The organism is Streptomyces sp. NPDC056231, from assembly GCF_048270745.1.
Taxonomy (GTDB): domain Bacteria; phylum Actinomycetota; class Actinomycetes; order Streptomycetales; family Streptomycetaceae; genus Streptomyces.
On record NZ_JBLVKW010000023.1, the window covers coordinates 17,033 to 66,986 of the forward strand.

Genomic DNA, 49,954 nt, shown 5'->3' on the forward strand with positions numbered 1-49,954 from the left:
GCCGTGGACTTGCGCAGCGCCGAGGGAGAGCCCGTGGACGACGGCGGACCCGGCGGCTTCCCACCCCACAGCGGACCGGGTTCTCCCTGCGGAGTGACCATGTCCGTATCGGCCGCGTCCGTATCGGTCAGCTCCGTACCGTCCGGGTACCTGTCGTCCGGGTCCGGATCACCCGGGGCCGTACCGTCCGGATTCGTGTCGTCCGGGTTCGTATCGGCCGAGGCCGTCGTCCCGTCCGCCCGGGCGAATCCGGCCGCATGCCTGCTCGCCGCCTCGGCCACGCCGGTGCCCAGCACCATGCCCACCGCCGTGGCCAGCACCAGCACACACCGCGCACCATGCGCGGCGGGGTGCCCTCTGTACCGCGTGGGCAGGGACCAAGCGGCGGCGCGCCGTTGCGCGGCGCACCCCGCGCAGGAGCAGTCGACGGCGGGCGCGTACTCCTCGAAGGCCGGCACGGTCATGCGAATCCCCTCGGCACTCGTCAAGATCTTCGGGCGCATCTGTACGGGCGTCAGTGTCCAACTCTCCCGACATACTGCATATTGACTGATAAAACAGAAAAAACGACCATCCGACAGGCCGTGACGGTCGAGAAATGGTCAGGAGTACTCCCCCGGATCAGGTAGAGTTGTCCAGGTCAGCAGGCGCCGCTAGCTCAGTTGGTTAGAGCAGCTGACTCTTAATCAGCGGGTCCGGGGTTCGAGTCCCTGGCGGCGCACGCAAAGTCAAGGCCCCCTCACTCCTCGTGAGGGGGCCTTGTCCGTATGCCATCACCCCACCCGCGCCCGGCGGGCGACCTCGAGCCGCCTCCCGGGGGTCGAGAAGCTCCCCTCGGTACACCCCCACGCACCCCTCCACAAGAGACACCCAAATCGCACATATGACCGGCAAATAGCCCGTTTCACCCTTGCGATCACGACCTGGGTCATACAACCTGTCATGGGGTCATTCAGCAGCAACCGGGCTGATGACGCACACAGTTGGGGGCAGCAACAGGGGGAAGTTCCGGTTTGCGCGTACCGCGGGATGGGGGTCCCGCTCATGGACGGATGCCGAAGGGGCACCGGGCGACCGGAAGGGCGCCTTCCCGTGAGGGGAAGGCGCCCGCCAGAGAGGTCGTCCGCCGCGATCGAGGGGATGCGCGGCGGACGAGACGACCGACCGACCGCGCAGCCGGCATGCGCGCAGGGGGATGACCCATGACGTCGACGCCGACAGGCGCCCGGCAGAACAACGACCCTTCCCGGACCACGCAGCTGCGGATACCTCCACAGCCCCGGACCGGGGGCCGGCGCCACCCGAAGGAGGCGCTGCCCCGCTACGACTACGAGCACTACAGCCGGCTCGCCGGGCCACTGACCCAGCCCGACCCGAGCAGACCGTACTCCGTGCAGTACCGCTCGCTGCTCTCGCAGGAACCGCACAGACTCCGCGCGGCGCTCCTGCTCGGCGCCGCACCGCTCGTCTCGCTCGGCCTGTTCGCCTGGCTGATACAGCCCGAACACTGGACCCAGCGCGATCCGAACCTCAAGAACGACACGCTGCTGATCCTCGACATCGTCATGCTCGTCTCGATCGGTCTGATCGAGCTCTTCCGCACCATGAACGTCCTGTCGAACGCGCACGCGACGCTGGTCGCGCGCGACCCGGTCCCGGTCGTGCCGGAGCCCGGCACCCGGGTTGCCTTCCTCACCTCCTTCGTCCCGGGCAAGGAGCCCCTGGAGATGGTGACGAAGACCCTCGAAGCAGCGGTCCGCATCAGGCACCGCGGGCTGATGCACGTCTGGCTGCTCGACGAGGGCGACGACCCGGCGGTCAGGGAGGTCTGCGCCCGGCTCGGGGTGCACCACTTCTCCCGGAAGGGCGTCGCGCACTGGAACCAGGCCGAGGGCGCGCACCGTGCGAAGACCAAGCACGGCAACTACAACGCCTGGCTCGACGCGCACGGCGGCGGGTACGAGTTCTTCGCCTCGGTCGACACCGATCACGTACCCCTGCCCAACTACCTGGAGCGGATGCTCGGCTATTTCCGCGACCCGGACATCGGCTTCGTGATCGGCCCGCAGGTCTACGGCAACTACGACACGTTCGTCACGAAGGCCGCCGAGTCCCAGCAGTTCCTCTTCCACGCGCTGATCCAGCGCGCAGGCAACCGCTACGGCGCCCCGATGTTCGTCGGGACCAGCAACGCCGTGCGGGTCTCCGCCCTCAAACAGATCGGCGGTCTGTACGACTCGATCACCGAGGACATGGCCACCGGCTTCGAGATGCACCGTGCGCGCAACCCGCACACCGGCCGGAATTGGCGCTCGGTCTACACCCCGGACGTGCTGGCCGTCGGCGAGGGCCCGACCGCGTGGACGGACTTCTTCACCCAGCAGCTGCGCTGGTCACGGGGGACGTACGAGACGATCCTCAAGCAGTACTGGAGAGGGATCGGGACACTCCCCGCCGGCAAACTCCTCAACTACACCATGATGATCATCTTCTATCCGATGTCCGCCCTGAACTGGATCCTGGCGGCGCTCAGTTGCGCACTGTTCCTGGGCATGGGCGCCTCGGGCGTGCAGATCGACCCGGTCGTCTGGATGATGCTGTACGGCAACGCCTCGGCGCTCCAGATCGGTCTGTACGTCTGGAACCGGCGGCACAATGTGTCCCCGCACGAGCCGGAGGGCTCCGGCGGTCTGGCGGGGATGATGATGTCCGCGCTCTCCGCCCCGGTCTACGCGCGATCCCTGATGGATGCCGTGCTGCGCCGCAAGAGCTCGTTCGTGGTGACGCCCAAGGGCGACTCGTCCAGCCCCGACACGTTGTTCGGCACCTTCCGTATCCATCTCTTCTTCGTGGTGGTCTTCGGCGGTTCGATCACCGCCTCCTTCGTCCTCGGCCACAGCCATCCCGCGATGCTCACCTGGGCCGCGCTGGCGCTGCTGATCACGGCGGCGCCGATCTTCGGCTGGCGGTACACCGTCCACGCGGAGAAGAAGCGGCGGCGCAACAAACCACGCCCGCAGGACGGCACACCGGATCCGCAGCCGGCGCATGCCCCGCAGGAAAGACCGCACCGGTTGCCCGACGGCCACACCGTGCAGATCTCCCTGGGGGGACGTAACCAATGACGTACCGTCCTGGCCGCCGCACCCGCCGCATGGCGATCAGCACGGCGGTGGTACTGGCGCTCGCGGGCGCGAACGGGCCGTGGCTGTACCGCGTCAGCAGCGAGCGTTACCACGAGTACACGATCAACAAGCCGGGGTACAAAGCCGCCAACGGCCACTGGGACTTCCTCGATGTCCCGTCCGAGTTCCGGATCAATACGATCCATGCCGCGCTGCTGCACACCGGCAAGGTGCTGCTCGTCGCGGGCTCCGGCAACAACCAGCAGAACTTCGACGCGAAGAGCTTTCGGTCCGTGCTGTGGGACCCGGGGACCGGCACGTTCGCGAACATACCCACGCCCAAGGACATGTTCTGCTCCGGTCACACCCAACTGCCGGACGGCCGGCTGCTGATAGCCGGCGGCACGAAGCGGTACGAGAAGCTGCAGGGCGATGTCACCAAGGCGGGCGGCCTGATGGTCGTCCACAACGAGGACCCGGACAAGCCGGTCACCCTGCCCGCGGGCACCCGGTTCACCGGCAAGGAGAACGGCAGGACGTTCGTCTCCAAGGACCCCGTGCTGGTCGAGAAGGCCACCAAGGTCTTCGACAGGAAGACCGGCGCGTTCCTGCGCAACGACCCCGGGCTCGGCCGCATCTACGTCGAGGCCCAGAAGTCCGGCAGGACGTACGGGACGGGCGCCCAGGACAACTACCGGATCTCCGGTCTCTCCGGCTCCGACACTCGGAACGTGTACGGGATCGCCCAGAAGCTCGCCCTCGACAAGAAGGACTTCCAGGGCATCCGGGAGGCGTTCGAGTTCGACCCGGTGGCGGAGAAGTACATCACCGTCGATCCGATGAACGAGGCGCGCTGGTACCCGACGCTGACCACGCTGAAGGACGGCAGGGTCCTCGCCCTGTCCGGACTCGACGAGATCGGGCAGATCGTGCCCGGCAAGGACGAGGTCTACGACCCTCGGACGAAGAAGTGGGCGTACACCGGCATCGTCCGGAAGTTCCCCACCTACCCGGCGGTCTTCCTGCTGAACGACGGCAGGCTCTTCTACTCCGGCTCGAACGCCGGGTACGGTCCGGCGGACGTCGGCCGTGCGCCGGGCGTCTGGGACCTTGCGACGAACAGGTTCGAGGAGATCCCCGGGCTGAGCGACGCCCGTGAGATGGAGACATCGGCGACGGTACGGCTGCCACCCGCCCAGGACGAGAAGTTCATGGTCATCGGCGGGGGCGGGGTGGGCGAGTCGGACAGGTCCAGCGAGAAGTCCCGGCTCGTGGACCTGAAGGCCGCCGAGCCGAGATTCAGGGACGGCCCGTCGCTCACCGAGGGCACGCGCTACCCGAGCGCGTCGTTGCTGCCCGACGACTCGGTGCTCGTCACCGGCGGGTCGAGCGACTACCGCGGGCGCGGCGGCTCGAACATCCTGCAGGCGCGGCTGTACGACGCGAAGACGGACACGTACCGGAGGGTGGCGGATCCGCAGGTCGGACGGAACTATCACTCGGGTTCGCTGCTGCTGCCCGACGGGCGCGTCATGATCTTCGGCTCGGACTCGCTGTACGCCGACAAGGCGAACACCCGCCTGGGCGTCTTCGAGCAGCGCATCGAGATCTACACGCCGCCCTACCTGTACCGCGGCTCACGGCCGGAGCTGACGGCCGGGCCGAAGAGCATCCGACGCGGCGGCACAGCGGTGTTCACGACCAGGCAGGGACCGACGATCACGTCGGCGAAGCTGATGCGGCCGAGCGCGGTGACGCATGTGACGGACACGGACCAGCGGTCCGTGGCGCTGGGGCTGAAGAGGACGGCGGGGGGTATCGCCGTGACGGTGCCGGGGAATCGGGCGCTGGTGCCGTCGGGTTGGTACATGCTGTTCGTGGCCGATGCGAAGGGGACACCGTCGAAGGGGACGTGGGTGCGCGTCCCCTGAGAAGTGTCCGGCGTTCGGGGACGGGGCCTCGGCGGCCCCGTCCGGAACTACCTCGTGTTGCGGGCCAGCCCCAGGGCGTACTCCGGCCACCACTCCCCCGCCTTCGGACCCCCCTTGCACGCGCCGTCCGACTCCCCCGGCCGCTTGATCCAGAGGTACGCGTCGACCAGGTCCTCACCCGTGTCCGTGGTCGGGGGCTCACCCAGGGCCCGGCCCGGTGGGTTGCACCAGTTCTCCTCGGGGTCGCCCTCGTCGTACGGGCCGTTGCCGTTGCGGCTCGTGTCGATGACGAACGGCTTGTTGCCGACCTTCACCGACAGTCGCTTCCCGAAGTCCGTACTGGCCGCCGTAGTCTGGAAGTTGGAGACGTTGACCGCGAAGCCGTCCGCGTCTGCGATGCCCGCCTGCCTGAGCGGCCGGAAGAGCGCGTCCGGGGTGCGCCAGCCCGCGTTGCCCGCGTCCATGTAGACGCGTGTGTGCGGTAGTTGCTTCAGCCGTTCCAGGGCGCCCTTGAGCAGGTCGTACCGCTCCTCGTGGAACTCCTGCGGGGTGCAGCCGTCGATCAGGTGCAGCAGCGCGTCCGGCTCCAGGATCACCGTGGTGCGGCGGTCGCCGATGCCCTTCGCCACTCCCTCCAGCCAGGCACGGTACGCGTCACCGTCCGCGGCGCCGCCCTTCGAGAACTGGCCGCAGTCACGGTGCGGGATGTTGTAGAGGACCAGCAGCGCCTCCCGGCCGGCCTTCCTGGCCGCCTCGGTGAAGCCCTTCGCCTCAGCCTCGGGGTTGTCCGGGCCGATCCACTCCCCGACCGGCTGCCGGGCGATCTTCTTGATCAGGCCGGCGTCCCTGCCGTTGCCGGCCTTGGTGTAGGCGGCGACCTGCCGGGCCGCGTTCCCGTCCGGGTTGACCCAGTAGGGGGCGCTCCCGGCGGAGCTCTTGTCGCCACCGGAGGACGGGGCCGAAGAAGAACATCCTGCGAGCAGCAGTGTCACGCCCAGCGCCACCGCCCCCGCCCCGGACCGGCCGGTGTAATTGCCGTACATCCACTCCCCCTTGGGCGCCCGGACAAGACCGGACGAATCCATCCTGACACACCCAGACCTCGAACGGCGCAGAGCGACTGGTTCTGGACGTATCATCAAATATCTGTTGGGTGAAGGACGTTGGGCGTCTCACAGGGACGCGCAGTGGCCCACACGCCTCCTGCCGGCCGCCCGGGGGGAAAGCGGCCGGGCCAGGTGCACCTCGTCCACCGGACGGTCCGCTAAGCGGACTTGCCCGCGGACGGCTTCTCGCCGGTCAGGTACGCCGAGACGACCACATTGGCGTTGTACTCGTGCGACGCGCGGTCGAACGTGCCGCCGCAGGTGATCAGCCGCAGCTCCGCCCGGCCGTCCTTGTGGGGTCCGTAGGCCTTGTGGGCGTCGAAGCGTTCCCGGGTGAAGACCTGGACGTCGTCGATGGTGAATTCGGCGACCGAGCCGTCCGTCCGGACGACCCGGATCTTCGCGCCGGGGCGGGCCGCGCTCAGTCCGTAGAAGACGGCCGGTTTGGTCTCGGTGTCGACATGGCCGACGAGGAGCGCGGCCCCCGCCGCGCCGGGTTGGGTGCCGCTGCCGTACCAGCCGACGGTCTGCGGTTTCGCGAACGGTGGCGGGTCGATCGCCCCCGCCTTGTCCAGGCCGCGGACGACGACGGGGGCCCGGACTCCTATCGAGGGAATCTCGATGCGTTCCGGCGCCGCGCCCTTGATCGGGGCGTGCGCCGCGGGCAGCGGTACACCATGGGGGCGCCCGACCGCCGCGATGTCGCCGGTGGTCGGGGCGGAGATCGCACCGGAGCCGTCGGCGATGTCGCGGCCCCAGAGCCACAGGCCCATCAGCAGGATGGCCCAGGCCACTCCGGTGAGCAGCCGGCCGGTTCCGGCCGGGCGGTCCGAGGCGGACATCTCGTTCAGTCCGCGGTCGGGCGGCGGCGGACGCCGCGGAGGACCACGGCGACGGTCGCGACGGTGGCCAGGGCCAGCCCGAGCACGGCGTGCGCGGTGCCGGGGCCGTCCCGCTCGGCCGTCTGTTCAGTGAGGACGGCGGTGCCTCCGCCACCGGCCCGGACCGGAGCGATCGGGGCGAGCGGTCCGGAAGGGTCGCCGGCGACGGTGACGGTGCCGGACACCCTGGTGGCGTTGTCGCCGTCACAGGTCACCCAGATGTCGTACGCGCCGGGTGTGGCGTCGGAGCGGATCCTGGCCCGGGTGAACAGCCCGCCGCGGTCGTCTGCCGTGAGGCGCGCATCGGAGGCGAAGGCGTCGGAGATCCCTTTGGCCTCCTTGCCCGTGCAGCCGTCGACCTGCAGGTCCACATCATCGCCGGGGGCGAGGGAGGACGGGGTCACCGAGAGGGTGGCGTGGGACTTCGAGTCCTTCACGGAGCCGGTGCCGGAGCCGGTGCCGGAGCCGGAGTCGGCCAGTGCGGCGGGACCGGGTATCAGGGTCGCCGCGATCACCGCGGCCCCACAGAACGTGAGGGGTATGGAACGCATCGTGAACCTCCTGATGGCAGGTTCACGCGTCCGGCGGCTTTTCGCATCCGCAGGGGTGAGGGACTGGGCCGTTCAGGGCCTGCCCTTCGGTTCGGGCATGACCCGAAGGGCAGGCCCCGGGCGCCGCCGGAAGCAGGTGCCCCTCCCGGCGGACTTTGCCCCGTCGCGCCGCCCAGCACGCCCGCTCGCACCGGACGACGCTCCTCATGGGGCGAACACTGCCAGTCGTGGCACGAGCGGGTGCGGAGAAGGCCCGCAGGCGGCCCTCCCCGCACAGCGCTCAGCTCACGTCGATGAGGTCGACCAGATCTGCGATGGAGTCGACGACCGTGGAGGGCCGGAACGGGTAGCGGTCGATGTCGGCGGGGGTCGTCAGGCCGGTCAGCACCAGGTAGGTGTGCATGCCCGCCTCCAGGCCGGCGAGCACGTCGGTGTCCATCCGGTCGCCGATCATGGCGCTGGTCTCGGAGTGGGCACCGATCGCGTTCAGCCCGGTGCGCATCATCAGCGGGTTGGGCTTGCCCGCGAAGTACGGGTCCTTGCCGGTGGCCTTGGTGATGAGCGCGGCGACGGCCCCGGTGGCGGGCAGCGGGCCCTGGGCCGACGGGCCGGTCTCGTCGGGGTTGGTGCAGATGAAGCGGGCCCCGCCGTTGATCAGCCGGATCGCCTTGGTGAGCGCCTCGAAGCTGTACGTACGGGTCTCCCCGAGGACGACGTAGTCCGGCTCCTGGTCGGTCAGGACGTACCCGATGTCGTGCAGCGCGGTGGTGAGTCCGGCCTCGCCGATGACATACGCGGTGCCGCCGGGCCTCTGGTCGTCGAGGAACTTCGCGGTGGCCAGCGCGGAGGTCCAGATGTTCTCGACCGGGACGTCGAGACCCATGCGTGCCAGCCTGGCGTGCAGGTCGCGCGCCGTGTAGATCGAGTTGTTGGTGAGCACCAGGAACGGCAGCCCGGACTCGCGCAGCCGCTTGATGAAGGCGTCTGCCCCGGGTATCGGCGTGCCCTCGTGTATGAGGACTCCGTCCATGTCGGTGAGCCAGGATGTGATCGGCTTGCGCTCTACCATGTGGGACTCCTGCCGTACGCCGTGTGCGGGGACGCCGGCGGCACCGCGTTGTGCAGCGCCGACACCACCGATTTTAGAGGTACGGACAGGTGGCGGAGGGCGGCGGCGGCCCCTTACCCGATCCGGGACAATCCGGACTTCCGGCGGAAATGGGCTCAACTCCCCGCCTTCGCGAGGAGTTGAGCTACTGTCCAGACCCGTTATCTTTCCGATGCGGATCAGCGGTCGCCCCTACGGGTGCGACGACCCGCGGAGCAGGGGTTCAGCTGCCGGTGGCGGTCTTCCAGGCGCCGACGTAGTCGTCCAGGTGAGTGCCGATGTCCGACCAGTCCGGCTCGAAGACCTCCACGCCCTTCATCAGCCCGCTCAGCGCGGTCGCGTTGGCGTCGGTGGCCTCGACGTCCTTACGGGCGGAGAAGCCGCCGCCGACCGCGCTGACGTCCTTCTGCGCCTGCTCGGAGAGCATGAAGTCGAGCAACTTCTTGCCGTTGGCGCTGTGCGGGGCCTTGTCGACCAGTCCGGCCGCGTACGGCAGGGCGAAGGTGGTGGGCTTGGAGCCGGCCTTGGCGGGGAACCAGATGCCGAGGTTCGGCATGTCCTTGGACTGGGCGTAGTTCATCTGGACGTCACCGTTGGCGACGAGGAGTTCACCCTTGTCCACCTTCGGGGCGAGCTTGCCGGTGGAGGCGGACGGGCCGACGTTGTTGGCCTGGAGCTTCTTCAGGTACTCCATCGCCGGCTCCTTGCCGCCGAAGTCGTGCATGGCCTTGATCAGGACGGCCGTGCCGTCACCGGCGACTCCGGGGGTGGAGTACTGGATCTTCTCCTTGTACGTCCCGTCGAGGAGCTGCTCCCAGGTGGCGGGCGCGGTCTTCAACTCCTTCTTGTTGTAGACGAACCCGAAGTAGTTGTTGACGACCGAGGTCCACTTTCCGTCGGACGCCTTGTCCGCGGCGTCGACCTGGTCGGAGCCGGCCGGTTCGTACGCCGCCAGGAGGCCCTTGGAGTCGGCCTGCTGGATGAACGGCGGCAGGGTGACGAGCACGTCGGCCTGGGTGTTGGACTTCTCGCGGACGGCGCGCTGCACCATCTCGCCGGAGCCGCCCTCCACGTACTTGACCTTGATGCCGGTCTTCTTCTCGAAGTCCTTGAAGACCTTGTCGTACCAGCCGTCGCCGTTCTCGCCCTTGAGCCCGTCGGCGCTGTAGACGGTGACGACCTTCTCGTCGGAGGCGGCGGAGGTCCCGCCGCAGGCGGAGAGGGTGGCGGCGAGGGCGAGGCAGCCGGTGACGGCGGCTGCCGGCTTGAGGAGGTTCTTGCGCATGGGTGTCGTATCTCCTGGAAAGTGAGTAAGTACGGGGGTGTCAGCGGTACGAGGCCCTGGTGCGGATGCGGGCGACGCCGAGGAGGACGAGCAGCGTCGTCCCCATGAGGACCACTGCGACAGCGGCACCGGTGAAGAGCGAGCCGCGGTCGGTCGCCGCGAAGATCTGCACCGGAAGCGGTGTCCAGTCCGGCGGGTAGAGCATCATCGTGGCGCTCAACTCGCCCATGGACAGGGCGAAACAGAGCCCTGCGGCCGCTGTGAGGGCGGGCAGCAGGAGCGGCAGCCTGATCCGCCACAGGACATAGGACGGGCGGGCACCGAGACTGGCCGCCGCCTGTTCGTACATCGGGTCAAGACGCACTATTGCGGCCGAAACCGACTGATAGGCAAACGCTGTGACAAGAATGGTGTGCGCCAGGATCACGATCCAGCGCGTTCCGTTGAGCAGCATCGGCGGCTTGCTGAACGCGACGAGCACGGCGAGACCGACGACGACGGACGGCACGGCGACCGGCAGCATGAACAGCCCGTCCAGGAACCGGCGTCCGCGCCTTCGCAGCGAGGCGGCGGCGAGCGCGGCCCAGGCGCCCACGGTGAGGGCGAGCAGGCTGGCGCTGACGGCGGTGATCAGGCTGGTGGTGAGGGCCTGGAGCGAGTCGCCGCTGGTGGCGGCCTTGTAGTGCTCGGTGGTCGGCCCCGAAGGGAAGGCGCCGGACCAGTTGGTGGTGAACGACGCGGCGACGATCACCAGCAGCGGCACCGCGAACAGCGGGACGAAGAGCAGGAAGAACACGGCCCAGGTGGCCCACTTCCCGGTACGGCTATGCACCAACACGGCGGCTCACCATCCGATACAGGCTGTAGAGACCGACGGAGATCGCGATGTTGACGACGGCGACGACGCAGGCGGCCGGGTAGTCGGACTCCAGGATCGCTTTGCTGTAGACCAGCATCGGCAGGGTCGTGACGCCTTTCGCGCCGGTGAACAGCACGATGCCGAACTCGTTGAGGCACATCACGAGGACGAGGGAGCCGCCCGCGGCGAGCGCCGGGAGCGCCTCCGGGAGGATCACCTGCCGCACGATCCGGGCCGGCCTCGCACCCAGGGAGGACGCCACCTCCAGTTGTGCGGTGTCGAGCTGGGAGAACGCGGCGAGCAGCGGCCGCATCACGAACGGGGTGAAGTACGTGATCTCGGCGAGGAGGACACCCCACGGGGTGGTGAGGAAGTGGAAGGGCCCGTCCGCCGCCCCGGTGACATCCGTCCAGACGCCGTTGGCCATGCCGACGGTGCCGTAGATGAACAGCAGGGCGAGGGTGATCAGGAAGGACGGGAAGGAGAGGAAGACGTCGATGAACTTGGCGACCGCCCGGCCGCCGGGAAACGGCACGAAGGCGATCACCAGCGCGAGGACGAAGCCCAGCACCAGACAGCCGACCGTCGAGCCGACGGCGAGCCAGACGGTGGTGGTCAGTGCCGAGCGGAACGACGCGGAGGCGAAGACGTCGCCGTACGGGGCGAGCGAGGTACCGCCCTCGTCCGGGCTGACGGACTGTTGGACGACGAGGGCCAGCGGGTAGAGGAAAACGACGGCGAGGACGGCGACGGGCGGGAGCGCCCAGACGAGACTGCTGAGGCCCGTCGAGGGGGTCCCTCCCATGTCCTTAGGGCTATGGGGGAGATTGAGGACAGGGCGGCTGCCGGACGCACCCGAGGACACGTCTCCGGCCACGGTGCTAGCCATGAGCCCCTCCCCCGAATCCGGCGCCCGCCGGCAGCAGCACCGCGTCCTCGGCGGCGAAGTGCAGGGTGACCTCGTCGCCGAGCATCGGGGTCTCGCGCAGCTCGCGCAGGTCGGCCTTGATCCGGTGGCCGCGGATGTCGACGTACAGCCGGTGGGTGGAGCCGCGCCACTGGACCTCGGCGAGAGTGCCGGTCAGCGCGTTGGGGCCGTCACCGAGTCCGACCAGGTGGGGCCGGACGCAGAGGGTTGCGGTGACGCCGTCGGCCACCTCGCCGGTCGGTACGGCGAGTGCGTGCCCGGCGAAGTCCACGGCGCCGGTGGTGCCTGCGACGGTGACCGGCAGCAGGTTGGCATTGCCGACGAACGACGCGGTGAACTCCGTACGCGGGCGGCGGTACAGCTCCTGCGGAGTGCCGCAGTCCTGGAGCCGCGCCTTGTCCATGACCGCGATCCGGTCGGCGAGGGTCAGCGCCTCGACCTGGTCGTGCGTGACGTACAGGATGGAGACGTCCGGCAGCTCCCGGTGCAGCCGGGCCAGTTCGGCGAGCATCCCGGAGCGCAGCTGGGCGTCGAGCGCGGAGAGCGGTTCGTCGAGCAGGAGCACGCCGGGGCGGATGGCGAGCGCGCGGGCGATGGCGACGCGCTGCTGCTGTCCGCCGGAGAGCTCGCGCGGGTAGCGCGAGGCGTACGCGGCCATGCCGACGAGTTCCAGGGCTTCGGCGACCCGCTCGGGGATCTCCGCCTTCGCAACCTTGCGGGCCTTGAGGCCGAAGGCGACGTTGTCCCGGACCCTCATGTGCGGGAACAGGGCGTACTGCTGGACGACCATGCCGATGCCGCGCTTGTGCGGCGGCAGGCCGGTGACGTCCCGGTCGCCGATCCGGACCCGCCCGGAGACGGGCTGGACGAAGCCGGCGACGGCGCGCAGGGCTGTGGTCTTGCCGGACCCGGAGGGCCCGAGCAGGGCCATGACCTCGCCGGGTTCCACGGTCAGGTCGAGCCGGTCGAGGACGATGTTCCCGCCGTACGCGACGCTGACCTGGTCGAACCGGATGCCGCTGCCCTGGGTGGCCCCGCCGGTCATGCTTCCGCCCGGGCGATGAGGTCCGGCAGCTCGGCGATCGAGCCGAGTACGTGCGTGGCGCCGTTGCGCTGCAGCTGGTCCTTGTCGTGTGCGCCGGTCAGCACACCGGCGACGATCCCGGCGCCGGAGCGTACGCCGCTGAGCATGTCGTACGAGGTGTCCCCCGCGACAACGATCTGCTGGACGCCGTCCACGGCCCCGGTGCGCAGGAACGCGGCGAGGACCATGTCCGGGTAGGGGCGGCCGCGGCCGCCCGCGTCGGCCGGGCAGAGGGTCAGGGCGACCAGGTCCTGCCAGCCGAGCGCGGTGAGGATCGCGTCCTGGGTGGTGCGGGCGAAACCGGTGGACAGGACCACGGTCCGCCCTTCGCCCGTGAGCCGCTCGATGGCTGCGCGGGCACCCGGGACCGGCGCGATGCGGCCGCCGTCGACCAGCTCCGCGTAAGCCTCCTCGAAGGCGAGGTTGGCCCGCTGGGCCTTGTCCTCGTCGCCGAAGAGGTGCCGGAAGACGGAGATCTTGGACTCGCCCATGGTGGCGCGCACATAGGCGAGCTTCTCGGCGTGGTCGGCGGAGCCGGGAGTCACGCCGAGGCGCCCGGCGGCGGCGCCGAAGGCCTGCTCGACGAGGCCGCCGTCGGCGACGGTGGTCCCGGCCATGTCGAGGACGACGAGATTCAGCTTGTCGGTGTTGTTCAACTTCTTCACCAGCTCAGTTCGTTGGCGGTCGTTTCGGCGATGGCGGGCGAGCAGGTCATGCCGCGGCCGCCCGGCCCGGTGACCAGCCAGACGCCGTCCCGCACCTGCTGGCGGTGGACGACCCGGCTGGTGTCGGTGCACTGGGCGTAGACCCCGGCCCAGCGGTGACGGATCCTCGGCAGCGGGCGGCCGAGGAAGGACTCGACGACCCGGGTGAGGTGCTCGTACGGCTCCTCGACGACGTCGAACGCGAACGGGTGCTCGTACTCGTGGGTGTCGCCGATGGTCAGTCCGCCGTCCCGGCGCTGCACCATCAGCAGCTGCATCCCGTGCTCGGCCGCGGTCGGCGCCTGGGCCTGGCCGGCGTTGAGGGCGTCGAGTGCCTCGCTCCGGTACGCCGGGTAGTAGCGGAAGCTGTCGGCGTCGGCGACGGACGTGGTGAGCGTTTCGCCCAGCGGGTCGGTCTGCATCATCTGGAGGCGGACGCGGCGCACGGGCAGTTCGGGTCCGGCCAGCTCGCGGACGAGGCCGCCGAGCCAGGCGCCGGTGCACAGGATGACGGCGTCACCGGTGTGCACGTCGCCGTGGTCGTCGCGGACGGCGGCGGTACCGACGACCTCTCGGACCTCGCGGCCGCCGAGGAACGTGTACCGGCCGGACGCCACCAGCTCCTGCTTCAGAGCCAGTTGCGCAGTGCGCGGCTCGACGGCGGCGTCCCGCTCGCACCACAGGGCGGCGACGAAGTCACCGCGGAGCGCGGGGTTGATCGCACGGGCCTCGTCGGCCGTCAGCAGTTTGTAGCCGCGGGCCGCGGCGTCGGGGCGGGCGACGGCCGCCTCGGCGACGGCGATCTCCAGCTCGGTGCGGAGCGGGGTCAGTGAACCGCAGGGCCGGAAGCCCAGGCCGGGCACCTGCTCCCCGATGCCCTCCCACAGTTCGCGGGCGCGCAGCGCGGTCTCCAGCTCTTCACCGCCGGCCCGGCCGCTGACCCAAATCTGTCCGAAGTTGCGGAGTGATGCTCCGCGCGCCTCCTTCTCGCGCTCGATCTGTACGACCTCGTGGCCGCGGTTCACTGCGTGCCAGGCGTGCATGGTTCCCACCACGCCGGCTCCTACGACGATGACTCTCACGACGGCAACGTTCCTGGCGGCGAATGACTCGCGCGGATCGGCCGGGCGACGGGAGGGTGAACCAGGACCCAATCTTGGCCTAGACCCGTTACGTTCTCGTTATCAACGAGAGTCGGTTGCCGCGCCGTTTCACTCAGCCCTGGCGGCCCAGGTGTGCGGTGAAGGAGAACCGGTCGCCGCGGAAGAGCGTGCGCACCCGCTCCAGCGGCTGCCCGCTCGCGTCCCGCGAAACGCGGTGGAGCAGCAGCATGGGCAGGGCGGGCGGCGTACCGATCAGCAGCGCCTCGCGCGGGGTGGCGAGCACGGTCTCGATCCGCTCGTCCGCGTCGCCGAAAGTGATCCCGAGCCGGTCGCGGAGGTAGGCGTAGAAGGAGGAGTCGGAGTCGAACTCGGTGTCCAGGTCCGGCACGCGGGCGACGGAAACGTATGTGCTCTCCAGTCCGACCCGGTCGTCGTCGGCGAGCAGCACACGCTCCAGATGCCAGACCGGTTCGCCCCGCTCGACGCCGGTCTCGGCGGCGAGTGCGGCGGGACAGGGGAACTGCTCCAGGCCGATGAGGTGACGGCCCGGCGTCCGCCCCTGCCGGCGTACGCCCTCCGTGTAGCTCGCGAGGGAGAGCGGCTGCTCCAGTTTGGGCCCCGCGACGACGGTGCCGCGGCCCTGACGGGCGAGGCGGCCCTCCAGCAGCAGTTCGCGCAGCGCCTGCCGCACGGTCTCGCGCGACACCTCGTAGCGGATCGCGAGATCACGCTCGGTGGGCAGCATGCCGCCCTCACCCAACTCCTCTATGAGGACGGAGACATGGGCCTTCACGGCGTAGTACTTGGGGATACGGCCGTGCTCCGGGATGCCGGAACGGATCGGTGCGCCAGGTGCCTGGTCGTGCAGGTAGTCCACCTCGCGATCGTGGCAGACGGACATGAACGACGGTGAACGTTTCGGGGCCCACAGGTCAACGACGGGTGCGGCGGAGCCGCCGCGCCCCTCTCAGGGCGGCCACACCGCCGGCCAGACAGAGCCCGGCGGCGAGACCCTCGGCCCAGATGACGGCTCCCGGTCCGGTCCTGGCGAGTTCGGGCGGGCCCTGCGGATCCGGGGCGGTGGTCGGCGCCTCCCCGGAGGCGCTGAGGCTGGACGTGTCACCGGTTCCGTCGTCGCCGCCGTCGACCCCACCCGCGTCACCGGTTCCGCCGACGCCACCACCCCTGTCGACCCCAGCGGTGTCGCCGGATCCCCCGATGCCACCACCACCGCCGTCGGCTCCACCCACGTCACCGGTTCCGCCGATGCCACCATCACCGTCGACACGGCCCGCATCACCGGTTCCCGGGGTAGCGCTGCCGCGGGACGGTTCGGGCCGCACGTCCCCCTCTCGACGGGAATCGCCGACGTCACCCGTACCTCCCGTGTCTTCATCACCGGTGTCGCCACTGTCGTCCTCGTCGTCGACCACGTCGAAGACGTAGTCGTCGGACTCGCCGACCCAGTCCCCGTCGTCACCCGCCGGCGTCTTCTCGGCGCCGTCGTCACCCGCGGCCTGTCTACGCTGGACGATCGCGGCCTTGGCGGTGATCCGATTGGGGTCGGTGTCGGAGGTGAACGCCATCCGGACCAGGACGCTGACGGTGCGCCCCGCAGGGATGGTGAAGCCGCCGAAGGTGTCGGCGCCGTCGCCGCCGAAGACGCCGATGTGCTCATCGCGGTCGGTCGTCTCCCAGGTGACGCGGTGCGGGACATCGGGACGGTCCGGTTCGGAGAACTCCAGCTGGATCTGGTCGGAGGTCAGCTGCTGGTCCTCGTCGGTGAGGACCAGAACCGGGTGGATGGAGCCGCAGGACTTCGAGGTCGTATTGGTCAGATCGAGGAACCAGGTGCCGTATCCCCCGCCGGACGCATACGTCTCCGGGCCGCCGCGGATCCGGGTCGCGATCGGGAAGTCGGCCGCGGTCGGGGCGCCGCAGGTGGGCTCCTGGTCGGCGGTGACGGCGACGGACGCCGCGGCGGCGTCGGCGGACGCGCCGCCGAGCACGACGGCGGGGACGACGGACGCCGCGGCCAGTCCGAGGGCGATTCCGTGGCGCGGCCGGGGCGGGGGAGGCGTGGGAGGCATTGGGGGGACACCCTTTGCTGCTCGCGAAACGGCCGGATCGCCCCGTGCCCGGAGTTCACCGGTTGTGGAGCGACGCTGCCACGCACGCGCGACCCAACGGGCGCCGACATGCCGGGGGTCCGACCGGTCGGGCGACCCGAACCGCTCGAACGGCCCCAGGGCGTGTTTCGAAAGTAGCGTCGTCCGCCCGTAGGGCGGGCCGGGCGGCGTCTGGAGCGTGCATGCCAGGCGTCGCCCGGCAGACGGGACTTTCGAAACACGCCCTACGACTCGGCGCCCCCGAGTCGCCCGAACAGCGGGGCAAGGACGAGCTGGGCGGCCCCTTCGGCGACCGGCCGGTCCCTGCCCGCGGTCATGACGAGCGGCACGGCCGCACCGAAGCCGTCCCGCCGGACGCGCTCACCGATCACGGCCCGGACCCCACGGACGTACGTATCGGGGTCGGTGTCGACGGTGCGGCCGCCCAGCACCACCCGGTCGATGTCGAGCAGCCCGACAAGGTTGGCGGCGCCGGCTCCGAGCACCCGTGCGGCCTCCGCGGCGTCGCCGCCGGAGACGGCGGCGAGGCAGAGCGCCTCGATACAGCCGCGCCCGCCGCAGCTGCACAGGGGCCCGTCCAGCAGCACGGTCTGATGCCCGAACTCGCCGGCCCCGGTGCGGGCCCCGCGGTGCACGGCCCCACCGAGCACGAGCCCGGCGCCGAGCCCGGTCCCGAGATGCAGATACGCGAAGTCCCCCGGCCCGTCGGCTCGCAGGGCGAGCCCGAGAGCCGCGGCATTGGTGTCCTTGTCGACGACGACGGGCAACCCGGTGCGCGTGGTGAGAGCGTCCCGGAGCGGAAACCCGTCCCACTGCGGAAACCCGGTGACGCGATGCAGCACACCGCCCCGGTGATCAAGCGGTCCGGGCACGGCAACACCCAGCCCGAGCACGGTGGACGGCGGAGCCACCGGGGAGGCCGCGTGCGGCCCGGAGCCGGTCCCGTCGGGGGCGGTGGGCGCGGAGCCGCCCGGCCCCGCTTCCGCGGTCCCGCCCGAGCCCGCCCCGCCCGGCCCGCCCAGCACCAGCCCCACCTGTCGCACCGCAGCGGCGACCACCTCGCCGGCCGGCGCGCCGAAGTCCAGCGGCGTCCTGCGGCTCGCCACGACCGTGCCCGCGAGGTCGACCAGGACCACCGTCAGTTCGTCCCGGTCCAGGTGCAGCCCCACCGCGTGTCCCGCGTCCGGAACCAGGCGCAGCACCGTGCGTGGTTTGCCGCCCGTGGAGGCGCGGTGGCCCGCCTCCGCCGCCAGGCCTTCCGCCCGCAGCCGGGCGGTGATCTTGCTGACGGCCTGCGGGGTGAGCCCCGTCCGCTCCGCCAGCTCCAGCCGGCTGATCCCGCGTTCACCCGCGACACGCAGCAGGTCCAGCACGAGCGCCGCGTTGTGGCTGCGCAGTGTCGGTAGGTTCGCCCCGGTGTTACTCATGTTCACCGCCCCATTGTCTCCCTCGCTTGCACTTTGGCAACAGCGTTGCTTAAGTGGATTGCATGACTGGCATCACGACACCCGGGACGCCCGGCTCCCCCCTCCGCGTCGGACTCGTCGGCTACGGCCTGGCGGGCTCCGTCTTCCACGCCCCGCTGATCGCCGCGACCGAGGGACTGGCCCTCGACACGGTCGTCACGTCGAACGAGGAGCGTCGGGCCCAGGCCCGTGCCGAATTCCCGGACGTCCGGTTCGCCGCGTCGCCCGACGAGCTGTGGGCGCGCGCCGACGAGCTGGACCTGATCGTGATCGCCTCCCCCAACAAGACCCACGTCCCGATCGCGACCGCCGCGCTCGAAGCCGGTCTGCCGGTCGTCGTGGACAAGCCGATCGCCGGCACGGCCGCCGAAGCGCGCGCGCTCGCCGCGCTGGCGCAGGAGCGCGGGCTGCTGCTGTCCGTCTTCCAGAACCGCCGCTGGGACAACGATTTTCTGACGCTCTCCCAGCTGATCGCGGACGGCGAGCTCGGTGACGTACAGCGCTTCGAGTCCCGTTTCGAGCGGTGGCGCCCGCAGCTCAAGGGCGGCTGGCGCGAGTCGGGCGACCCGGAGGAGATCGGCGGGCTGCTGTACGACCTGGGCAGCCACGTCGTCGACCAGGCGCTCGTGCTGTTCGGCCCGGCGGTGCGGGTGTACGCGGAGTCCGACGTACGCCGGCCCGGCGCCGTCACCGACGACGACACGTTCCTCGCGATCACCCATGCGAACGGGGTCCGCTCGCATCTGTACGTCAGCGCCACCACCGCCCAGCTCGGGCCGCGCTTCCGCGTGCTCGGTTCGCGGGCCGGTTATGTGAAGTACGGTCTCGACCCGCAGGAGGCCGCTCTGCGCGAGGGCCACCGCCCGTCCGCCGCCGCTTCCGGCTGGGGCGAGGAGCCCGAGGCGCTGTGGGGCCGGACCGGTTCGGGCGAGTCGCCGCTGACCGGTGGCGGCATTCCGGTCCGCACTCTGCCGGGCGACTACCCGGCGTACTACGCGGCGGTCGCCGACGCGGTGCGCGGAAAGGGCGAGAATCCGGTGACGGCACTGCAGGCCGCCGCGGCCCTGGACGTCCTGGAGGCCGCCCGCCGCTCGGCCCGCGAGGGCGTCGCCGTCACCCTGTCCACCGCTTCCGAGGAGCAGCCCGCATGAACCCCACCGCTCCGACCATCTCCGAGCTCATCGCGCAGGAGCGCCGGCTGACACTGCCGCATTTCAGTTACGACGACGCGTACGCGCTCGGCAGGCTGCTCGTCTCCATGGCCCGGGAGCGCCACGCGCCGGTCGCGATCGACATCCGGCGCGGTGCCCAGCAGCTGTTCCATGCCGCGCTGCCCGGTTCGAGCGCGGACAACGACGCGTGGATCGACCGCAAGCGCAAGGTCGTCGAGCGGTACGGCGAGAGCTCGTACCTGGTCGGGAGCAGGTTCCGGGCGAAGGGGACGACGTTCGAGGACTCCTCGCGGCTGGACCCGGACACGTACGCCGCGCACGGCGGTTCGTTCCCGATCGCGGTCGAGGGCGCGGGCGTGATCGGCTCGGTCACCGTGTCCGGGCTGCCGCAGGCGGAGGACCACGCGCTGGTCGTCGAGGCGCTGGAACAGTTCGCCACCACGATGTCCGACTGAGAGCCTGTCGGGTGACACGGCCGAGACGACTGACATGAGATGACGGAGGGGTGGCCCGCCGCACCAGCGGCAGGCCACCCCTCCGACCTTTATGCGACGGCTACGCGTCCTTCAGCTCCTGCCGCTGCCGCCCCAGCCCCTCGATCTCCAGCTCGACGACATCCCCCGCCCGCAGATACGGCTTGGGATCCGGCTGGCCCAGGGCCACGCCCGCGGGCGTACCGGTGTTGATGACATCGCCCGGGTACAGCGTCATGAACCGGCTGAGGTAGCGGACCACCTCGCCCACCGGGAAGATCTGGTCCGCGGTCGTGCCGTTCTGCTTCAGCTCGCCGTTGACCCAGAGCTTCAGCGGCAGCGCCTGCGGGTCGGGGACCTCGTCGGCCGTCACGAGCCACGGCCCCAGCGGGTTGAACGTCTCGCAGTTCTTGCCCTTGTCCCAGGTGCCGCCGCGCTCGATCTGGAACTCCCGCTCGGAGACGTCGTGCGCGACCGCGTACCCGGCGACGTGACCGAGCGCTTCCTCGGCGGAGTCCAGGTAACGGGCGGTGCGGCCGATGACGACGGCGAGCTCGACCTCCCAGTCGGTCTTGACGCTGCCGCGCGGCACCAGCACCGTGTCCTCGGGTCCGACGACGGTGTCCGGCGCCTTGAAGAAGAGGATCGGTTCGGCCGGAATCGCCGCTCCGGTCTCGGTGGCGTGGTCGTGGTAGTTCAGCCCGATGCACACGATCTTGCCGATGCGGGCGAGCGGCGGCCCGACCCGCAGCCCCTCGGCGTCGAGTGCGGGCAGCTCGCCGGGCGCGGCCGCAGCGGCCCGGACCCGCGCCAGCGCGGACTCGTCGGCGAGCAGGGCGCTGTCGATGTCGGTGACGATTCCCGACAGGTCACGCAGGGTTCCGTCCCGGTCCAGCAGCGCCGGTCGTTCCGCACCTGCCGTACCCACACGAAGCAGCTTCAACGGTCTTTCTCCCCTTGGTCGAGATCGGGCCCGTCGGATGGGTGGCGGCCATCGCAGGCCTGGCCGATCCTCCAAGACATCGGATCACTCTGCAAGACCCTGTTCACACCCTGGACCGGCGCACTCGCCCCGCCGGTTAGCTACCGATAGCGCCCCACCCACTGTGGCTGCCCGGATGGGGAATCCTCAACGTCCGCCGCCATCCGGGCGGGTATCGGCACATCACGCTGACCATGCTCGCCATCTTCACGTGGCTGGGCATGGTCGGCGTCCTGCCGGGCACGGTTGCGGGAATCCTGATCGCCGACTACGGAGCCTGGATAGGCTGCCCTCACGATCACAGGGGAGGGATCAGGGGATGGGCTTCCGCAGACTGTTCGGGTTCGGGGACGACGGGAACGCCCCGGAGCCGCCGGAGATCGACACGCAGATCACCACGCTCGCCCCACTGCCCGGCCACCCTATCGAGGGGGAGATCGTCCTGAAGGGCGGCAGCCGGGGCATCGCGATCAAGTACTTCTACCTGACGGTCGTGGCCAAGGTCCGTGACTACGGGGGCACCCCCGAGGACCTGGAGATGACCAGCCTGGACGTCCGGCGCGGCCATTTCGGCGTGGCGCCTGGGACGGAGGAGCGGGTCCCGTTCAGCGGGCGCCTGCCGTGGGAGTGCCCGGTCACCGAACTGGGCGGCCAGACCCTCGGCGTCGACCTGTCGCTGACCACCCAGCTCGACACGGGCGACTCTCCGGTCCGAGACCTGGACTTCCTGCACGTGACGGCGCCGCCGCTGTACGAGGCGGTCCTGGACGCGTTCGCCGAGGAGGGCTACCGCGGCGCCGACTCCCAGGTGATCTTCGATTACATCCCTGGCGTCGAACAACACCGCCCTCACTATCAGACCTTCTTCGTCACCCACCCCGCGCGGGGCCTGGACCGGCTCGGGGAGCTGGAGGTCGTCTTCCTGCAGAATGCGGTCGGCGCCATGGTCCACGTTCGCCGCGCCGCCCGCTCCCAGCTCGACTGGAAGGACAAGCCCCTGACGCGGTCCTTCCCGGCCGCGCACCACGAGGTGGGGCAGGTCGACTTCGGGGAGCGGGTGCGCAGGGTCCTCGTCGGCCTAGCCGCCGTGGACGGCTAGGACGTTCCTTCGGATCATCTGATCGTTGCCGCGGTGACCCGGGCGAAAGGGACACGTGCGTCGATCGCGCGTTGCAGCATCCACTTGCAGTATCACGCCACGCCGGCCACGGCGGCGCCCGCAGCCGGCATGTCGCGGTAGAGAACGGTGCGCTCGACCGCGGTCCAGGTGGTGCTCGTGACGATGTAGAGCGCGGCGGCGAGCGGCACGTACGCCACCGAGACGAGCGTGAAGAAGGACATCAGCGGCATCAGCTTCGTCATCGCGCCCATGCCCGGCACCGGCTGTCCGTCGGGACCGGTGGCGGGGGTGGCCGGGGCGGCCGCGAGCTGGCGCTTCGTACGGCGGTAGTTGAACGTGGCGACGACGGCGACGATCGCGAAGAGGCCGAGATAGACGATGCCCTGGGCGCCGAACGGTCCGCCGGCCGCGAGCGCCTCGTGCCAGTGCTCGCCGAGCGGGGCGCCGAAGAGATCGTGGCTGAGCAGGTCGTTGGAGTCGCCACCGATCATCGGACTGGAGAAGACGTGGTACAGCAGGAAGAAGGCGGGCATCTGCATGAGGCTGGGCAGGCAGCCGGACAGCGGCGAGACGTTCTCCTCCCGGTGCAGCTCCATGAGCGCCTTCTGCATGCGCTCGGGGTTCTTGGCGTGTTTCTTGCGCAACTCGGCGATCTGCGGCTGGAGCTTGGTGCGGGCCTTCTGCCCACGCGCCGCGGCCCGTGAGAGGGGGTGCACGGCGAGTCGCACGAGCGCGGTCAGGAGGACAATCGCGGCGGCGGTGGCCGCGCCCTGGAAGAGCGGGTGCAGCAGGTCGGCGAAGGAGCCGACCAGGGCGGCGAAAGCGGACATGATCGTGGACATGGATGAGCCCTCCGGGGGTCTCGTCGTGCCGGGAGAAGGACGATCTGGCTCGGCATGACGACCCGCGTGGGGCATGCCCGAGCACACGTACTGCTCGGGCGGAAAGGGTGCGAAGTCCCTACGCGGCCGTCAGGAGGGCACGGCCGGGGGCTCGTGGCCGCCTGCGCCCCTTGGCGTCGGGATCGCGCTGCGGCAGGAACGCGGTGCGTTTCTCGCGGTCGCGCATGGCGGTACGGACCCGGGTGCGGGGCACCGGGGCGGCGCAGCGGGCGCTGATGACTGAACAGGCGACGAGCGCGGAACCGGCGGCGGCGGTGGCGGCGAGCGCGACCGCCGCGGAGAGGCTGCCGCCCTCGGCGAGGAGAACCTCGGTGACCAGGAAGAGCAGGATGGCGAGGGGCCGGGGCAGGCGGGCGATGCCACCGTGCAGGTGGTTGTCGATGCCGCTGCTCATCGATCCCTCCCCCGCTCGGTCCGTGGGCTCGCTCGTTCGGCCCTCCATTTTTTATACACGATGGCTCCGTGAGCCGGTCGTCGTCAGGCGGAGCCGGTCTCCAGCGGCCGGAGGAGCCGGCGCGGCGCGAGCAGGGCACGGCTGACCGGGTCGTCGCGGTCCTGGTCGAGCCCGTCGCCCGGGCGCATCTCGACATCCTCCGGCGATACGGCCCGTGCGCAGACCGGGCATTCGCCGTACGTCCCCAGCTCCGTACCGCAGGTGGCGTGGAGGAAGACCCGGCTCGCCCGCGTACCGGGGATGTGCTCGCTCCCCCACACGCCGAGCGTGCGGAGGATCGGCCAGAGGGCCTTGCCGCTGGCGGTGAGGAGGTATTCGTCGCGCGGTGGCGACTGCTGGTAGCGGCGCTTCTCCAGGACTCCGGCGTCGATGAGGGACTGGAGCCGGGTGGCGAGGACGGCGCGTGGGATGCCGAGGTGGACGAGGAAGTCGCTGTAGCGGCGTACGCCGAAGAACGCGTCGCGCACCACGAGGAGGGTCCAGCGCTCGCCGATCACTTCGAGCGCGCGGGCGATCGAGCACTGCTGCGACGCGTAGTCCTTGCCGAGAGCCATGCGCATCACTTTACCGCTCCAAGGTTCGATGAATGAACTGACTGTGCTAGCGTCGGCGGGCGGCCACTGAGTTCATTCACTGAACCAAGGTCTGAACCCAAGAACCGGAACGAACGGCCCCAGCCCCGGAGCGCAGCAATGGCTCAGCCGCCCGTACGCCCCCTCCTCCGCCCTCAACAGCTCGCCCACGCCCCCGGTGACACCCGCGTCTCTCCGCGCACCACTGCCCGCCCCGCCGCAACCCTCGCCGTCACCGCCCTGGCCACCGCCGTGGCGCTGATGAACTACACCTCGCCACTGACGGCCGTCCCCGCCATCTCCGCCGCGCTCGCCACCCCCGCCTCCGGTCAGGCGTGGCTGCTCAACGGCACCCCGCTCGGCCTCGCAGTCTTCCTCCTCGTCGTGGGCAGCCTCGCCGACGACTACGGCCGCCGCAGGCTCTTCCTCATCGGCACGGTCGCGCTCGGCGTCACCACCGCGGCGGGCGCCCTCGCGACCACCACGCTCGCGTTCACGCTGGCCCGGGTCGCGCAGGGCGCGGCGAGCGCCGCGATCCTCGCGACGAGCCTCGGTCTGCTCGTCGGCGCGTTCCCCGCGGGGACGGCCAGGATCAGGGCGACCGGAATCTGGGGCGCGTTCGTGAGCGGTGGGATCGCCCTCGGCCCGCTGGTCGCCGGTTCGCTCGGCACCGTCGACTGGCGGCTGACGTACGCCGCAGTCTCGGTCGCCTCACTGATCACGGCGGCCTTCGCGTTCCGTACGCTCTCCGAGTCCCGCGCGCCCCGCGGCGGCCGTCCCGATCTGGTGGGCGCCGCGGTGCTGGGGGCGGCGATGACCGCCCTGCTGACCGCGCTCACACTGGGCCGGGACGGCTGGCTGCGTCCGCCCGTCGCCCTGCTGCTGCTCGCCGCGCTCGCCCTGACCGCCGTGTTCGTGAAGGTGGAGCGCCGGGCGGCGGCGCCGCTGATCGAGCTGTCGCTGCTGCGCAGCCGCCCGTTCCTGGTCTCGTCGGCGGGCGGGCTGTTCACCGGTCTCGCGGTGATCGGCCTGTTCAGCTGTCTGCCGACGCTGCTGCAACGGGCGCTCGGCCTGTCGGCGATGGGTACGGCGTGGCTGTTCCTGCTCTGGTCCGGTTCGTCCTTCGTGGTGGCGCTGCAGGCGCGGCGGCTCACGGGCCGGGTCTCGGCACGCCACCAGCTGGCCGCGGGTTTCGTCCTGCACGCGGTGGCCGTGCTGGCGCTGCTGGGCACGCTGGGCGCGACGGCCGCTCCCGCCGGCGGCGTGTGGCCGCGCCTGATCCCCGCGCTCGTCGTCTCCGGCGTCGGCAGCGGCCTGCTCAATGCCGCGCTTCCCCGGCTCGCCGTGGAGTCGGTGCCGCCGGAGCGGGCGGCGATGGGCTCCGGGGCTAACAACACCGCCCGATACATCGGCTCGTCGGCGGGCGTCGCCGTGACCATCGCGGTCGCCGCTTCGGGCGGCGGCGCTGACGCCGCGGTGCTGCAGTCGGTCGGGCTGTCGCTGGTGGCGGCGGTGGGCGTCATGCTCCTGCGGGACCGGCGCCCAGGACGGTGACGGCCTCCCCCACGACAGCGCTTGTCCGGCGACGGCACCGACGGCCCACGAGAGCACTACCGCTCCCTGGCTCCCGTCAGCCTCCCCCACACGACGAGCCGGTACCGGGAGGTGAATTCGGGCGTGCACGTGGTCAGCGTCACGTAGGCACCCGGCTCGCTGTACCCGGCGTGGGGCCGCGCATTGCTGCGCGGGACGGCGGCGATCACCCCGCTGTCCCGCGGCGACGTCCGGGACAGCGTCTTGTCGACGACGTACGTGTACACCTTCTCCCGGGTCTCGACGGTGATCCGGTCACCCCGGCGCAGCCGGTTGATGTACCGGAACGGTTCGCCGTGCGTGTTGCGGTGCCCGGCGAGCGCGAAGTTCCCGGCGCCGCCCGGCTGCGCGGTGCGCGGGTAGTGCCCGACGTATCCCTTGTCGAGGACGCCGCTCTTGCTGATGCCCTGGGCGACCGGGGCGGTGAGCCCGAGGCGCGGGATGCGGATGACGGCGTACGCCTGATCCCAGCGAGGCGCGCGCGCCGCAGCCGTCGTACGCCCGCTCCCGCCATCACCACCCCGCGGCACCGGGGCCGAGCCGCCGTCCCCGTCCCCGCCCTCCGAGGGCCCCACCGGCTGTCCGCCCCCGTCCGTGCCCCGGCCCCACTCCTGCTCCAGGGCCCGCACCTGGTCCTCGGCTCCCGCCCGGGCCTGTCGATTGGTCCACCACAGCTGATGGACGACGAGAAGCAGCAGCACGGCACCCAGGGTCATGACCGCCTCGGCGCCGGTCCACAGCGCACCCGCGGCAACGCGCCGCCCGCGCGGGTTCCGCTGCACCGCGACCGGTATCCGCTCCCTCACGGCCCGCACGATAAGGGCACGACCCGTAACTCACCAGGGCCCGAACAACCCTCCGCCCAGTAGCCGTACAGCAGTACGGTGTGGTTCATGCGCCCCGACACGCCCGCTGACCACATCGCCGAAGCCGAGCGCCTGCTGCGCACCGCGGCGCAGTACCCCGACGACCGGGAGCCACTGCTCCTGCGCGCCGCGGCCCACCTGGAGCTCGCCGACCAGCGCCCCCGCGCCACCACCCTCTACGACGAGCTGCTCGCCGCGGATCCCGCCGACCCGTACCTGATCAAGGCCCTCAAGGCGGCGAATCTCTGGGAGTACGGTCACGAGGCCGAGGCCCGCGCGATCATCGACGGCCTCCGCGCGGCGGGACCGCGCGAAGCGGCCCCCTGGAGGATCGCGGCCGAGACCCTCGAATCGCACGACGAGCTGGATTCGGCGCACGACTTCTTCTCGGCCTCTCTGACCCTGCTCCTGGCTCCGGGCGAGGAAGTCCCGTACGCCACCCAGTCCCTGCTGTTCGGCCGTCACCGCGTGCGACGCCTGATGGGCCTCGGCCACGACGCCTGGGACGAGCTCGCCGACACCCTCCACAGCGCCACGGTCCCGCTGGACGAGCTCCACGACCCGAAGCGCCTGTGGTCGCTGGGCTCGTCCGACCCGGAGGAGCTCCAGGCCGAGATCATTCGCCTCCGCGCGGAACTGGGCACCTACCGCACGGCTCTGTCCCGCCCGTTCCCGGTGGCGGTCCTGCACTGGACGGCGGCGGAACTCGACGAGCTCCTCGCCGCGTACCCGGCCCTGGGCACCGAGTACCCGTCCCACCCCGAGCACCTGACCCGCCTGGAGGCCGCTCTCCGCGATCTGCACGCGGCAGGGACCCCGAACCTCGGCATCGTCACCGGCACGGTTCCGTCGTACGAGGCCTTCGCCGCCTCGGAGGCCGCGTCACCGTCCGACCCGGACCTCCTCCCCCAGTACGCCACCACCCTCGCGGCCCGCGGCCGCGCGGTCCCGTGGCCGCCGGCCCGCAGCGCGGCGTGCTGGTGCGGGTCGGGGCAGGCATATCGGGAGTGCCACGGGGGCGCATGAGCGTCTGCCCGAGGGGCGCTGACGCACGGACGACAACTGATACATCCCAAGGGCCCCGCTTCGGCGGGGCCCTTGGGCGTACGAGCAGGCGGAATGCGGCGCTCTTTCTGCGAGAAGTCTCCCCCAGTGCCCCACCTTTGCAATATCATCACATTCCATCCACTGATCTCAGGGCCGCACCTCACCCACGCAGGTCTCAGCTCTGTGTGCGCGAGGAAGCCTTCATGACGCCCTATCAGCCTTCCGGCGACTGGCAGTACGAGATCCCGACGACCGGCAGCAAGCGGCTTCCCCCCGCCGCCCGTTACGTCGAATCGCTGACACACCAGGGTTACGGCTTCGAGGCGGCCATAGCCGACCTGGTCGACAACTCCATCGACGCGGGCGCCCGGAACGTCGTCATCAGCTTCCTCCGGGACGAGGACCGCCTCGTCAGCCTGCTCGTCGTCGACGACGGATGCGGCATGAACGACGAGGCGCTGGACACCGCGATGACGGTCGGCGGCCGCGAGGGGTACGCCAAGAGCGCACTCGGCCACTTCGGGGCGGGCCTCAAGGCCGCATCCCTCTCGCACGCCGATTCGCTCACCGTCATCAGCCGGACCAAGCGCAGCCCATCCACCGGCCGCCGCTGGCTGACAGCCCGCGCCCAGGCCGACTTCACGTGCGACGTCGTCGACCCTCGCTACTGCCAGGACCTCGTCGACCGCTACGACGGAATCGTCGAGTGGCACGGCACGATCGTCCGCTGGGACCACGTCCGGGCCTTCGACACCGTGACGACCGGTCAGGCCGACCGGTTCCTCAATGACGCGATCGAGAAGCTGGAGACTCATCTCGGTCTCTATCTGCACCGCTTCCTGGCCCGCGAGGGCTTCAACGTCGACATCGTCGTCGAGGACGTGCGGACCAGGGAGGAGCTCGACCACCGCGGCGTCGAGCCGCTCGACCCGTTCGGCTACCGGGTGCCGGGACGGGCCGGCTACCCCCGTACGTACACCGCACCGATCGAGGGCGTCGGCAAGCTCGCGCTGACCGCACACATCTGGCCGCCGAAGTCGCCGCTGGTCAGCTTCCGCGGCATCGGTCCGCTCGCCGAACGCCAGGGCTTCTACATCTACCGCAACGACCGGCTCGTCCAGGCGGGCGGCTGGAACAGCACCCGCAGCGCCGAGGGCCACCTCGCCCTGGCCCGGATCGCCGTGGACCTGCCGACCGAACCGAACGACGTCTTCAGCCTCACGGTGAAGAAGGACGGCGTGACGGTCACGCCCGCGTTCGCACGCGGTCTCGAACAGGCCACCGACGACAAGGGCCACACATTCGCCGCGTACCTCCAGGAAGCGGAGACGACGTACCGGGAGGCGGCCCGCCGCTCCACGGAACCGACCCGCAAGGCCGTCATCCCGGCCGGCAAGGGCCTCGACCCGAGGCTGAAGCGCGCCCTCCGGGACGAACTGCCGGAACTGGACGGCGAGGACCCGATCACCTTCCGCTGGGAAACACTGCCGTCGGAGGTCTTCTTCGAACTCGACCGGGAGGAGCGGGAGGTCAGGCTCAACAAGGAGTACCGGCAGGCCTTCAACGGAGGCCGCCGCGGCGGCCTGAACGACGCCCCGGTCGTCAAGAGCATGCTCTACCTCATGGTCAACGAGATCTTCCAGAAGGAACGGGTGCGGGCCGTCCACACCGACAACGTCGCCCTGTGGAACAGCGTCCTGGTGACCGCCGCCCGCTGCGAACTCTCCCGCTGACCCGCCGAAAAGAGCCTTTACGCCATGACCGACGCTGCCGATCACCTCTACAACCTGCACGGCGATGTCCTGGGCGCGATGCGCCGGGGCCCCAAGCCTTTCGCCAAGCTGGCCTTCGTCCTGTCCGAAGCCGAGGAACCCGCCGACACCGACTTCGGGCACTTCCGGGACCGTATCGTCGCCGCGGGCCCCGGCGACGAGCTCACCGCGCTCTGGCACCGCACACTGACCGCCTGGGACCTCGCGGAACACGCGGACTGGTCGACGGCCGCCGCCCGCACCGACGAGCGCCGCGCGGACACCTACGCCCGCCTCGGCTTCGGACCCGACCTGCGCAAGGCACTGGACGAGGCGGTCCCGGTGTTCAAGGAGCCCGGCGCGACGGTCATCAGCAAGGACTTCACGTCCTGGTACTCGCGCGACACCGCCGCCGCCCGTTCCTTCTACTGGAACTCATACGAGCAACTCCTGCGCCGCAAGGGCTGGTCGGACGCGGCCGTCTCCAGCCTCGACGAGGCGAGCCACGCCGTGGTCGAGCGTCTCTCCGACCCCACCCGCACCGAGGCGTACGGCGCCCGCGGCCTCGTCGTGGGCTACGTCCAGTCGGGAAAGACCGCCAACTTCACCGGAGTCACGGCAAAAGCCATCGACGCCGGCTACCGCCTGGTCATCGTCCTCGGCGGCACCCTGAACCTCCTCCGGGGCCAGACCCAGCGCCGCCTGGACATGGAACTGATCGGCCGGGAGAACATCCTGCGCGGCGCCGACCCTTCGGACCTGGACGCCCTGGTCGGCATCGACTACCAGGACGACGAGGACTGGCCCAAGAAGTTCGTCAGCCACGGCCACCGGCCGTTCAACATCGAGCGGCTCACCACCCGGGACAACGACTACCGCAGCCTTCTGCAGGGCATCCGCGCCCTGGAGATCGAGAAGCGCGAACCGCACCTCCCGCTGTACGTCCCCGAGAACCTGCATCGCGCGGCCGCTCGCGTCATGGTCGTCAAGAAGAACAAGTCCGTCCTGACGAACCTGGTCAAGGACCTCAAGAAGATCGGCCCGATCCTCCGCGAGATCCCCACCCTGATCATCGACGACGAGTCCGACCAGGCATCCGTGAACACGTCCGACCCGAAGAAGTGGGAGTCGTCCCAGACGCAGCGCACGGCCATCAACGGCCTGATCTCCCAGCTCCTGAGCCTCCTCCCGCGTGCCCAGTACGTCGGCTACACCGCCACCCCGTTCGCGAACGTCTTCATCGACCCGAGCGACGGCGAGGACATCTTCCCGCGCGACTTCCTGATCTCCCTGCCGCGGCCGTCCGGCTACATGGGCGTGCAGGACTTCCACGACCTGGACGGCGAGGGCGCGGCAGAGGAGACCCACGTACGCGGCATATACGAGGACACGGGCGACCGCCTCCAGGAGGCGATGGACGCGTTCGTCCTCACGGGTGCGCTGAAGTTGTACCGCATCGATCACGGGGTCCCGGAAGACCCGTTCCGGCACCACACGATGCTGGTACACGAGTCGGTGAAAATGGACGACCACGCCGATCTCGCGCTGCGCATCAAGACAATGTGGGACAACGCCGATTTCAAGTCCCGCAGTGGACACGCGCGACTGGAAGCCTTGTTCGCCGCCGACTTCCGGAAGTACGCAGCAGATGATCTTCCCACGCCCGATTCGTACGAGGAGCTCAAGACATACATCTCCACTACGCAGAAGCTCGTGTCGTCGGGTGGATCCCCCGTCATTGTCGTCAACGGCGACACGGACCGCTACTTCTCCCAGATCGGCCTTGACTTCGACCGCACCCCGAACGTCTGGAAGATCCTGGTCGGCGGGACGAAGTTGTCCCGTGGCTTCACGGTCGAGGGCCTCACCGTCACCCACTACCGCCGCACCACCCGCCAGGCGGACACCCTGATGCAGATGGGCCGCTGGTTCGGCTTCCGCCCCGGCTATCGCGACCTGGTCCGCCTCTACATCGGCCGCGAGGAACCACTGACGAAGACGCAGACCGCCGACCTGTACGAGGCCTTCGAGGCGATCTGCCGCGACGAGGAAACCTTCCGCTCCCAGCTGTCGCGGTACGCGGAACTGGTCGACGGAAAGCCGCAGGTGACACCGGCTCAAATCCCGCCGCTGGTGTCCCAGCACCTGCCGTGGATCAAGCCGTCGGCTCGGAACAAGATGTTCAATGCGGAGTTGGTGGAGGCGCGGTCGCCGGGCGTCTGGGAGGAGCCCACTGCTTACCCCGAGGACCCCGACGCCCTGCGTCACAACACGGAGTGCTGGGTACCGGTCCTCGGAGCTCTGTCGGATGCTCCCGTCTCGCTCTGCGTGGACGGCAGCCCGCAGTACGACGCGCGGGTGGGCACGGTGTCGCACAAGGATCTGCTCACGGTGCTGTGCGACCTGCGCTGGTCCGCCCCGGAGCAGTTCTCGCCCCACCTGGAGTTCCTGCTGGACGCCGGACGAGAACCGGGCACGATCGACGACTGGTACGTGATCGCTCCGATGCAGACGTCCGCCCGCCGGAACGAGGCACGCATCCTGGGGCACGGCCCCTTCTCCCTCGCACGCCGCAAGCGCCGCCGCGGGCCTGTGTTCGGAGCAATCCGAGACCCCAAGCACGTCGCGGCGGCGCAGCGCCTGGCGGGGGCCCCGAACCTGACTGGAAACACGGCCGTCGAGCAGAACGTCCGTCCACGTCGGGGTGCGCTGGTGCTCTATCCCGTGGTGGAATCGGAACCCCGGATCCTGTCCGACGGATCGGTCGATCCGCGTGACCTCGTCATGGCCTTCGCCTTCGTCGCCCCGCCGTCGACGGCTCAGGGCGACCGTCCCTTGGTGCGGTTCCGTGCGATCGACTCGACCAGGGCGGAAGCGGCGATAATCGATCGTGACTACATGCGTTCGTGAGGCTCGACGACAGTGAACATCGTGACGCCTTCCTCTCCCGGCGTCTCCCTCCGCATGAGCAGGCAGGCGAGCAAGGACACGGCAGTCGAATTGGCTGTGCGACGGCTGCTGCACGCCGCCGGGCTGCGCTATCGCGTGGAGTACCCCGTGCCTGGCATGCCCCGGCGACGGATCGACGTGGCCTTCACCCGGGCCAAGGTCGCGGTCCTCATCGACGGCTGCTTCTGGCACGGATGCCCTCAGCACGCCACTCAGCCGAAGGCCAACGCGGACTGGTGGCGCACCAAGTTGGACCGGAACATGGCCCGCGACCGGGAGACCACCGAGCACCTGACCACGGAGGGGTGGACCGTGCTCCGGTTCTGGGAGCACGAAGCCCCTGAAGAAGTGGCCCTACGGGTGGAGGCCGCTGTGAAGCGGCGCCGAACAGAACGAACGAGGGGGAGGAAAGAATGAGTGGACTGACCTTCGTGGACGTATGTTCCGGGGGCGGCGGGCTCGCTCTCGGGCTCGAGCAAGCGGGATTCGAGCCGCGACTGCTGCTGGACGACGACGAGCTCGCCGTCACCACTCTGCGGACCAACCGACCCCGGTGGGACGTGCTTCACACCGACCTGCTGGACTTCGACCCGGCCGAGTACCCCGTGAGCTACGACGTGGATCTCCTCTCTGCCGGCCTGCCACGAGTGAAGTCGAGTGCGACCGTCAGGCGGGCGGATTCGTGTGTGGAGGAGCGGCTGTTGGAGGCCACGGTCTATCTCGTCCATGCGATCAGGCCTCGGGCAGTACTCATCGAGAACGTTCCCGGGCTCGCTCACTCGAGCAAGTATCAGCACTTCCGGGATTTCGCCCGAGCCGAGCTGGCCCACCTGGGATACGAGTGCAATTGGTTCGTCGTCAACGCTGTCGACTTCGGCGTACCGCAGAACCGCAAGCAGGGCCTCCTGATGGCCGTCGACCGGCGGCGGGCCGAGTCGTTCCGAGCGCCTGCACCGACCGTGCGGCAGCCGACGACGGTCGGTGTCGCGTTGGGGCGGTCCATGGCCTCGCGCGGTTGGCAGGACGCCGCCCGCTGGGCCGCACAAGCCGATCAACCGGCTCCGACACTTGTCGGCGGCTCGAAGAACCGCGGCGGCGCCGACCTGGGGCCTACGGGCGCCAAGCGCAAATGGGCGACCATGGGTGTCAACGGTCACACCGTGGGTGACGAGATCCCTGGCTCGGACTTCGTGTGGGCTCCCGAGCGCGGCAGAGACAATATGGTGAAAATCACGACGGAACAGGCGGCGCTGCTGCAGGGCTTTCCAGAATCCTGGGAGATCGCCGGGCGCAAGACCGCCCGATACCGCCAGGTCGGCCACGCGACGCCGCCGCCCGTCGGAAAGGCTCTGGGTCGAGCCGTCGCCGTGGCACTGCACGGGGATCCGACGCCCCCCGTTGCCGGCTAGACTTCCGCCACATGACCAGCACGGCGTCCCACGAGCCCATTCTCGGCAAGCCCTTCGTCCTCGACCTCTTCGCAGGTCCCGGAGGGCTGGATGTCGCCGGGCACGCGCTCGACATCCCGAGTCTCGGCATCGAGTGGGACAGGAGCGCGTGCCTTACGCGGTACACCGCTGGGCTGGACACCCTCCACGCCGATGTGAGTGCGGTCCGCAGGGACGCCTTCGAGTCGCTGCCACCGGAGATCAATGTGCTCGCCGGCGGCCCTCCGTGTCAGACGTACTCGGTGGCCGGGCACGGCGCCGGGCGCCAAGCCCTGGACGGGGTCAAGGAGTACATCGAGCGGCTGATGGCGGGCGACTCCGAGCAGAAGATCGACGAGGACCTCAAGACTCTCAGCGATCCACGCACCGCGTTGGTTCTGGAACCTCTCCGATACGCGATTCAGGCAACCCGGAGCCCGAACCGGGAGAACCGCCCTTACGACGTCATCGTCCTGGAGCAGGTCCCCGCGGTGGCCCCGCTCTGGGAGCACTATGCCAAGGTGCTGGAGGAGACCGGGCTCCCCGACAAGACCAAGTACAAGGTCGTGGTCGGCGTCCTCCGCACCGAGGCCTACGGGGTACCGCAGACGCGATCCCGCGCAGTGCTGATCGCTCGGCGTGAGGGGCTCGGCGAGCCCACGCTTCCCGCCCCGACCCACCGCTCCTACGAAGCGAAGGAATGGAACCGGAGGAAAGGAGCGAGCGAACCCGGACAGGACGCGGACCAGGTCCATCAGCCGACCCTCTGCGAGGACACCACCTCGTCGAAGAGCGACGCGGACCTGCGGCCCTGGAGGTCGATGCGCGATGCCCTCGCGAACCCGGCGGGAGCGCATCCGGGACGTGTCGCTCCCTTCCTGGTCCGCTCGAACTACGGCAGTTCCGGGAACCCCGGGAGGCGTGGAGTTCGGACCGACCAGCAGCCCGCCACCACCGTCACCGGCCGCATCTCCCGCTTTGTGGTCTTCGAGCACCTCGACGAGAACATCGTCTACGAGGGCCCGCGGTTCAGCATGAACGAGGCGGGGATGCTGCAGAGCTTCCCGCCGGACTATCCGTGGTCGGGTACGGCGCAGGCCCAGCAGGTGGGCAATGCCGTACCGCCCCTGTTCGGTGCACACCTGCTGAGTTCCGCTCTCGGGCTTCCCAGGCTGGCCCCGGAGACGTTGAGGAAGCCGTGGCAGCCGGCCACGGAGGAGCAGCGGGCCAAGTTGCGAGGCATCGGCTGTGGCACCGCCGACGCCTGCACCGACAGGTGCCCGCAGCCCAAGGACCAGGTGGCGCCGCCGTCTTCCGTGCGCCCGCGCAAGAACAAGAAGGTGTCGGCGAAGTAGCCCGAGCACGGCACCAGGTCAATCCCCGCTCTTCCTGTCTCTGACCGGCGCAGTTTCGAACAGTTCCGCGAAGTAGCTGGTGAGCGCGGCCACGGATTCCTCCGGGACGGGGTCCTCGTCGGGCCCTTTTGGGAGTGCGTACCGGTCGACCGGTGGCGCCGATTCCGCTTCTGCGATCCAGTCCCGCAGATGGACGGGGTCGCGGGGCTGGTCCGGCGCGAGGATGTCGTAGACCAGGGTCGCACCGGCCGCGTTGATCGCGACGCTGAGGCCGTCGACCTCTCGCCCCCTGGCGACCAGTCCGTTCTTCAGCAGGCGGACCATGGCCTGAGCAGTGGGACGGTGGTCGATTATCTCCTTTTTCAGAACGCTGTGGATGAGGTCCTGGTTTCCGCAGGCTGCCGCGACCGGCTCGTAGTCCGCCCCATTCCTGAACAGCTCAGCTGCCCACCACAGGCGTGAGAAACACTGCCGGTCGGCAGATCCCCGGAAGCGCTCCGCGGCGATGCGCCTTTGCGGTTTTGTCGCCGTCGGCTCCGACAGGTGCCGCCAGGCAACGTAATCAGGGGCCACCGCCAGGGCGAGGTGGTTCCACAGACGCTTGTCCGCTGCTTCTCGCCGTGTCAGGCGCAGCGTGGCATGGAGACGTGGCGCAAGCCATGCGTCGGATCGGGTGCGGTCCTCCCGAAACTCGAACATGGCATCTTCCACCAGGCTTCGGATCGGCTCGACCCACCATCTGGCGTCGTCCTCCGGGAGCAGCTCGACAACCTTGGCGAGGTCGAGGCCAGCATGCACCTGTTCGCCGTTGAGCAGTCCCTCGGTGAGAAACGGGCCGGCGGCCGAGGAGTCGAGCAGCGCCAGGCGCTCCGGGACATGGCTCGGTTTGGTGATCACGTCTCGCTCTCCCGGTTCATCTGTTCCAGCCCGCGAATGACATAGGCGAGGGCCTTGGTGGCATCGGCGCGGCGGATCGCCGCGTAGTGGATGCGGGTCTGGAGTTCCACCCAGCCCGAGTCGCCGGTGCGGCGGCGGTGCACCTGTCGTAGCGCCTCCTCGACGTGTACGCCGGGGACCACGTCCGGGAGCATCTCCCGCAGCACCTCGCCCCGCCAGTCGGTCGGGAAGACCGGACCGGCGCCGGGTTCCACCTCCAGGTCGCCGATGGCACCGTGGAACACCGCCGTCCAGACGTCGGTGGCCATCTGGGCGACCAAGAGGTCACGCACCTTGCTCTCCACGGCGGAACCGTTGCTGTCCAGCAGTCCGAGGATCCCCTCGACGTCGGTGTTCACGAACACCGTCGGGACCCGGGCTGAAGCGTCCACGACCCAGGGCGCATCGGCATACGTCTGCAACCACTCCCGCGAACTCTTCTTGAACGAGGCTCTCCGCACCTCCAGTCGGAGCTCCTGGACCGGATCGTCCGAGACCGTGTCGACGACCCAGCTCCGGTCGGTCTCGGCGATGGACCGCCCCCGCACCCCGGCCACCGTCCCCACCGCGTACGCGGCGAGGGAGGCACGCCCCAGGTGGTCGTCACGGAGCACCTCGACGGAGCCCGACCAGTCCCGGCCGTCCTCCGTGTCCCGCATGAGATCCGTGGACGTGCGTGCATTGGTCTCGCCATCGGTCACCACGGCAAGGACGCGCAGCTCGGACCACGCGGCATCCGGCGCGTTCGCACCAGGTGGCAGCGTCGCGGAGAGCCCGATCGTGGCGCTCACCCAGTCGGTGTGGCCCGCGATGCCGAGCGCGACGGCCTGCCGCTGGGTGGAGAACGCGGTGGTCTCCAACTGATCCCGGGTGCCGTCGGGCAGTTTGAGGGAGACCGAGGTCACCCTGAGTGTGACCGGTCGCTTGAGCCGATCGTACGGGTAGGACTTCACGCGTCACTCCCCTTTGCCGGCATGGAGTTCGAGGACGAGGCTCGTGAACATCGCCCTGACCGGATGGGTGGTGACGTCGGTGCAGCCACGGAACTTCGCGCGTCGTGTGCCCGGCGGGAAACGCAGGATCCCGTCCTCCACCTCACAGCCCTCGACGGCCACGAGTTCCGCCCAGTCGAGCTTCGGGCGACCACCGGAGCGCACGTCCAACTGGGCGACCGGCACCATCGGGACGATCTCGTCGCCGCGCGGGATCTTCACCTCCGCGATGATCCGCCACTCTCCTTCGTCGCCGATCGTCGCGTCGAGTGCCTCCAGTTCCGGCACCACCGGCCCGGTGGGCACCTTGGCCTTCGGCTTCTTCTTCACAGTCAACGCCTTGCGCAGGGCCTCGCCGCCCTCGGCGCCGCCGCCGCGCTTCGGTCGTGCGACGAGTTCCTTGACAGCGTTGTTGGCCTCGGTGGTCAACGAGTTGATCCGCCGATACGCCGAGGGCGACCAGCGCAGGGCCAGTTCTTCCGTCTGCCCCCACCGGTCGTGCTCGGGCGGTTCCGCCGCCCGCAGGAACTCCTCGGCCTCGGTCGCGAAGGGGGCCGATTCACCGGCGGCCTCGCCCACCAGGAGCACGGCCTGGAATGAATTGGTGCCGACAGGCAGGTTCGGGACCAATGCCCTCTTGACGGTCATACGGTTGCCTCGTAGCGAATGCATCTGGTTCTTCGGCCCGTTCTTCTTCTCCTCGTCGTCGCTCACGACATCGGTGACCAGCAGGACCGCCTGGTGCGTCCCGAGGGTTCCGCTCTTCCCGCCTCCGAACAGCGGCAGTTTCAGCGGAATGCTCTGCGCAACCACTTGACCGGCCTCGGTGAGCCGATCCACAGTGACGCCCTCGTAGTGCGCCCGCAGGGCGCGAGTCCGGGAAGGCTGCTCGACGGAAGGGTCGACCTGCTCCTCCTCCAGAACGACGTCACCGTTGCGCATCGTGCGGACAGATGCCTCCAGGAGCGGAAGCCTGCCGCCCCCACCGGTCATCGCGGCCCAGAAGTCGCGCCCCAGCGCCTCGACCAGACGGCGGTGCATCCTGCGAATGTCGCGGGTGTCCTCGCCGCCTTCCCCTTCCCCCCCGTCCATGTCCTCTTCTTCATCGTCCTGGGATGAGCGTTCGTCGAGGCTGGCCACGTCCTGAGCACCGACGACGAGGAAGGATGTGCCCGGTTCGTCGCTGTCCCGGGTGAGATGGAGACGGGCCACGGTCTCCTCGTCCGCCCACCACGAGCGGGCGACCTGGGCACCGGGGGTATCGGGGTCGGGGCGTCCGAGCCAGGCCGGACCCGCGTACGGCACACCCTCGACCTCCCGCCAGGGAAGTTCCAGGCGGCCGATGACCCGCCGCTCGGTACGCCCCTCGTGGGCCTCCGACAGGGTGGAGTTGACGAGCACGAGGCCAAGCGCACTGGTGGCCCACAGCGTCGCCTTCCCCAGTCCGTACGAACCCCCCGCGCCGGGTCCGGACTTGAGGCTCTCCAACTGACGTCTGATCACGGCGGCGAACTTGCCGTCCTCGTAGTCGTCGCCGGTGAGCCCGGACGCGTTGTAGTCGTCGACGCGCAGCAGGACGAGGCGCCCCTTCTCGTACATGTCGCGCACCCCGGCGTCCACGACCCGGCCGACCTTCTGGTTCCCGGCGGTCTCCGAGACGGCGGAGTAGTGCGGGAAAAGGTCGTTCCAGAGGATCGCGTCGCGGAAGTCTTCCAGGAACTTCCCCGTCAGCTCGTGCAGGGTGTAGCGGACCCTGACAGGGCGGCCTGTCTCCTTCCGGCGCTCGTCGAGGCTGTTCTGGCAGGTCTCGCGTGCGAGGACCTGCACGTCGGCATCGAAGGCGAAGGCGGCGGCATTGCCCAGGTCACGACCACCGTCGGGGTAGCCGGGGCGGTGGTACCAGGTGACCGGGAGGCCGGCCTGGGTGTCGGTGGTGCGGGTGTGCACCGTACCCACATCCGTGCCCAGCGCCTTGGCGATGTCCGTCATGACGGTCGGGCGAGGAGTCGACCTGCCGGTGATCCACGCGGACACAGCGGCCCGAGTCAGCTTGAGCTCATCGGCCAGTTCGGCCTGCGTCTTCCCTGCGAGCTTGAGCTGTCGGGCCAACCAAGGCCCGAACTCCTCACCTGTCTCCACGCGTCACCTGCTCTTCCTCGGAGTCCATGCAGATCGTGTGTGCTGTGGACCACGAGGTTAATTTGACACGCGCGGAAGCGTCAACCAACAGTTGATCGACTCCATCGCCGAGATCCCTTCAACTCGGTGTCCAAGTTGCCCTGAATGCCCAAGCGTCGCCCCGTATGCGGAACTTCCATGAATGGAACCCCCAACTCCCTTCTAAGGAACGAGAGTTGAGGTTGCACCTTCGAGTGAACCTCGATACGGTTATTGACGATGGGGATCCCATCTCGCTCACGAAACCCGAAATCGGGAAGGCTGGGCGACCCGGGGGAGAAGTGCACCCAAATTCAGCCCCGCAACAGGAGATCAAGGCACACACCAAGTCGCCACTCCACCACCGCAGAAGTATTTCGACGAAAGGGCTGGCAGCATCGGGCCGACGCCCGCTAGTGTTCTCGGCCAACAAGAATCCCAACGAGGGATTCAGTATCGATGTCATCCATTTTCGCGGGGGACGTGTGCCAAATTTACCCCTGTGCAACCTGAATAGGGGTGTGCCATTCATGATTGAGCAGGGATACAACGACTTTTTGTTTTCATCTCGGGAAATGAGTTCATTCGAACTGGCAATCAACGTGGCCAAGACCGAGGCCGAGGTGGTGGAGATTCTCCAGGACTGTGACCTGTCCGAGAAGGACTTCCCCGACGGGGGGATTCCCGGTCTGCCGCCGGACGAGTTCCCCACGACCTGAGCAAGGTGACAACCAACGGAGCAGGTCACAGCCCCAAGCCGTTCCTCTCGGAAGACCCGGACCCTCCCAACGCCTTCACGCTCGCGAAGGCACTGCGACGCCGATACACCAACACCACGACAGGCACGCGCCGGCTTCATCGAAGCCGGCGCGGCCGGCCCCATCGCTGACATTTCACTCGGAACTTTCACGACTCAGGAGTGCAGAGCAGTGCCGCCTTCGCCTTCTTCCGTAGTCCAAACCGTTCTCGAACAGTCCTCGCGCGTCCTGCAAACCTACGCGGTGGACCCCGGTCTCGTGGCCGAGCACGCCAATGGCGAGCGCCGTATCACCCAGGGCGGATATGGCGATCGCCAGCTTTTCGAGCTCGTTCAGAACGCGGCCGATGAAATATCCGACGAGCCGGGCGGACGAGTTTGTGTAGTCCTCACGGAAAATCACTTGTACTGCGCGAACGAAGGTAATCCGGTGACCCCGGAAGGCGCGGAGACAATTCTCCGGATGAGCATGTCGAAGAAGCGTGGAGGCCAGATCGGGCGTTTCGGGGTGGGCGTCAAATCGGTTCTCGTGGTGACCGACGCACCGGAGTTCTTCAGCAAGACCGGAAGTTTCGGATTCGACCGTGCCTGGTCGTACGAGCAGATCAAGGCCGTGTCCGGCGTGACGGCGCGCTACGGCCCGGAGTTCGACGCCCCCGTGCTGCGCATGGCCCGACCTCTGGACGCGCAGGCCGAGCGCGCTTCCGATCACGTCCTGAACGAGTTGCTGGACTGGGCCACCACCGTCGTTCGCCTGCCCCTGCTCAAGAAGGCCGACGACCGGCTGGGCCGAGACATGCACGGCGGTCGTGCCAAGGACCACGGCGAGCCCCGCGAGGAGTTCCCGGCTGGCTTCCAACTCTTCTCTCCACACGTCGCGAAGGTCGTGCTGGAGGACCGCCGGCCCCGACCCGTGGCCCGCCGCACGCTGACCGCACGGCAGACAGGCGACCTGCACACCGTGGTCGAGGAGCGGACCGGGAAGGTCGCCACCACGGACCGGTGGCGCGTGTTCACCACCACCCACGAGCCCGGTCCGGCAGCCCGCGACGACGCCGGCGAGCTGCACGACCGGCTCTCGCTCGACCTCTCCTGGGGCGTCCCGACCCTGGAGAAGGATCCGGAGAGCGGCCTGTACGTCAGCCCGCGATCGCGCGGACGAGGCAAGTTCTGGTCCTTCTTCCCGACCAAGTACGAGATGTCACTGAGCGGCATCCTCAACGGCGCCTGGAAGACGAACGAGGACCGGCAGAATCTCCTCGACTCCTCCCCCTTCAACCAGGAGATGATCCGAGCGGCGGCACAACTGGTCGTCGACTCGCTCCCGGCCTTGGCGCCCGTCGAGGACCCGGCCGCCTACCTCCCACTGCTGCCCGGCCGCGCGAAGGAGGCGATCAGTTGGGCGGACGAGTTCCTGACTGAAGAGATCTGGATGCGTACCGCAGTGCACGCGTCACTTCCTGACCAGAACGGCGAGCTGTGCGTGCCGACCGAACTGCGGGTACACCCTCGTCCCAAGGACCCGAAGAAGGAATCGAAATCTCTCCTCCGTTGGCTGCGGTTGTGGCACGAATGCCCGGACCGTCCGTCGAACTGGCTGCACCCGAGCGTCGAGGCGGACTCTCTGCGCTCCGGCAAGGTCGAACACATCCTTGGTGCGGCCAAGCACCAACGAGCAGACGTTCGCGTTTGGTTGGAGGCCCTCGTCGAGAGTGGCACCGCTGAGGCGTCCGCGACCGCAGTCCGCATTCTCGCCGACATGGTCGAGGTCCGCTCCCCGTTCGTCGAGGAGGCCCGCAAAGCCCACATCGTCCTCACCGAGGAGCACGGTCTCGTCGCCCCTGTGCACGGCAAGGTGTACCGCCGCGCCGACCAGGGCGGACTGCGCGAGTCCCTGGTGTACGTGGTCGACGAGCTCGGCCAGGACCCCTCATTGGCGCACGCGCTCGACGTCCTGGGCATTCGGGAGGCCGATGTCGAGGGCCGGTTCGACAGCGTTCTCGATCAGGGCTTCGATCATTACAGCGAATCGGACTGGGAGCGGTTCTGGGAGCTGTTCCGCCAGGCCGGGGTCCGCCGACTGGCCCACAAGGTCCTGGAGCGGGTGCCCACGCCGCGCTCGACGCTCCGTGTGCGGACCGCCGACCGGCGATTCCGGCCGGTCGAGGACTGCATGCTGCCAGGTGCCGTCGTCGACGCCAAGCGTGACCCCGGCATCGCCGTCGACATGGCGTTCCACTCCGACGACACCTCCTTCTTCTCGCAGGTCGGTCTACGCGAACGACCGTCCGGCGGGTTGCAACCCCAGGCGGACGAGGCGTGGTTCGAGGAGTACCGCGAAGCCCTCCACGCCGCCTACCTGCGTGGCCTGGACAGTCGCGCCCCGCGCCCCGCGCTGAACCGGATGAAGGTCGAGGGCGCCGCGATCGGCGGCCCGCTCCACCTCTTCCGCGCTCTCTCGGAGGAATCCCGCGCCGCCTTTCTGAAGGTGCTGCCCGACGACGCCGTGGTGGACAACTGGACGCGTCAGATCGGCGCACAGACCAGCACCCGCCAGGCAGTTCCATCGCCGATCCGGTGGATGCTGAGGAAGTTCGGCACGATCGCCACCTCCCAGGGGATCAAGCCGCTGAAGGAGGCCGTCGGCCCCCAGCTCGCCGACTATCGAGACGTGCTGCCGGTCGCCGACATCTCTCCCGAGAAGGCCCGCAGGCTGCGACTCCCGACCACCGTGGACGATGTTCCCGCCGACCGTTGGGACGCGCTCCTCGACGAGGTGACCCGCAGCGAGGACGACTCCTTCGTGGGCGCCACCTACGTGATGCTGACCCGGTTCGGCGCGGACTTCCCCGAGGACTCCCTGACTCGTTGCCGGATCGGCGACGTGTGGGGTACCCGACCGGACGACGAGATCACCCTCGCCGTCGGAGCCGCTCAATACCGGGCGCTCCGTGCCGAGCAGCTCCCGGCGTTGCTCGTGCCGACCGCCGAGGACGCCGAGCTGATGATCGAGAAGTGGGGCATGCTCCGCTACGCCGACGTGATCAGCCGGGAGACCCGAGAAGTGACGGAGGGCGACCCTGTCCCACTGGTCGAGCTCTTTCCTGCCCTGCGGCAGCGCCTGAACAGCGGGAACCGGAACAGCATGGTGCAACGGTGCAGCGAACTGGAGGAGGTCACCCGTACACCCAACGGCACGCACGCCTCCCCCCTGGACGCCGTGCGCCAGGACAGCACCGTCAAGATCCGCGTTCCTCTGGACCCCGAGCCGATGCTGCGCCTGATCGACCGCGAACTCGGCCTGGGTCTCGGCGCTGCCGGTTGCCGTGCGGTGCTGGAGCACCAGGACCGCATGGCTCGGGACAGCGAACTGAAGGCGGCGCAGAAAGCGGTGCGCGAGGCCGAGGACGTGGTGGCCAAGATCGAGCTGCTGATCAGTTCCGACGCGCTCCGGACCGGCCTTCCCGAAGGATTGATGGAGGCCGAACTGCAGGCGACCGACGGCGTGGAGCCGTCCGGGCGCCGGATCGCGCAGATGGCGTTCAACGCGCACGGTGACGGAGTGCTCCAGCAGCACGCTCGGGACATCCAGACGCGCTTCCCCAACGCCCCGGTCGCGTACGGGGGTTCATCGGCAGCCATCGCGTTCGTCTCGGAACTGAGGCTGCCTGTCGCGTTCGCCGGTTCGCGGGCTCCGTCTCCGCCTTCGTTCGAGACCGTCGAGGGCCCTCGGGACTTCCCAAGCCTCCACGAGTACCAGGAGGACCTGGTCCGGAACATCTCCACCATGCTCGACCGACTGGCGCCCCAGCGCGGCATGCTGTCGCTGCCGACCGGCGCCGGCAAGACCCGGGTCACCGCCGAGGCCGTGATCCGCTGGGTGAAACGGGTCGGCGACCTCAAGGGTCCGCTGCTGTGGATCGCACAGACCGAGGAGCTGTGTGAACAAGCCGTTCAAAGCTGGAAGTTCGTCTGGAGCAAGGTCGGCGCCGAGCGGCCGCTGACCATCAGTCGGCTGTGGAGCACCAATGAGGTCGGGAACGTCGTCGACCACCCGCACCTGGTGGTCGCCACCGACGCCAAACTGGAACGGTGCCTGAGCATCGACCAGTACGCCTGGCTGCGCCAGGCCGCGCTGGTGATCGTGGACGAGGCACACACGGCCATCTCCAAGCGATACACCCAGATCCTGGGCCAGTTGGGACTCACCCAGTACGAGACCGGCCGGCATCTGCTCGGCCTGACCGCCACCCCGTTCCGGAACACCAACGAGGACGAGACCCGCCGCCTGGTCAGCCGCTTCGGCAATCGGCGACTCGACGAAGGAGTCTTCCCGTCGGGCAACCCGTATCGCGACCTCCAGGACTGGGGGATGCTCGCCCAGGTCGAGCACCGCACCCTCGAGGGCGGTCGTATCGAACTCACACGGGACGAGAAGACACACGCCGATCGCATGGCCATGCTCTCCCGCGCCGCCGAACAGCGGCTCGCCGACGACCACGCGCGCAGTCGGCGCATCGTCGACTCGGTGGCCGAACTTCCGGATAACTGGTCGACGTTGCTCTTCGCCACCTCCGTCGACCACGCCAAATACCTGGCCGCCCTGCTCAACGATCGGGGTGTCCCGTCCGCCGCCGTGGACTCGACGACCAGTGCGCAGGACCGTCGTACTCGCATCGAGAACTTCCGAAGCGGACGTATCCGGGTCCTCACCAACTACGGTGTGCTCACCCAGGGATTCGACGCACCGGCCACTCGTGCCGTGGTAGTGGCCCGGCCGGTCTACAGCACCAACGTGTACCAGCAGATGATCGGTCGCGGACTGCGCGGACCACGGAACGGCGGCAAGGACAGCTGCCTGATCCTCAACGTCAGCGACAACATCGCCAACTTCGAAACGCACCTCGCCTTCACTCAGTTCGAGCATCTCTGGAGCCGGAAGTGACCGACGTCTACCAGGACAGCCCTCCGCTCACCGACGAGCAACTGGCCGTGGTCGAGCAGCCCTGGGACGCTCGTGTCCTGGTCACCGCGGGTGCCGGTGCGGGAAAGACCCACACCCTGGTGCGCCGGCTCGACGCGCTGTGCGGCCACGAGGACCCAGAACAGGCACTGGAGGCGGCCGAGATCCTGGTGCTCACCTTCTCCCGGGCCGCGGCCCGGGAGCTGCGCGAGCGGATCTCCGTGCACGGGGAACGAGCCCACCGGGTGCGCGCCCGTACATTCGACGCGTGGGCCTACGAGGTACTACTCGAGGCGCATCCCGACGGCGATTGGGGAGCGGTCGGCTTCGACGAGCGGATCGCCGCAGCGACCCGCGCGATCGAGAAGGGTGCGCTGGAGGTCGGCGACGCGGTCCCGCCCGCCCATGTCGTGATCGACGAGGTGCAGGACCTGCTGGGTGGGCGCCGCGAGCTGGTGGAGACGCTTCTCGACCGGTACCAGGACAGCTGCGGCTTCACCGTCGTCGGAGACGCCGCCCAGTCCGTGTACGGCTTCCAGATCGAGGACGTGCGCGAACGCACCGACGAGACCGGTCGGTTCTTCGACTGGCTGCGCTGCTCCTACCCCGACGACCTGGTGGAGCTGCACCTCACGCGTAACTTCCGGGCCACCACCGCCGAGGCCCGGGTCGCGCTGGCGCTCGGCCCCCGTCTCCAACAGCTGAGCGATCCGGACGAGGCGGGAACGCTCTACGACGAACTACGCGACCTCCTCCTGGATCCGGCAAACAGCATGGGCGGCCTGGACGACGAGTTCACCCTGGAAGGCCTGCGGGACCTCTCCGACACGTCCGCCGTCCTCACCCGCGACAACCAGCAGGCCCTCGTGGTCTCCGGCCTGCTGCGCGCGCACGGCATCGACCACCGGCTGCGGTGCCCGCTGGAGGAGCGTCCGGTGCCGTACTGGGTGGCCGAGTTGCTGCGCCGCACGGAGGCGACCGTCCTCACCGAGGACAGGTTCCGTACGCTCCTCGCGGAAATCCCTCTCCCGTACGAACCCGACGCCGCCGCCCTGTGGACGGTGCTGCGTCGGGCCGCGCGCGGAGCAGGGCGCGGTGTGCTCGATCTGGACCGGTTGCGCCGGGTGGTCGCCCAGGGCTCATTCCCCGACGAGGCGGCCGACCCGGAGACCGCCCGCATCGTCGTCTCGACGGTGCACCGAGCCAAGGGCCTGGAGTTCGACCGGGTGATCGTCCTGACGCCACCGCCCCTCGCCGAACTCCACAAGCGGTACCAGGACGAGCTGGACTTGCCCGCCGAGGCCCGCGCCCTGTACGTGGCGATGACACGTGCCCGCCAGGACCTGTACCACGTGGCCCCTCCCGAACTGCCACTCTTCAGGAGGGCGGGGAGCCGACGCCACGGCCGTCGCTACCTCGGGTCGTGGCGGTCGTACGACAGGTACGGGATCGTCGCCGAGGCGGGCGACGTGAACCGGGACGACCCGCCCGGCCAGGAGACGGACGCCGTCGCCACCCAGGCGTATCTCCTGGAACAGGTCCGTCCCGGCCAGGAGGTGCTGCTGCGCAGGCGCCACGAACTGCCGATGGGTGAGGCGGAGAGCCCTCCGTACGCGTTGGTGCACGAAGGGTGGGAAATCGGCGAGGTATCGCGGAGGTTCCGCGAGGAGCTGTTCCAGGTGCAGAAGGTGAACCGCACCTGGGACCCTTGGTGGCCCGACGAGATCCACGGCCTGCGGATCGACATCTTGGAGACCGTGACGGGCAGCACCGCCGCCGGCGCCAACGCCGGTCTCGGTGAGCGAGGCGTGTGGATCGTCCCGCGGATCACCGGCATCGGCCGGTACCGGAGAGCCGACAACTACGAGGAGCAGCGCGCATGACGCGGGTGGCAGGCCGATACTCCGAACACTACCGAGTCCGGGACGAGGAACTCCTGGTGGGGCTCCGCCGTGAACTCCTGGGCCCCGCCAAGGACGCCGAGCCGGACGATCAAGGCGAGGTTCTCACCCAGGACGCGCCGATCGACCGCTACCTGACCGGCGTGCTGTATCCGCGTGCCGCGGACAGGGCCGCGAAGGAGCGGCAGGACGAGGACGCCGACGAACACGACGGCTTGGACACCGCCCCTCTGCTCACCCGCGACGACGTCGAGGAGTCCGGCACCGCTCAGGATGTCGGCGCCGCGGGGGACAGGCGTCCCTCCTCGATGGGTCTGACCTTCGCGGTCCGCCCGACCATAAGCAGCTCGATCGTGGTCTCGGCCCACGCGGCCGTCTACCAGCCCACCGACGCCGACGGCAGGCCCGCCCCGGCGCGCCGCGCCGAGGCCCGTACCACCGCCGACCAGCGGGAGCGATGGCGGCGCAAGGAACTCGCCCTCCCTGACCAGACCATCGACGTGACCCGGCCGGATCCGAAGACGACGATCAAGCTCGCCCCGGAAGCCGCGTTGCACGTCAACGTCCGGCGTCTCGATCGGACCACCGGCACGGTCACGGTCACGGTCACGCTGATCAACACCCAGAAAGTCGGCGAGCGGGATCTCCAGGACGCCTTCTCCCTGTTCCAATGCGGTCTGACGGTCCGGGCCGCCGACGGCTCCACCGCGTTCGTCGAGCGTCCCGCCCCGGCAGCCGACCACGACCCGGAGATCGCCACGAGTCGGTTGCTGCACCGCCACGCCCCGACCTTCGCGGTCGGCCACGGCTGCGCCGCCGAGTGGGACTGGGCTCCGTCGCCGATCGGTGTGACCGAAACCGAACCGCCCGCCGTCCCCGAGGTGCGGAGCCAGTTCGTGCCCACCGTGGACGTGCTACTCACCGACTCCAACCCGGAGATCGACAGCTCGACGCTGTCCATGCTGGGGCTGGCCGAGAAGTCCGATTCCGAGGTCCTGGCCGCTCTGGAAGGGCTTGCCACGGGGTACGAACACTGGATCGACCGCAAGTCGGCCGAGGCAGACGCTCTGACGGGCAGCCCCCACGAGAAGCCCGCGCGGGAACAGGTGACGGCCTGCCGCGAAGCGCTCGACCGAATCCGTGAGGGCATCGGACTTCTGCGGACCGAGCCCGATCTCATGCGCGCGTTCCGCCTCGCGAACCGCGCCATGGCGGACCAGCGTGCCCGCAGCAAGTGGGTGAAGGACGGACGCGTCGGCGCCCCCGACCCGGCCGCCGGTCACTGGCGCCCCTTCCAGATCGCGTTCGTGCTGCTCTGCCTGGCCGGCATCGACGACCGCGCGCACCGCGATCGGCAGGTCTCCGATCTCCTGTGGTTCCCCACCGGTGGTGGCAAGACGGAGGCCTACCTCGGGCTGATCGCCCTCACGTCGTTCCTGCGTCGCATCCGCAAGGGTGCGGTTGGCGGCGGTGTCACCGTCCTCATGCGCTACACACTGCGGCTGCTCACCCTCCAGCAGTTCGAGCGCGCGGCAATCCTGCTCTGTGCCATGGAACACATGCGGCGCAGTACCCCCGAGTTGGGCCGTGAGGAGTTCTCCGTCGGCATGTGGGTGGGACGTTCGGCCACCCCCAACACGCTGGCAGTGGCAGGCCTGAAGCTCGACGAACTACGGAGGAACCTCGACAAGCGCCTCGCCACCGAGAATCCCGTCCAACTGCACGCCTGCCCCTGGTGCGGGACCCGCCTCGACGCGCGGAACTACGACATCGACGAGGACGCGAAGCGGATGCATGTCCGATGCCCCGGCGCGGGCTGCGACTTCGCCGACGGCCTACCCGTCCACCTGATCGACGAGGCGGTGTACGACGCGCGACCGACCCTGGTGATCGCTACCGTCGACAAGTTCGCCTCGATGCCATGGCGTCCCGCGACCTCCGCGCTCTTCAACCGCGACGACGACCCGGAAGACGGCACCCCTCCCCCTGAACTGATCGTCCAGGACGAACTCCACCTGATCTCCGGCCCGTTGGGGACGCTCACTGGCCTCTACGAGACCGCCGTGGACGCTCTCGCCGACCGCCCCAAGGTGATCGCCTCCACGGCGACCATCCGTCGCGCCGCCGACCAGGGACGTCATCTCTTTGCCCGCGAAGTACGCCAGTTCCCGCCCGCCGGTCTGGACGCCCGCGACTCGTGGTTCGCCGTGGAGACACCGCGCGCGGAGAAGGCGAGCCGCCGCTACGTCGGCCTCCTGGCCCCCGGTACCAGCCAGTCCACCCTGCTGATCCGCACGTACGCCACCCTGCTGCACCGGGCCAAGCAGGCGAAGACCGAGGACGAAGTGCGCGACGCGTACTGGAGTCTCGTCGGCTACTTCAACAGCCTCCGGCTCCTGTCCGCGGCCGAACTACAAGTCCATGACGACGTGGTGGCCTATCTGGAACTGCTCGCCGAGCGCGAGGGGGTGAAGGTTCGCTCGGTCGCCAATTACTCGGAACTGACGAGCCGTATCGACGCAAGCGAGATCCCCACCCGACTCAAGGGCATCGAGAAACGACTGCCCGACGAGGACACCGTGGACGTCCTCCTGGCCACCAACATGATCGCGGTCGGCGTGGACGTGGACCGCCTCGGTCTCATGGCCGTGATGGGTCAGCCACAGACGACCGCCGAGTACATCCAGGCCACCAGCCGGGTTGGCCGCGCGCACCCCGGCCTGATCGCGGTCATGCTCAACTCGGCCCGCTCCCGGGACCGTTCCCACTACGAGAGCTTCCAACATTTCCACTCGGCCCTGTACCGCGAGGTCGAGTCCACCTCCGTCACACCGTTCTCCGCCCGCGCCCGCGAGCGGGGCCTGCATGCGGTGATCGTCGCCCTCGCCCGCATCATGATCCCTGCCGCCCGGCCCAACGAGGGCGCCGGCCAGGTCGAGTCCTACGAACACGTGCTCCGAGGCCGCATCAAGTCGATCCTTCTGGAACGCGTGAACTCGGTCACCCGGGAGGAGACCGGCCCCGTGTCCCGGGCCTTCGACGAGTTCGTCGAGTGGTGGTGCGCCGAGGCCGACATCCACAGCGGCCTGCTGTTCGAGCCTCAGAGGGGAAGTCGTATCCCTTCGCTACTGAAGGCGTACGACGACGAGTGCGAGGACGTCGAGGCATGGTCCACGTTGTGGAGCCTGCGTGACGTCGACGCCGAGACCGCCCTGTTCATGGAGGGAACCCGATGACCCCGCCCCCCGCCCGCCGTCGCCGGACCGGCGCGAACGACGCCGCACCTGCCCACAACCTTCCGCGACGTGGTGCGGTCCGCCGCGCC

General features: G+C 69.4%; 37 protein-coding genes, 1 tRNA gene and 1 pseudogene. 17 read left to right on the forward strand and 22 right to left on the reverse strand.

The features are described from left to right. Positions 1-464: pseudogene (locus tag ACNPQM_RS19360) on the reverse strand (hypothetical protein); the annotation flags it as partial. Positions 465-647: 183 nt separating this feature from the next. On the opposite strand from ACNPQM_RS19360, the gene ACNPQM_RS19365 reads away from it, so the two are divergent. From ACNPQM_RS19365 to ACNPQM_RS19375, 3 genes are all read left to right on the forward strand, one after another. Continuing rightward, positions 648-721: transfer RNA gene (locus ACNPQM_RS19365), tRNA-Lys, on the forward strand. Positions 722-1,202: 481 nt separating this feature from the next. After that, a complete protein-coding gene (locus tag ACNPQM_RS19370) occupies positions 1,203-3,125 on the forward strand; it encodes a glycosyltransferase family 2 protein (RefSeq protein ID WP_418084979.1) in 1,923 nt (640 codons plus the stop codon). Next, positions 3,122-5,056, forward strand: a complete 1,935-nt coding sequence (locus ACNPQM_RS19375) for a galactose oxidase-like domain-containing protein (RefSeq protein ID WP_418084980.1) — start codon at positions 3,122-3,124, stop codon at positions 5,054-5,056. The genes ACNPQM_RS19370 and ACNPQM_RS19375 overlap by 4 nt, the downstream gene beginning before the upstream one ends. Before the next feature lie 47 nt (positions 5,057-5,103). Here the strand turns inward: ACNPQM_RS19375 and ACNPQM_RS19380 are convergent, their stop codons facing one another. The 13 genes from ACNPQM_RS19380 to ACNPQM_RS19440 form a co-directional block, all read right to left on the reverse strand. Then, positions 5,104-6,099 carry a glycoside hydrolase family 6 protein gene (locus ACNPQM_RS19380; RefSeq protein ID WP_418084981.1) on the reverse strand — a complete coding sequence of 332 codons (996 nt, stop codon included), beginning with the start codon at positions 6,097-6,099 and terminating at the stop codon, positions 5,104-5,106. Between the two features lie 221 nt (positions 6,100-6,320). Beyond that, a complete protein-coding gene (locus tag ACNPQM_RS19385; RefSeq protein WP_418084982.1) occupies positions 6,321-7,004 on the reverse strand; it encodes a class F sortase in 684 nt (227 codons plus the stop codon). Between the two features lie 5 nt (positions 7,005-7,009). Next, the gene (locus ACNPQM_RS19390) at positions 7,010-7,594 is read right to left on the reverse strand and encodes a hypothetical protein (RefSeq protein WP_418084983.1); all 585 of its coding nucleotides are present in this window, start codon (positions 7,592-7,594) and stop codon (positions 7,010-7,012) included. A gap of 280 nt (positions 7,595-7,874) precedes the next feature. After that, complete coding sequence (locus ACNPQM_RS19395; RefSeq protein WP_358857783.1) at positions 7,875-8,663, reverse strand: HAD-IIA family hydrolase; 789 nt, start codon at positions 8,661-8,663, stop codon at positions 7,875-7,877. A gap of 262 nt (positions 8,664-8,925) precedes the next feature. Beyond that, positions 8,926-9,987 carry a 2-aminoethylphosphonate ABC transporter substrate-binding protein gene (locus ACNPQM_RS19400; RefSeq protein ID WP_358857782.1) on the reverse strand — a complete coding sequence of 354 codons (1,062 nt, stop codon included), beginning with the start codon at positions 9,985-9,987 and terminating at the stop codon, positions 8,926-8,928. 40 nt (positions 9,988-10,027) lie between these two features. Next, entirely contained in the window at positions 10,028-10,825 is a 798-nt protein-coding gene (locus ACNPQM_RS19405; protein ID WP_418084984.1) for an ABC transporter permease, read from the reverse strand. Then, positions 10,812-11,735, reverse strand: coding sequence for a 2-aminoethylphosphonate ABC transporter permease subunit (locus tag ACNPQM_RS19410; RefSeq protein ID WP_418084985.1), 924 nt, complete (start codon positions 11,733-11,735; stop codon positions 10,812-10,814). Before ACNPQM_RS19410 ends, ACNPQM_RS19405 begins: the two co-directional genes overlap by 14 nt. After that, on the reverse strand, positions 11,728-12,819 hold the full coding sequence (locus ACNPQM_RS19415) for an ABC transporter ATP-binding protein (protein WP_418084986.1): 1,092 nt from the start codon (positions 12,817-12,819) through the stop codon (positions 11,728-11,730). Before ACNPQM_RS19415 ends, ACNPQM_RS19410 begins: the two co-directional genes overlap by 8 nt. Continuing rightward, positions 12,816-13,523 (reverse strand): phosphonatase-like hydrolase, encoded by a 708-nt coding sequence (locus ACNPQM_RS19420; protein ID WP_358857778.1) that lies wholly within the window; start codon positions 13,521-13,523, stop codon positions 12,816-12,818. Before ACNPQM_RS19420 ends, ACNPQM_RS19415 begins: the two co-directional genes overlap by 4 nt. After that, positions 13,520-14,644 carry a TIGR03364 family FAD-dependent oxidoreductase gene (locus ACNPQM_RS19425; protein WP_418084987.1) on the reverse strand — a complete coding sequence of 375 codons (1,125 nt, stop codon included), beginning with the start codon at positions 14,642-14,644 and terminating at the stop codon, positions 13,520-13,522. Before ACNPQM_RS19425 ends, ACNPQM_RS19420 begins: the two co-directional genes overlap by 4 nt. A gap of 133 nt (positions 14,645-14,777) precedes the next feature. After that, on the reverse strand, positions 14,778-15,542 hold the full coding sequence (locus ACNPQM_RS19430; protein WP_358857776.1) for a GntR family transcriptional regulator: 765 nt from the start codon (positions 15,540-15,542) through the stop codon (positions 14,778-14,780). A 55-nt stretch (positions 15,543-15,597) separates the two neighbouring features. Beyond that, positions 15,598-16,755: a hypothetical protein gene (locus ACNPQM_RS19435; protein ID WP_418084988.1), complete on the reverse strand. Its 1,158-nt coding sequence runs from the start codon at positions 16,753-16,755 to the stop codon at positions 15,598-15,600. A gap of 263 nt (positions 16,756-17,018) precedes the next feature. Continuing rightward, positions 17,019-18,221 carry an ROK family protein gene (locus tag ACNPQM_RS19440; RefSeq protein WP_418084989.1) on the reverse strand — a complete coding sequence of 401 codons (1,203 nt, stop codon included), beginning with the start codon at positions 18,219-18,221 and terminating at the stop codon, positions 17,019-17,021. Between the two features lie 62 nt (positions 18,222-18,283). Here ACNPQM_RS19440 and ACNPQM_RS19445 point away from each other — a divergent pair, with 62 nt between their 5' ends. Continuing rightward, positions 18,284-19,411, forward strand: a complete 1,128-nt coding sequence (locus tag ACNPQM_RS19445; protein WP_358857773.1) for a Gfo/Idh/MocA family oxidoreductase — start codon at positions 18,284-18,286, stop codon at positions 19,409-19,411. Continuing rightward, complete coding sequence (locus ACNPQM_RS19450; RefSeq protein ID WP_358857772.1) at positions 19,408-19,887, forward strand: heme-degrading domain-containing protein; 480 nt, start codon at positions 19,408-19,410, stop codon at positions 19,885-19,887. The genes ACNPQM_RS19445 and ACNPQM_RS19450 overlap by 4 nt, the downstream gene beginning before the upstream one ends. A 100-nt stretch (positions 19,888-19,987) precedes the next feature. On the opposite strand, the gene ACNPQM_RS19455 is transcribed toward ACNPQM_RS19450, so the two are convergent. Continuing rightward, positions 19,988-20,848 carry a fumarylacetoacetate hydrolase family protein gene (locus ACNPQM_RS19455; protein WP_418084990.1) on the reverse strand — a complete coding sequence of 287 codons (861 nt, stop codon included), beginning with the start codon at positions 20,846-20,848 and terminating at the stop codon, positions 19,988-19,990. Between the two features lie 358 nt (positions 20,849-21,206). Between ACNPQM_RS19455 and ACNPQM_RS19460 the strand changes: the two genes are divergently transcribed. After that, entirely contained in the window at positions 21,207-21,986 is a 780-nt protein-coding gene (locus ACNPQM_RS19460) for a sporulation protein (RefSeq protein WP_418084991.1), read from the forward strand. A 92-nt stretch (positions 21,987-22,078) separates the two neighbouring features. Here the strand turns inward: ACNPQM_RS19460 and ACNPQM_RS19465 are convergent, their stop codons facing one another. The 3 genes from ACNPQM_RS19465 to ACNPQM_RS19475 form a co-directional block, all read right to left on the reverse strand. Then, complete coding sequence (locus ACNPQM_RS19465; RefSeq protein ID WP_418084992.1) at positions 22,079-22,849, reverse strand: YidC/Oxa1 family membrane protein insertase; 771 nt, start codon at positions 22,847-22,849, stop codon at positions 22,079-22,081. A 118-nt stretch (positions 22,850-22,967) separates the two neighbouring features. Then, positions 22,968-23,303 (reverse strand): DUF6412 domain-containing protein, encoded by a 336-nt coding sequence (locus ACNPQM_RS19470; protein WP_418084993.1) that lies wholly within the window; start codon positions 23,301-23,303, stop codon positions 22,968-22,970. 83 nt (positions 23,304-23,386) lie between these two features. Then, positions 23,387-23,917 (reverse strand): winged helix-turn-helix transcriptional regulator, encoded by a 531-nt coding sequence (locus tag ACNPQM_RS19475; protein WP_418084994.1) that lies wholly within the window; start codon positions 23,915-23,917, stop codon positions 23,387-23,389. A 138-nt stretch (positions 23,918-24,055) separates the two neighbouring features. Here ACNPQM_RS19475 and ACNPQM_RS19480 point away from each other — a divergent pair, with 138 nt between their 5' ends. After that, the gene (locus ACNPQM_RS19480; protein ID WP_418084995.1) at positions 24,056-25,489 is read left to right on the forward strand and encodes an MFS transporter; all 1,434 of its coding nucleotides are present in this window, start codon (positions 24,056-24,058) and stop codon (positions 25,487-25,489) included. A 56-nt stretch (positions 25,490-25,545) separates the two neighbouring features. On the opposite strand, the gene ACNPQM_RS19485 is transcribed toward ACNPQM_RS19480, so the two are convergent. Beyond that, positions 25,546-26,343 carry a class E sortase gene (locus tag ACNPQM_RS19485; protein WP_418084996.1) on the reverse strand — a complete coding sequence of 266 codons (798 nt, stop codon included), beginning with the start codon at positions 26,341-26,343 and terminating at the stop codon, positions 25,546-25,548. A gap of 78 nt (positions 26,344-26,421) precedes the next feature. Here ACNPQM_RS19485 and ACNPQM_RS19490 point away from each other — a divergent pair, with 78 nt between their 5' ends. From ACNPQM_RS19490 to ACNPQM_RS19515, 6 genes are all read left to right on the forward strand, one after another. Beyond that, entirely contained in the window at positions 26,422-27,420 is a 999-nt protein-coding gene (locus ACNPQM_RS19490) for an SEC-C metal-binding domain-containing protein (protein ID WP_418084997.1), read from the forward strand. Between the two features lie 224 nt (positions 27,421-27,644). Then, positions 27,645-29,174, forward strand: a complete 1,530-nt coding sequence (locus ACNPQM_RS19495) for an ATP-binding protein (protein WP_418084998.1) — start codon at positions 27,645-27,647, stop codon at positions 29,172-29,174. A 24-nt stretch (positions 29,175-29,198) separates the two neighbouring features. After that, on the forward strand, positions 29,199-32,102 hold the full coding sequence (locus tag ACNPQM_RS19500) for a Z1 domain-containing protein (protein WP_418084999.1): 2,904 nt from the start codon (positions 29,199-29,201) through the stop codon (positions 32,100-32,102). A gap of 54 nt (positions 32,103-32,156) precedes the next feature. Continuing rightward, positions 32,157-32,558 carry a very short patch repair endonuclease gene (locus ACNPQM_RS19505; protein ID WP_418085044.1) on the forward strand — a complete coding sequence of 134 codons (402 nt, stop codon included), beginning with the start codon at positions 32,157-32,159 and terminating at the stop codon, positions 32,556-32,558. Further along, positions 32,555-33,550 (forward strand): DNA cytosine methyltransferase, encoded by a 996-nt coding sequence (locus ACNPQM_RS19510; protein ID WP_418085000.1) that lies wholly within the window; start codon positions 32,555-32,557, stop codon positions 33,548-33,550. Before ACNPQM_RS19505 ends, ACNPQM_RS19510 begins: the two co-directional genes overlap by 4 nt. 11 nt (positions 33,551-33,561) lie before the next feature. Continuing rightward, entirely contained in the window at positions 33,562-34,923 is a 1,362-nt protein-coding gene (locus ACNPQM_RS19515) for a DNA cytosine methyltransferase (RefSeq protein WP_418085001.1), read from the forward strand. Between the two features lie 18 nt (positions 34,924-34,941). On the opposite strand, the gene ACNPQM_RS19520 is transcribed toward ACNPQM_RS19515, so the two are convergent. Genes ACNPQM_RS19520 through ACNPQM_RS19530 form a run of 3 tightly spaced genes read right to left on the reverse strand, consistent with a single transcriptional unit; the run spans position 34,942 to position 38,990 of the window. After that, positions 34,942-35,820, reverse strand: a complete 879-nt coding sequence (locus ACNPQM_RS19520; RefSeq protein WP_418085002.1) for a DUF6339 family protein — start codon at positions 35,818-35,820, stop codon at positions 34,942-34,944. After that, entirely contained in the window at positions 35,817-36,812 is a 996-nt protein-coding gene (locus ACNPQM_RS19525) for a hypothetical protein (protein WP_418085003.1), read from the reverse strand. Before ACNPQM_RS19525 ends, ACNPQM_RS19520 begins: the two co-directional genes overlap by 4 nt. Positions 36,813-36,815: 3 nt before the next feature. Continuing rightward, on the reverse strand, positions 36,816-38,990 hold the full coding sequence (locus ACNPQM_RS19530) for a helix-turn-helix domain-containing protein (protein WP_418085004.1): 2,175 nt from the start codon (positions 38,988-38,990) through the stop codon (positions 36,816-36,818). A 593-nt stretch (positions 38,991-39,583) separates the two neighbouring features. On the opposite strand from ACNPQM_RS19530, the gene ACNPQM_RS19535 reads away from it, so the two are divergent. The 4 genes from ACNPQM_RS19535 to ACNPQM_RS19550 all read left to right on the forward strand — a co-directional run bounded on the left by ACNPQM_RS19535 (position 39,584) and on the right by ACNPQM_RS19550 (position 49,865). Next, a complete protein-coding gene (locus ACNPQM_RS19535; protein ID WP_418085005.1) occupies positions 39,584-39,727 on the forward strand; it encodes a hypothetical protein in 144 nt (47 codons plus the stop codon). Positions 39,728-39,937: 210 nt separating this feature from the next. After that, positions 39,938-44,710, forward strand: coding sequence for a DEAD/DEAH box helicase family protein (locus tag ACNPQM_RS19540; protein ID WP_418085006.1), 4,773 nt, complete (start codon positions 39,938-39,940; stop codon positions 44,708-44,710). Continuing rightward, positions 44,707-46,611 (forward strand): UvrD-helicase domain-containing protein, encoded by a 1,905-nt coding sequence (locus ACNPQM_RS19545; protein ID WP_418085007.1) that lies wholly within the window; start codon positions 44,707-44,709, stop codon positions 46,609-46,611. The genes ACNPQM_RS19540 and ACNPQM_RS19545 overlap by 4 nt, the downstream gene beginning before the upstream one ends. Continuing rightward, positions 46,608-49,865 carry a helicase-related protein gene (locus ACNPQM_RS19550; protein ID WP_418085008.1) on the forward strand — a complete coding sequence of 1,086 codons (3,258 nt, stop codon included), beginning with the start codon at positions 46,608-46,610 and terminating at the stop codon, positions 49,863-49,865. Before ACNPQM_RS19545 ends, ACNPQM_RS19550 begins: the two co-directional genes overlap by 4 nt. Positions 49,866-49,954 lie beyond the last annotated feature (89 nt).

What these genes read in the sequence shown, in the direction of transcription:
- ACNPQM_RS19410 (WP_418084985.1), bottom strand. Translation starts at nt 11,735, where the DNA reads ATGGCTAGCACCGTGGCCGGAGACGTGTCCTCGGGTGCGTCCGGCAGC.
- ACNPQM_RS19500 (WP_418084999.1), top strand. Translation starts at nt 29,199, where the DNA reads ATGACCGACGCTGCCGATCACCTCTACAACCTGCACGGCGATGTCCTG.
- ACNPQM_RS19435 (WP_418084988.1), bottom strand. Translation starts at nt 16,755, where the DNA reads ATGCCTCCCACGCCTCCCCCGCCCCGGCCGCGCCACGGAATCGCCCTC.
- ACNPQM_RS19510 (WP_418085000.1), top strand. Translation starts at nt 32,555, where the DNA reads ATGAGTGGACTGACCTTCGTGGACGTATGTTCCGGGGGCGGCGGGCTC.
- ACNPQM_RS19440 (WP_418084989.1), bottom strand. Translation starts at nt 18,221, where the DNA reads ATGAGTAACACCGGGGCGAACCTACCGACACTGCGCAGCCACAACGCG.
- ACNPQM_RS19375 (WP_418084980.1), top strand. Translation starts at nt 3,122, where the DNA reads ATGACGTACCGTCCTGGCCGCCGCACCCGCCGCATGGCGATCAGCACG.
- ACNPQM_RS19465 (WP_418084992.1), bottom strand. Translation starts at nt 22,849, where the DNA reads ATGTCCACGATCATGTCCGCTTTCGCCGCCCTGGTCGGCTCCTTCGCC.
- ACNPQM_RS19550 (WP_418085008.1), top strand. Translation starts at nt 46,608, where the DNA reads ATGACGCGGGTGGCAGGCCGATACTCCGAACACTACCGAGTCCGGGAC.
- ACNPQM_RS19490 (WP_418084997.1), top strand. Translation starts at nt 26,422, where the DNA reads ATGCGCCCCGACACGCCCGCTGACCACATCGCCGAAGCCGAGCGCCTG.
- ACNPQM_RS19480 (WP_418084995.1), top strand. Translation starts at nt 24,056, where the DNA reads ATGGCTCAGCCGCCCGTACGCCCCCTCCTCCGCCCTCAACAGCTCGCC.
- ACNPQM_RS19450 (WP_358857772.1), top strand. Translation starts at nt 19,408, where the DNA reads ATGAACCCCACCGCTCCGACCATCTCCGAGCTCATCGCGCAGGAGCGC.
- ACNPQM_RS19515 (WP_418085001.1), top strand. Translation starts at nt 33,562, where the DNA reads ATGACCAGCACGGCGTCCCACGAGCCCATTCTCGGCAAGCCCTTCGTC.
- ACNPQM_RS19380 (WP_418084981.1), bottom strand. Translation starts at nt 6,099, where the DNA reads ATGTACGGCAATTACACCGGCCGGTCCGGGGCGGGGGCGGTGGCGCTG.
- ACNPQM_RS19385 (WP_418084982.1), bottom strand. Translation starts at nt 7,004, where the DNA reads ATGTCCGCCTCGGACCGCCCGGCCGGAACCGGCCGGCTGCTCACCGGA.
- ACNPQM_RS19470 (WP_418084993.1), bottom strand. Translation starts at nt 23,303, where the DNA reads ATGAGCAGCGGCATCGACAACCACCTGCACGGTGGCATCGCCCGCCTG.
- ACNPQM_RS19535 (WP_418085005.1), top strand. Translation starts at nt 39,584, where the DNA reads ATGAGTTCATTCGAACTGGCAATCAACGTGGCCAAGACCGAGGCCGAG.
- ACNPQM_RS19395 (WP_358857783.1), bottom strand. Translation starts at nt 8,663, where the DNA reads ATGGTAGAGCGCAAGCCGATCACATCCTGGCTCACCGACATGGACGGA.
- ACNPQM_RS19390 (WP_418084983.1), bottom strand. Translation starts at nt 7,594, where the DNA reads ATGCGTTCCATACCCCTCACGTTCTGTGGGGCCGCGGTGATCGCGGCG.
- ACNPQM_RS19505 (WP_418085044.1), top strand. Translation starts at nt 32,157, where the DNA reads ATGAGCAGGCAGGCGAGCAAGGACACGGCAGTCGAATTGGCTGTGCGA.
- ACNPQM_RS19445 (WP_358857773.1), top strand. Translation starts at nt 18,284, where the DNA reads ATGACTGGCATCACGACACCCGGGACGCCCGGCTCCCCCCTCCGCGTC.
- ACNPQM_RS19495 (WP_418084998.1), top strand. Translation starts at nt 27,645, where the DNA reads ATGACGCCCTATCAGCCTTCCGGCGACTGGCAGTACGAGATCCCGACG.
- ACNPQM_RS19415 (WP_418084986.1), bottom strand. Translation starts at nt 12,819, where the DNA reads ATGACCGGCGGGGCCACCCAGGGCAGCGGCATCCGGTTCGACCAGGTC.
- ACNPQM_RS19370 (WP_418084979.1), top strand. Translation starts at nt 1,203, where the DNA reads ATGACGTCGACGCCGACAGGCGCCCGGCAGAACAACGACCCTTCCCGG.
- ACNPQM_RS19400 (WP_358857782.1), bottom strand. Translation starts at nt 9,987, where the DNA reads ATGCGCAAGAACCTCCTCAAGCCGGCAGCCGCCGTCACCGGCTGCCTC.
- ACNPQM_RS19475 (WP_418084994.1), bottom strand. Translation starts at nt 23,917, where the DNA reads ATGGCTCTCGGCAAGGACTACGCGTCGCAGCAGTGCTCGATCGCCCGC.
- ACNPQM_RS19460 (WP_418084991.1), top strand. Translation starts at nt 21,207, where the DNA reads ATGGGCTTCCGCAGACTGTTCGGGTTCGGGGACGACGGGAACGCCCCG.